57 protein-coding genes and 9 pseudogenes (1 of these 66 running past the window's edge) are annotated in these 54,949 nt (G+C 62.1%); 26 read left to right on the plus strand and 40 right to left on the minus strand.

All coding sequences use genetic code 11. From position 1 onward, the window contains the following. Positions 1-48 precede the first annotated feature (48 nt). The gene (locus ACSKB8_RS05270; RefSeq protein WP_438103019.1) at positions 49-180 is read right to left on the minus strand and encodes a hypothetical protein; all 132 of its coding nucleotides are present in this window, start codon (positions 178-180) and stop codon (positions 49-51) included. A gap of 380 nt (positions 181-560) precedes the next feature. Between ACSKB8_RS05270 and ACSKB8_RS05275 the strand changes: the two genes are divergently transcribed. Then, positions 561-728, plus strand: coding sequence for a hypothetical protein (locus ACSKB8_RS05275; protein ID WP_438103021.1), 168 nt, complete (start codon positions 561-563; stop codon positions 726-728). Between the two features lie 13 nt (positions 729-741). Continuing rightward, positions 742-990: a hypothetical protein gene (locus ACSKB8_RS05280; protein WP_438103023.1), complete on the plus strand. Its 249-nt coding sequence runs from the start codon at positions 742-744 to the stop codon at positions 988-990. Between the two features lie 55 nt (positions 991-1,045). On the opposite strand, the gene ACSKB8_RS05285 is transcribed toward ACSKB8_RS05280, so the two are convergent. From ACSKB8_RS05285 to ACSKB8_RS05305, 5 genes and pseudogenes are all read right to left on the minus strand, one after another. Continuing rightward, complete coding sequence (locus ACSKB8_RS05285) at positions 1,046-1,231, minus strand: hypothetical protein (RefSeq protein WP_438103025.1); 186 nt, start codon at positions 1,229-1,231, stop codon at positions 1,046-1,048. A 143-nt stretch (positions 1,232-1,374) separates the two neighbouring features. After that, positions 1,375-1,699, minus strand: a pseudogene (locus tag ACSKB8_RS05290) (hypothetical protein). Between the two features lie 82 nt (positions 1,700-1,781). Next, the gene (locus ACSKB8_RS05295) at positions 1,782-2,234 is read right to left on the minus strand and encodes an Hsp20 family protein (RefSeq protein WP_438103026.1); all 453 of its coding nucleotides are present in this window, start codon (positions 2,232-2,234) and stop codon (positions 1,782-1,784) included. Positions 2,235-2,464: 230 nt separating this feature from the next. Beyond that, positions 2,465-2,632, minus strand: coding sequence for a hypothetical protein (locus ACSKB8_RS05300; RefSeq protein ID WP_438103027.1), 168 nt, complete (start codon positions 2,630-2,632; stop codon positions 2,465-2,467). A gap of 385 nt (positions 2,633-3,017) precedes the next feature. After that, a complete protein-coding gene (locus ACSKB8_RS05305; RefSeq protein ID WP_438103029.1) occupies positions 3,018-3,251 on the minus strand; it encodes a hypothetical protein in 234 nt (77 codons plus the stop codon). A 50-nt stretch (positions 3,252-3,301) separates the two neighbouring features. On the opposite strand from ACSKB8_RS05305, the gene ACSKB8_RS05310 reads away from it, so the two are divergent. Together ACSKB8_RS05310 and ACSKB8_RS05315 are read left to right on the plus strand one after the other, a co-directional pair. Further along, on the plus strand, positions 3,302-3,778 hold the full coding sequence (locus tag ACSKB8_RS05310; RefSeq protein WP_438103031.1) for a hypothetical protein: 477 nt from the start codon (positions 3,302-3,304) through the stop codon (positions 3,776-3,778). Positions 3,779-3,869: 91 nt separating this feature from the next. Continuing rightward, positions 3,870-4,199 carry a hypothetical protein gene (locus ACSKB8_RS05315; RefSeq protein ID WP_438103033.1) on the plus strand — a complete coding sequence of 110 codons (330 nt, stop codon included), beginning with the start codon at positions 3,870-3,872 and terminating at the stop codon, positions 4,197-4,199. 189 nt (positions 4,200-4,388) lie between these two features. Here the strand turns inward: ACSKB8_RS05315 and ACSKB8_RS05320 are convergent, their stop codons facing one another. Beyond that, a complete protein-coding gene (locus tag ACSKB8_RS05320; protein ID WP_438103034.1) occupies positions 4,389-4,769 on the minus strand; it encodes a response regulator in 381 nt (126 codons plus the stop codon). A 154-nt stretch (positions 4,770-4,923) separates the two neighbouring features. Between ACSKB8_RS05320 and ACSKB8_RS05325 the strand changes: the two genes are divergently transcribed. Continuing rightward, a complete protein-coding gene (locus ACSKB8_RS05325) occupies positions 4,924-5,310 on the plus strand; it encodes a response regulator (protein WP_438103036.1) in 387 nt (128 codons plus the stop codon). A 426-nt stretch (positions 5,311-5,736) separates the two neighbouring features. Here the strand turns inward: ACSKB8_RS05325 and ACSKB8_RS05330 are convergent, their stop codons facing one another. From ACSKB8_RS05330 to ACSKB8_RS05375, 10 genes and pseudogenes are all read right to left on the minus strand, one after another. Beyond that, positions 5,737-5,916 carry a GSU2403 family nucleotidyltransferase fold protein gene (locus ACSKB8_RS05330; RefSeq protein ID WP_438110412.1) on the minus strand — a complete coding sequence of 60 codons (180 nt, stop codon included), beginning with the start codon at positions 5,914-5,916 and terminating at the stop codon, positions 5,737-5,739. Further along, positions 5,867-6,661: a GSU2403 family nucleotidyltransferase fold protein gene (locus tag ACSKB8_RS05335; protein WP_438103038.1), complete on the minus strand. Its 795-nt coding sequence runs from the start codon at positions 6,659-6,661 to the stop codon at positions 5,867-5,869. The genes ACSKB8_RS05330 and ACSKB8_RS05335 overlap by 50 nt, the downstream gene beginning before the upstream one ends. Positions 6,662-6,846: 185 nt before the next feature. Beyond that, a pseudogene (locus tag ACSKB8_RS05340) lies at positions 6,847-7,583 on the minus strand (Ku protein); the annotation flags it as partial. A gap of 7 nt (positions 7,584-7,590) precedes the next feature. Then, positions 7,591-8,822 (minus strand): annotated as a pseudogene (locus ACSKB8_RS05345) (NAD(P)/FAD-dependent oxidoreductase). Further along, positions 8,822-10,058, minus strand: a pseudogene (locus ACSKB8_RS05350) (pyridoxal phosphate-dependent aminotransferase). Before ACSKB8_RS05350 ends, ACSKB8_RS05345 begins: the two co-directional pseudogenes overlap by 1 nt. Before the next feature lie 13 nt (positions 10,059-10,071). Continuing rightward, a complete protein-coding gene (gene amaB, locus ACSKB8_RS05355; RefSeq protein ID WP_438103040.1) occupies positions 10,072-11,637 on the minus strand; it encodes an L-piperidine-6-carboxylate dehydrogenase in 1,566 nt (521 codons plus the stop codon). Positions 11,638-11,846: 209 nt separating this feature from the next. Beyond that, positions 11,847-12,326, minus strand: coding sequence for a 2-oxoadipate dioxygenase/decarboxylase family protein (locus ACSKB8_RS05360; RefSeq protein WP_438110414.1), 480 nt, complete (start codon positions 12,324-12,326; stop codon positions 11,847-11,849). A gap of 3 nt (positions 12,327-12,329) precedes the next feature. Beyond that, positions 12,330-12,488, minus strand: a pseudogene (locus tag ACSKB8_RS05365) (sigma factor-like helix-turn-helix DNA-binding protein); the annotation flags it as partial. A 430-nt stretch (positions 12,489-12,918) separates the two neighbouring features. Next, complete coding sequence (locus ACSKB8_RS05370; protein ID WP_438103042.1) at positions 12,919-13,683, minus strand: hypothetical protein; 765 nt, start codon at positions 13,681-13,683, stop codon at positions 12,919-12,921. A gap of 205 nt (positions 13,684-13,888) precedes the next feature. Then, complete coding sequence (locus ACSKB8_RS05375; RefSeq protein ID WP_438103044.1) at positions 13,889-14,134, minus strand: hypothetical protein; 246 nt, start codon at positions 14,132-14,134, stop codon at positions 13,889-13,891. Positions 14,135-14,922: 788 nt separating this feature from the next. Between ACSKB8_RS05375 and ACSKB8_RS05380 the strand changes: the two genes are divergently transcribed. Continuing rightward, positions 14,923-15,306, plus strand: a complete 384-nt coding sequence (locus ACSKB8_RS05380) for a hypothetical protein (RefSeq protein WP_438103046.1) — start codon at positions 14,923-14,925, stop codon at positions 15,304-15,306. A gap of 66 nt (positions 15,307-15,372) precedes the next feature. On the opposite strand, the gene ACSKB8_RS05385 is transcribed toward ACSKB8_RS05380, so the two are convergent. Next, entirely contained in the window at positions 15,373-15,564 is a 192-nt protein-coding gene (locus tag ACSKB8_RS05385; RefSeq protein WP_438103047.1) for a CsbD family protein, read from the minus strand. A gap of 179 nt (positions 15,565-15,743) precedes the next feature. On the opposite strand from ACSKB8_RS05385, the gene ACSKB8_RS05390 reads away from it, so the two are divergent. Then, positions 15,744-16,292: an ABC transporter substrate-binding protein gene (locus tag ACSKB8_RS05390; RefSeq protein ID WP_438110415.1), complete on the plus strand. Its 549-nt coding sequence runs from the start codon at positions 15,744-15,746 to the stop codon at positions 16,290-16,292. A 403-nt stretch (positions 16,293-16,695) separates the two neighbouring features. On the opposite strand, the gene ACSKB8_RS05395 is transcribed toward ACSKB8_RS05390, so the two are convergent. The 3 genes and pseudogenes from ACSKB8_RS05395 to ACSKB8_RS05405 form a co-directional block, all read right to left on the minus strand. Beyond that, the gene (locus tag ACSKB8_RS05395; RefSeq protein WP_438103049.1) at positions 16,696-16,920 is read right to left on the minus strand and encodes a hypothetical protein; all 225 of its coding nucleotides are present in this window, start codon (positions 16,918-16,920) and stop codon (positions 16,696-16,698) included. Next, entirely contained in the window at positions 16,917-17,075 is a 159-nt protein-coding gene (locus ACSKB8_RS05400; RefSeq protein WP_438103050.1) for a hypothetical protein, read from the minus strand. Before ACSKB8_RS05400 ends, ACSKB8_RS05395 begins: the two co-directional genes overlap by 4 nt. A 131-nt stretch (positions 17,076-17,206) precedes the next feature. Then, positions 17,207-17,390: pseudogene (locus ACSKB8_RS05405) on the minus strand (cold-shock protein). A 221-nt stretch (positions 17,391-17,611) separates the two neighbouring features. Between ACSKB8_RS05405 and ACSKB8_RS05410 the strand changes: the two are divergent. Both ACSKB8_RS05410 and ACSKB8_RS05415 read left to right on the plus strand, forming a co-directional pair. Beyond that, a complete protein-coding gene (locus ACSKB8_RS05410; protein ID WP_438103052.1) occupies positions 17,612-18,031 on the plus strand; it encodes a CopG family transcriptional regulator in 420 nt (139 codons plus the stop codon). Positions 18,032-18,034: 3 nt separating this feature from the next. Next, positions 18,035-19,225 carry an extracellular catalytic domain type 1 short-chain-length polyhydroxyalkanoate depolymerase gene (locus tag ACSKB8_RS05415; protein ID WP_438103054.1) on the plus strand — a complete coding sequence of 397 codons (1,191 nt, stop codon included), beginning with the start codon at positions 18,035-18,037 and terminating at the stop codon, positions 19,223-19,225. Positions 19,226-19,447: 222 nt separating this feature from the next. Here the strand turns inward: ACSKB8_RS05415 and ACSKB8_RS05420 are convergent, their stop codons facing one another. Next, on the minus strand, positions 19,448-19,714 hold the full coding sequence (locus tag ACSKB8_RS05420; protein WP_438103056.1) for a hypothetical protein: 267 nt from the start codon (positions 19,712-19,714) through the stop codon (positions 19,448-19,450). Between the two features lie 307 nt (positions 19,715-20,021). Here ACSKB8_RS05420 and ACSKB8_RS05425 point away from each other — a divergent pair, with 307 nt between their 5' ends. From ACSKB8_RS05425 to ACSKB8_RS05445, 5 genes are all read left to right on the plus strand, one after another. Continuing rightward, on the plus strand, positions 20,022-20,534 hold the full coding sequence (locus tag ACSKB8_RS05425) for a Phasin protein (protein WP_438103058.1): 513 nt from the start codon (positions 20,022-20,024) through the stop codon (positions 20,532-20,534). A 393-nt stretch (positions 20,535-20,927) separates the two neighbouring features. Further along, on the plus strand, positions 20,928-21,707 hold the full coding sequence (locus ACSKB8_RS05430) for an alpha/beta fold hydrolase (RefSeq protein ID WP_438103059.1): 780 nt from the start codon (positions 20,928-20,930) through the stop codon (positions 21,705-21,707). A 129-nt stretch (positions 21,708-21,836) separates the two neighbouring features. Then, positions 21,837-22,169: an SDR family NAD(P)-dependent oxidoreductase gene (locus ACSKB8_RS05435; protein ID WP_438103061.1), complete on the plus strand. Its 333-nt coding sequence runs from the start codon at positions 21,837-21,839 to the stop codon at positions 22,167-22,169. Then, positions 22,130-22,618: an SDR family NAD(P)-dependent oxidoreductase gene (locus tag ACSKB8_RS05440; RefSeq protein ID WP_438103063.1), complete on the plus strand. Its 489-nt coding sequence runs from the start codon at positions 22,130-22,132 to the stop codon at positions 22,616-22,618. Before ACSKB8_RS05435 ends, ACSKB8_RS05440 begins: the two co-directional genes overlap by 40 nt. A gap of 246 nt (positions 22,619-22,864) precedes the next feature. Then, entirely contained in the window at positions 22,865-23,317 is a 453-nt protein-coding gene (locus tag ACSKB8_RS05445; RefSeq protein ID WP_438103065.1) for a cupin domain-containing protein, read from the plus strand. Between the two features lie 499 nt (positions 23,318-23,816). On the opposite strand, the gene ACSKB8_RS05450 is transcribed toward ACSKB8_RS05445, so the two are convergent. Further along, a complete protein-coding gene (locus tag ACSKB8_RS05450) occupies positions 23,817-25,331 on the minus strand; it encodes an ISNCY family transposase (protein ID WP_438103067.1) in 1,515 nt (504 codons plus the stop codon). Positions 25,332-25,818: 487 nt separating this feature from the next. Here ACSKB8_RS05450 and ACSKB8_RS05455 point away from each other — a divergent pair, with 487 nt between their 5' ends. Then, positions 25,819-25,968 (plus strand): hypothetical protein, encoded by a 150-nt coding sequence (locus ACSKB8_RS05455; RefSeq protein ID WP_438103069.1) that lies wholly within the window; start codon positions 25,819-25,821, stop codon positions 25,966-25,968. A 921-nt stretch (positions 25,969-26,889) separates the two neighbouring features. Here the strand turns inward: ACSKB8_RS05455 and ACSKB8_RS05460 are convergent. From ACSKB8_RS05460 to ACSKB8_RS05485, 6 genes are all read right to left on the minus strand, one after another. After that, entirely contained in the window at positions 26,890-28,041 is a 1,152-nt protein-coding gene (locus tag ACSKB8_RS05460; protein ID WP_438103071.1) for a hypothetical protein, read from the minus strand. 65 nt (positions 28,042-28,106) lie between these two features. Continuing rightward, the gene (locus ACSKB8_RS05465) at positions 28,107-28,640 is read right to left on the minus strand and encodes a hypothetical protein (protein ID WP_438103073.1); all 534 of its coding nucleotides are present in this window, start codon (positions 28,638-28,640) and stop codon (positions 28,107-28,109) included. A gap of 331 nt (positions 28,641-28,971) precedes the next feature. Further along, positions 28,972-29,712, minus strand: coding sequence for a class I SAM-dependent methyltransferase (locus ACSKB8_RS05470; RefSeq protein ID WP_438103074.1), 741 nt, complete (start codon positions 29,710-29,712; stop codon positions 28,972-28,974). 377 nt (positions 29,713-30,089) lie between these two features. Then, on the minus strand, positions 30,090-30,299 hold the full coding sequence (locus tag ACSKB8_RS05475; RefSeq protein WP_438103076.1) for a DUF6894 family protein: 210 nt from the start codon (positions 30,297-30,299) through the stop codon (positions 30,090-30,092). A gap of 614 nt (positions 30,300-30,913) precedes the next feature. After that, entirely contained in the window at positions 30,914-32,179 is a 1,266-nt protein-coding gene (locus tag ACSKB8_RS05480) for a tyrosine-type recombinase/integrase (RefSeq protein ID WP_438103078.1), read from the minus strand. A 202-nt stretch (positions 32,180-32,381) separates the two neighbouring features. Then, entirely contained in the window at positions 32,382-32,993 is a 612-nt protein-coding gene (locus ACSKB8_RS05485; RefSeq protein ID WP_438110417.1) for a nuclear transport factor 2 family protein, read from the minus strand. Positions 32,994-33,178: 185 nt separating this feature from the next. On the opposite strand from ACSKB8_RS05485, the gene ACSKB8_RS05490 reads away from it, so the two are divergent. Further along, positions 33,179-34,033 carry an energy transducer TonB family protein gene (locus ACSKB8_RS05490; RefSeq protein ID WP_438103080.1) on the plus strand — a complete coding sequence of 285 codons (855 nt, stop codon included), beginning with the start codon at positions 33,179-33,181 and terminating at the stop codon, positions 34,031-34,033. Between the two features lie 105 nt (positions 34,034-34,138). Here the strand turns inward: ACSKB8_RS05490 and ACSKB8_RS05495 are convergent, their stop codons facing one another. After that, complete coding sequence (locus tag ACSKB8_RS05495; protein ID WP_164934704.1) at positions 34,139-34,945, minus strand: response regulator; 807 nt, start codon at positions 34,943-34,945, stop codon at positions 34,139-34,141. A gap of 228 nt (positions 34,946-35,173) precedes the next feature. Here ACSKB8_RS05495 and ACSKB8_RS05500 point away from each other — a divergent pair, with 228 nt between their 5' ends. Next, positions 35,174-35,407 (plus strand): NepR family anti-sigma factor, encoded by a 234-nt coding sequence (locus ACSKB8_RS05500; protein WP_164934705.1) that lies wholly within the window; start codon positions 35,174-35,176, stop codon positions 35,405-35,407. Then, entirely contained in the window at positions 35,407-35,955 is a 549-nt protein-coding gene (locus tag ACSKB8_RS05505) for a sigma-70 family RNA polymerase sigma factor (protein ID WP_438103082.1), read from the plus strand. The genes ACSKB8_RS05500 and ACSKB8_RS05505 overlap by 1 nt, the downstream gene beginning before the upstream one ends. Before the next feature lie 101 nt (positions 35,956-36,056). Here the strand turns inward: ACSKB8_RS05505 and ACSKB8_RS05510 are convergent, their stop codons facing one another. From ACSKB8_RS05510 to ACSKB8_RS05545, 8 genes and pseudogenes are all read right to left on the minus strand, one after another. Further along, positions 36,057-36,758, minus strand: a complete 702-nt coding sequence (locus ACSKB8_RS05510) for a nitroreductase (RefSeq protein WP_438103084.1) — start codon at positions 36,756-36,758, stop codon at positions 36,057-36,059. 134 nt (positions 36,759-36,892) lie between these two features. Next, a pseudogene (locus ACSKB8_RS05515) lies at positions 36,893-38,136 on the minus strand (acyl-CoA dehydrogenase). A gap of 9 nt (positions 38,137-38,145) precedes the next feature. Continuing rightward, positions 38,146-39,393 (minus strand): acyl-CoA dehydrogenase, encoded by a 1,248-nt coding sequence (locus ACSKB8_RS05520; protein ID WP_438103085.1) that lies wholly within the window; start codon positions 39,391-39,393, stop codon positions 38,146-38,148. A 15-nt stretch (positions 39,394-39,408) separates the two neighbouring features. Next, a complete protein-coding gene (locus tag ACSKB8_RS05525) occupies positions 39,409-40,536 on the minus strand; it encodes an acyl-CoA dehydrogenase family protein (RefSeq protein ID WP_438103087.1) in 1,128 nt (375 codons plus the stop codon). Positions 40,537-40,717: 181 nt separating this feature from the next. Next, positions 40,718-42,588: pseudogene (locus ACSKB8_RS05530) on the minus strand (AMP-binding protein). A 43-nt stretch (positions 42,589-42,631) separates the two neighbouring features. After that, a pseudogene (locus ACSKB8_RS05535) lies at positions 42,632-43,439 on the minus strand (enoyl-CoA hydratase/isomerase family protein). 237 nt (positions 43,440-43,676) lie between these two features. Then, positions 43,677-44,435, minus strand: coding sequence for an SDR family NAD(P)-dependent oxidoreductase (locus tag ACSKB8_RS05540; RefSeq protein WP_438103089.1), 759 nt, complete (start codon positions 44,433-44,435; stop codon positions 43,677-43,679). A gap of 53 nt (positions 44,436-44,488) precedes the next feature. Further along, positions 44,489-45,148, minus strand: coding sequence for a TetR family transcriptional regulator (locus ACSKB8_RS05545; protein ID WP_176945743.1), 660 nt, complete (start codon positions 45,146-45,148; stop codon positions 44,489-44,491). Positions 45,149-45,298: 150 nt separating this feature from the next. Between ACSKB8_RS05545 and ACSKB8_RS05550 the strand changes: the two genes are divergently transcribed. Further along, positions 45,299-46,471 (plus strand): acetyl-CoA C-acetyltransferase, encoded by a 1,173-nt coding sequence (locus ACSKB8_RS05550; RefSeq protein WP_091891150.1) that lies wholly within the window; start codon positions 45,299-45,301, stop codon positions 46,469-46,471. A gap of 189 nt (positions 46,472-46,660) precedes the next feature. Next, complete coding sequence (locus ACSKB8_RS05555) at positions 46,661-48,205, plus strand: acyl-CoA synthetase (RefSeq protein ID WP_438103091.1); 1,545 nt, start codon at positions 46,661-46,663, stop codon at positions 48,203-48,205. Positions 48,206-48,358: 153 nt separating this feature from the next. Here the strand turns inward: ACSKB8_RS05555 and ACSKB8_RS05560 are convergent, their stop codons facing one another. Next, positions 48,359-48,901 (minus strand): methylated-DNA--[protein]-cysteine S-methyltransferase, encoded by a 543-nt coding sequence (locus ACSKB8_RS05560; protein WP_370986493.1) that lies wholly within the window; start codon positions 48,899-48,901, stop codon positions 48,359-48,361. Positions 48,902-49,039: 138 nt separating this feature from the next. On the opposite strand from ACSKB8_RS05560, the gene ACSKB8_RS05565 reads away from it, so the two are divergent. Beyond that, positions 49,040-49,858 carry an alpha/beta fold hydrolase gene (locus ACSKB8_RS05565; RefSeq protein ID WP_438103093.1) on the plus strand — a complete coding sequence of 273 codons (819 nt, stop codon included), beginning with the start codon at positions 49,040-49,042 and terminating at the stop codon, positions 49,856-49,858. A 3-nt stretch (positions 49,859-49,861) separates the two neighbouring features. After that, complete coding sequence (locus ACSKB8_RS05570) at positions 49,862-50,674, plus strand: alpha/beta fold hydrolase (RefSeq protein ID WP_438103095.1); 813 nt, start codon at positions 49,862-49,864, stop codon at positions 50,672-50,674. A 68-nt stretch (positions 50,675-50,742) separates the two neighbouring features. Here the strand turns inward: ACSKB8_RS05570 and ACSKB8_RS05575 are convergent, their stop codons facing one another. Continuing rightward, positions 50,743-51,198, minus strand: a complete 456-nt coding sequence (locus tag ACSKB8_RS05575) for a carboxymuconolactone decarboxylase family protein (RefSeq protein ID WP_438110419.1) — start codon at positions 51,196-51,198, stop codon at positions 50,743-50,745. A gap of 99 nt (positions 51,199-51,297) precedes the next feature. Here ACSKB8_RS05575 and ACSKB8_RS05580 point away from each other — a divergent pair, with 99 nt between their 5' ends. The 4 genes from ACSKB8_RS05580 to ACSKB8_RS05595 form a co-directional block, all read left to right on the plus strand. After that, entirely contained in the window at positions 51,298-52,155 is an 858-nt protein-coding gene (locus tag ACSKB8_RS05580) for a sigma-70 family RNA polymerase sigma factor (RefSeq protein WP_438103097.1), read from the plus strand. A 297-nt stretch (positions 52,156-52,452) separates the two neighbouring features. Further along, positions 52,453-53,130 (plus strand): GntR family transcriptional regulator, encoded by a 678-nt coding sequence (locus tag ACSKB8_RS05585; protein WP_438103098.1) that lies wholly within the window; start codon positions 52,453-52,455, stop codon positions 53,128-53,130. 140 nt (positions 53,131-53,270) lie between these two features. Then, entirely contained in the window at positions 53,271-54,071 is an 801-nt protein-coding gene (locus ACSKB8_RS05590; RefSeq protein ID WP_438103100.1) for a phytanoyl-CoA dioxygenase family protein, read from the plus strand. A gap of 192 nt (positions 54,072-54,263) precedes the next feature. Further along, positions 54,264-54,949, plus strand: the 5' portion of a protein-coding gene (locus ACSKB8_RS05595; RefSeq protein WP_438103102.1) for an NAD(P)H-dependent oxidoreductase. The gene runs 628 nt beyond the window's last position; the window shows 686 of its 1,314 coding nt (coding positions 1-686); the start codon lies at positions 54,264-54,266; its stop codon lies off the right edge, out of view.

Consider the following 54,949-nt stretch of genomic DNA (forward strand, 5'->3'; position numbering starts at 1 on the left):
TCGCGCACGCCGCGCCGGCGGAATCCTCGGCCGCGGTGCCGTCCTAGCTTAACTCATCGTGAACAAATAGGGAACATGACCATATGTCCGCAAAGCCTGACACCGCTGCGCCCCCTGCTGCTCAAGCTCGCGAATGACGGTGTCGCGGTCGAGAGACTCGAACAGGTCTCCAACGGTCATGTCGTCACCTCTTCGCGACCGATAGCTATCGGTCACTCCTTGCGATTGCGCGCGCTGCGAACCCGGCCGCGCGCGTAGCCGGCCGAGACCTTCGATCGGAGCTCGTCGAGCTGCGCTTCGAGGAAATCGTTCGCCACCAGCAGCGCCTTCACCGCTTCGCGGGCATCTCCGCCACAGGCGGAAAGCCCTCGGCAGGTCGCGAACCGGCAGGGGCAAATCGAGGCCTGGGACGAGATCGTCAGCCTGAAGCCACTTCCGACGGAATACGCCGGCCGGGTCGATCTGGTGCGGCACGACTCCAGGCGCAACCACCTCGACGTCTCCGGTGTGCTCAAGGGATGTGACGATCTGCTCGCGATAGAATTCGTTGACTGGCGCCAGTGGCTCTCGATGCCCGTCGTCCTAAGACCCTCGATCTGGATGAGGCCGCCGACCAAGCCATCTTTGGCTCCGGAATGGAAGACGCGCCCCTGCCCACGGTTCTGGCCGCGATCCTCAACGAGATGACCTTCGCCGGCTACAGCAACATGCAGGCGACAGGCAACTGAACGGAGGCATAGGATGTCCGAGGTGACCTACTACGTCGCGCTGCCGTTTGTCCTCGCGGACGATGGTCTCGCAGCAGGCGAGGCGACGGAATGTTTCAGCGCCAACTCCGCGGTGATGCGCGCCGAGGCGCTCTCGCGCAAGCCCGGCCACGTCGGCGCCATCGCGTTTTCGCGGAGCGGTGACCCGTCGAGCGGCGACTTCAGCGAAGCCAAGGTGATCCGGAAATTCGGCGAGGTTCCGGACGACCTGAGCGCCCTGTGAAGCCCGACTGGGCTTGTGCGGAGATCGGGTGCATGCGCGGTCTGAATGGCCCGCACTAGGACTGGCTCGGCGGCTTCAGCGGACTATCGATCCACTTCTGGGCGGCGGGATCGTGCAAGGGATCTCCGTCGCAGTATGGGCAGACATAACGCTTGCCGCTCCTGCTCGGGTCATCGGGCCCAAGCTTCATCGGCCGCCCGCACGCCGGGCATGCCTTCCGGATCGGATGGACCATCGCCATTGGATTTCCCTGCCGCGGCAGCCTACTGCCGCTCGCGATGCGGGCACAAGCGTTTCCCTCGGCCTTGAGTCCTCGCGCAGCAGTTTGTTCGGAAGGCTCGCCGATTCCGCGATGCAGTTGCGGTTTCTCCATGGCGCCCCCCTTCATGCCGTCGCGCACCGCTCCGCCAATCGAAGGCGCATCGGTTTGCCGCCAGGCGGATGGCGCGGGCCGCCATCGAGCTCGCAAAGCGCCTCGAGAATTTCGTCGATGGTGACGGGCGCCTTCAGCTCTTCGGGAGCCCGCAGCGACGGGCAAGATGCGATCGCCGATGCGTCCGAGGCCCATGAGGCCAGTATGGCGCGCTTCTCTCCGAGACTGAGGCCCGGGTGGGAGACTGACATCCCGGGGGCATTCGAATTTGGTACGGGGATGAAGCAGGTAGTCGAAATCGAATACGTTGTCGTGGATCGCGGTCGTCGGCCGCATGTTCGCCTCCTGACTTGGACGAGTCGCCGGTGCCCGCCGCGCGGGTCCGCGCGGCGGGTGGATCGTGGGCGTCGCAGGCCGATCAGGCCGCCTTGGATTCGATCTGCTTGACGTTGCCCGAGGTCGCGCCGTTGATGTCGATGCGGCGCGGCTTCATTGCCTCGGGGATCTCCCGCTGCAGGTCGATGATGAGCAGGCCGTTCTCGAACCTGGCACCCTTGACCTCGACATGATCGGCCAGCGTGAACTGGCGCTTGAAGTTGCGCGCCGAGATGCCGCGATGCAGGAAGGTCTTCTCCTCCTTCTCGGCCTTGTGGCCCTCTAGGGTCAGCACGTTCTGCTCGACCGTGAGCGCGACTTCGTCCGGCGAGAAGCCGGCGAGCGCCACCGAGATCTGGAAGCGGTTCTCGTCGAGACGTTCGATGTTGTAGGGGGGATAGGTCTCTTCGGCGGTCCGCTGGACCTCGTCGAGAACGTCGAAAAGGCGGTCGAAACCGATGGTCGACCTCCACAGGGGAGTCCAATCATACCTCATAGCCAAATCCTCCTTGGAGCAAGATGGGTACGAGCCGGCACCGGACACCTAACCCGGCGCCCGCCTTGCAGGGCCCCTAAGGCACCCTGACCGCGTCTGCGGCGACAAAAAAATTTGGAAGCCGCGAAAAAGTTTCAAGAGGTCGGCACGATTTTTTGCGCTAGGAATTGCGATTGGCCGGCCTATTCCCGTGCGGTCACAGCGCCGCGCTGTGACCGCGGCGTGGCGGCTCACTCCTCAGTGGGACCGGCGGCGCTTCCCGGTTCGAGCAGGCTCAGCGCGGTCTCGATCTTCGCGAGCAGCCGTTCGATTTCCTCGCGTTCGTTCGGCCCAGGGGCGCTCTCGAGCCGCTCCAAGAGCTGCTCTTTCTGCGCAAGCAACTTCGCGACGGTCGACATCGCCCTCCCCGATGTTTGAGCCTGTATCCTTCGGTGGAATTGGTGCGTCGGATCCGATCCCGCCAGCCCTCTCCGCAAGGAGAACGACTGCGTGACGAGCCAGATCCCGGGCGGTGGGCACTCCGGATATCCCACTCGGACGGCGTCCTTTTGCCGTTGCGGATAGCGCCACAGCCGATGGTCGCCTGCGAAGAAAGCTCCGGTCAGTGAATGACCGGCGCCTCGCGCAGCGCCCTCTGGCCTACCTGCCTCAACCCAGCGACCGAGGTCTCGCCTTAAGAACAAGAATTTCGTTCGCGATACTGTCGCCCAATCTCAGCATCTCGGTGAGACGATCCGACTGATCTTTTAGCGAAAAGTTTTTGTTGGAATGGGCCGCATCATTTCATATCCGTCGAAGATGTCCGATTGCTTTGTAGGGATTCTCGTCTAGCCAGCCATTTAGCGCGGCAATGTCGGCTTTACCCGAGAGCGTACTGGCCACTCCGGGATAGGAGATCATCTGTTTCACTTTTTTCTTCAGAAATGGCGGCGCAAGCCGCTCGAACGTTTCATCCAGATGGTTGGATATGATATCGGCGGCGATCAACGTTGCGCCTCTATCGGATTCGTCAAGCAAGTCTGTTACAACAATGTTGAAGGCCTTCAGTACATCTGGATGATCAAGCCATGGAACGCGAGGCGATGGAGTTCGCCGTCGAGCTGATGCACACGTCCAAAGCGTTTCACAGCATGGTCTGCAAGCGGCTCCAGATCATCTCTCATGAGGACATCGACACGGCGGCCAGCCCGCACATCGTCCCCTTCGTCAAGGCAGCGTGCGAGCAGGCAATGCTATGGTACGATCCGGAGAAGCTAGGCGGCTCACGGCTTGCCGTCGGCAACGCGCTGATGTGCCGCGCGCCGAAGAGCCGCATTGGCGATCACTTCGCTTCCTCTATCGGGCTTCGCTCTCTGCTGGAAGGCTACGCGCCGGAGATACCGGATTGGGCTAACGACAAGCACACCATCGCGGGTCGCAAGGCCGGGCGCGGCATCGATCACTTCCGCAAGGAGGGCGCCAAGCTCGTGCCGCCGCCGACAGAACTGGACCCATACATGGGGGAAGCCTATCGGTTGTGGGACCTCAAGGCGCGGAGCAAGTGAGCACCGCCTGACACGCTTGCGCCAAAAATAAGTGTTACCCAAACGAGCGTAAGCACTGTTCGGTAACACTTAAGAATTTGAGAGGCGTCCGATGTCGCGCGGCTTGGGCTGGGTGCAGCGTGAGTGCTTGCGCGTGATCGAGGACTGCGAGAGCACGGGCAAGAAGGCGACAACCTTCACCATTGCGGCAGAAGTCTATCAGGTTAGGCCAGACAAGAACGGCAACCGCTGGATCGATGACGCGCAGCACGTCGCTACCAAGCGCGCCCTGACGAACCTTCGGCGCAAGGGCCTCGTCTCGGGAGAACAGATCGCTGCAGTGCATGCCGACGGCACAAAGATATTCACAATGGCAAATCCAGCCAATGGTCGTACCGAACGGTGTTCCATCTGGAAACTTGTAACTGCACGGTCGGAGTAGCAGCGCCCCCGACCGGGTATCGAGCGCCCTTACCGCGGGTAAATAAAATCCGATTTGCGCGATTGCATCCTCAAAGGGCTCGGTCGCGCGTACCCCGCTTTTCTGCGCGCCCCAAAGGACCCGGAGCCAGAGGGACTTACACCAGTCCGTGGGTGTCGGGCTAAAGGACGGCGCCAGCCGTATTTCGTCCTAGTCACTTCCTCGCGGACACAGCCGCCCGATATCCTCTACGAGTTCTAACGGGTCGAAGGGCTTCTGAAACCGTTTCACGTCGGCGAAGCGCTCCGGGATGATGTCGCTCCCATACCCAGTATAGAAGACAAAGGGTATGCGCTGCCGAACCAGTTCGTCAGCGATGGGGTAAGCTGTCTTGTCGTGGAGATTGACGTCGATAATGGCTACGTCGAAATGATCGCGCGCCGCTCGTCGGTACGCTGCGTCAAAGTCACCAAAGGGCCCTATGATAGTCGCGCCGCGGGATTTGAGCGCTTCTTCCAGATCATTCGCCAGAAAATACTCGTCCTCGACGATAAGAACACGGCAACCAGTCAGCTTGTTGCTCCCGCTCATCACGGCACTCCGCTACAACGGGTTGGCCACAACTCCGAAGCCTAAAAGCGGCGCGTTGCCGATTGTTCCGACCCATTTGTTCACGTTTGAACATTTCCCGCCTTGCTGCGTTGCCTGCCCAGGCTACAGCGGAGTTGGCCGTGCGGAGGGGAAATTGACAGAAGTCCCCATAGTTCTCGTCATCGAAGACGAGGAGCTATTGCAGGAAATCATTCATGACGCCCTGAAGGAGGCGGGCTTCGACTTGACAACGGTTGCGTCAGGTCGGGAGGCCGTGGCGATGATCGAGAGCGGCGTTGTCAAGTACTCCGCGCTCGTGACCGACATCAATCTAAAAGGTCCGATGCAGGGCTGGGAAGTCGCTCGTTTGGTTCGTCAAATCGACGCTGCATTTCCCATCATCTACATGACGGGCGCTGCCGCCGACGATTGGGCGTCGGAAGGCGTACCCAACAGCATTCTGCTCAAGAAACCTTTTGCTCCGGCGCAACTTGTGACCGCCGTTTCGCAATTGCTTAACGTCGGAGGTCCCACCGCGTAGGCGCCGCGCGGACCGCCTATCGCAGCGTCCTTCGCTCCGCCGCCACGTCGGCATCAAGCATTTCAAGCTGGCGCGCCAGGCCACTGAAGGTCCGGCTTATGTTCGCTAGAAGGGATGCTCTTTTTTCTGAAATCCCGGCCTGCCTCGCTTGCGCCCTGTAAGCGGATGCAATCGAACGGTATTCAGCGGGAGGCATTGTACGGTGGGTCATACGCGCGATGAGCAGCAGCATGCTAATCATCATCATGGTGCCGCTGATGATCGCGCCGGATATCCCGGAGCCTTTTTTTTTGCCGAGCCTGACTGCTAGGCTCCCGCAGTGCTATCTTTCTTAGCGAAAAGAGGCGCCGCGCTGTCCACCACCTCTTTCGGAAGCATTTTCAATTGCTCTGCGTCGAACGGCAGGTGAGTAAGATAGTTGGCCACCTAAGCGCCCACAGCTTCAGCCTGCGCTGCGTCTCTCTGGCGTTTGAACGGCTCCCTGTCCGTACGACGGGACAACCAAACTTTGTGGGCGGCCCAAACCCTCGGATCTGGAGCCACGATGCGCACAGGTTCACCCTTTTCGTCGATCGCGACCGCCTCGAATGCGGGAGCATTCTGCAGCCAATCGAGTTCCTTCGATTTGCACGGCGGTCAAATCTTCCGGGTCCGAGCCGATCTTGTCTGGAGTTTTCTTCCAAGGTGGGTACTGCACTGGCTTGATCAAATCGACGAGATAGCCGTCCCGGTTTACAGCACGGAACGTCTGCTTGGCGCGTTCGAAGCTGGTGTCCACTCGCTTGAGTACCTTCAGGAGCGATGACTCAGAGACGTCGTCGTCCGCGACGAACGTAAGCCCGCCGCGCGCGTCGTACAGCAGATCGATGTCTTCCGTCGTGGCTAAGCCCGGATCAAGTCTGACGCCGGAAGAGGCCTCATAACCGTAGATCGCGTTCGTCCCGAGAATCCGAATGCCAGAACCTAACATCCCGAAGCCGTCGAGAGCGCGCATGATCCGGGCCCCAATCAACGGTACGCGACCCAAGCCGAGCGCACGATTGACCGCGGCTTGTCGCTCCATCGTATCGCGCAAGTTCTTCAGCCGGTCTTCCGCCGCAGCGCGTTTAGCCTCGAAGTCCGCCTTCATCTTTTCAGTTTCGGGGGAACGCGCGCCGAGCGAGGCTTGCCTCCTTAGGCCCGCTTTGTCGTAGTAGCTCCGGACGAGGTATTCGCGGCCTTTGGACACCACCCAGGTGAGGGAACCCCGATGAGCAGCGTAGGCCTCCTTTGCGTCCCTAAAGGCCTGGAAACGCTGCTGACTGTTGACCACCTCACGCCGCTGGTCGTTGTTAAGCTCTTGGAAGTACATGGTTTCAACACTTCGGTCTGAAGTATAACGCAACCGTTGAAACGATATTTATCATTCAATATCAATAGGTTCAACAGTTTCACTGAAAATAAGACCGAGCCGTTGAAACTTAGAAGTTTTATCTACTTGCGCGAGCTATCCACCTCGCTACCCGCCCTCCATTGAACCACGTGTACCTATCGGTTTCACCTCCGCAATGGCACAATCGCGATCCAACTGGTAGGTCCGCCAACTGGCGATCGTCCAACGAAGGTACCAGATCGACCGCTCCGTTTTCGATTACCCGCAGCAAGTTCGTCGGCTTCTTGCGCGATCGGCATGAGCATCTCCTTCTGGCCGGTCGCCCGCTTCTTCGGCTTCTTGGCCGGCTTAGTTAGTCTTCGCCGGCGCGGCTTCCTGACCCACTCCGCCGGAGCGCCTCCATCAGATCGACCACGTTCCCGCCTTTCGGTCCCCTTGGGGATGACCTTGCCGGCACGCTTCTGATTAATGAGTTTGACCTGCGCGCTTTCCTAGTGATCCTCAAATTTCTCTGGCTCGAAGGTGCCTGCCTTCTGGTTCATAATATGCCTGGCAAAATCCAGCATGTTCTTGGTCACCTTCACGTATTGATCTCGTCGAAATATTCCTGCCGTTGCCCACCTCATAAGGGTACCGCTGCAGTGTGCCGACCAGCCCCTGTCCATTGGCTCCAGCGCGACGATGTGGTCGCGGTTGGTGAGCACCACCCGCCCGATCGCGACCTTGTTCATCTCGCGGATGCCCTCGCGGATCACCGCGAAGGCGTCGTGCCCGACCTTGCCGTCCGGACGCAGGCAGTAGGGCTGAATCAGATATCCGGGGTCGATTAGACCTTGTCCACGAACTCGTCGTCTCGATCGTGCGTCTCGGATTCGAGCGCAACCCCCTCCAGCTCTTCCTTCTGCGGATCAGCGCCGCGCTTCGGTCAGATGAACGAGCTGCGATCCGGTGCGATAGAGCGATTCCCGCGCGGCCCGAAAGCGCGGCTCCTCGAGCGGGGCGACCGGAAGCGGAAGATCTTTTTCCGCGACCTGACCGAGCACGTAGGATGCGAGCACACCGCCGAACACCGTGCCTGGCGCAATGCCGCGGCCGTTATATCCGCTGAAGGCAATGACATTGCGGTCGAGCTTGTGAAAGCGCGGCAGATTGTCCGAGGTCATGCCGATCTGCCGAACCAGCCGGCCTCGAACGCGATGTCGGCGAGCTGTGGAAACAGCTTGCGCAGCGAGCGGATCGCCCAGGCCCGGTGGATCGCCGCACCGCTTCCCGCGAGCGCACCGACGCTGCCGTACACCAGCCGGCCTGCGCGGTCGAAGCGAAATGAATTAAGCACCTGCTTGGTGTCCCAGGCGCCCTGCCGCTCGGGCAGGATCGACGCGCGCGGATTGTCGGACAGCGGCCTGCGACCACTGTCCCCGCGCATAGGCGTCGGTAGCAATGATCACCCAATCCGCGCGCACCGATCCCGATGCCGTGTCAACCTTCCAGCGCGAGCCGCTGTCGCTGGCGGAGAGCACCGCGCTCTCGGTCTCTTCACGCCTGCCGCGAGCGCGACGCGCGCCAGGCCGCGAACATAGGCGAGCGGCTGAATCGTGCCGGCGCGCTTGTCCAGCAAAGCGCCGGTGTAGTCGCCGCCGCCGATCTTGTGCCGCGTCTCTTCGGCGTCGAGCACCTCGACCGGCGCACCGCGCCGCTGCCACTGCTCGGCCCGCGCCCTGATCTCGTCCAGGCCGTTGCGTCCGACCGCGCAATGCAGCGTGCCCGTGCGCTCCGGCTCGCAGGCAATGCCGTACTTCTCGATCAGGTCGAACACCTGCTGCGGCCCGCGGCCGAGCAGATCGATCAGCCGTTCGCCAAAGGTCTGACCGAGCGTCGCCGTGAGGGTATCAGGCATGACCCACATGCCGGCATTGACCAACCCGACACTGCGTCCCGAACCTCCGAAGCCGATTTCGGAAGCTTCCAGCACGGCCACGCGCACGCCGGCCTCGGCGAGATGCAGCGCCGACGACAATCCGGTATATCCGCCGCCGATGACGACGACATCGACGTCGACCTCGCCTGCGAGCGGCACAGTCTGCGGCGCAGGCGGCGCCGTCAGCTTCCACAGTCCGTGCGATGTCGGATCGCCCTGCATCAAGCAAGCTCCATCGGTCCCATCAGGCAAACCGCCTTCGCGATGCCCCGACAGGCCTCCGAAAGTTCGGCGGCCGAGGTGGCGTAGAAAAGCCGGAAGTACGGCACAAGTCCGAATGCCGAGCCCGGCACCACGGCGACGCCGACGCGGCGCAGAAGATATTCGGCGAAATCGGCATCGCTCGCGATACGCCGGCCGTCCGGCGTGGCGCGGCCGATCAAGCCTTCGCAACCCGCAAAGGTGTAGAACGCGCCCTCGGGAACGCGGCTGTCGATGCCGTTCAAGGCGGCCACGACGAGGTCCCGCCGTGCCTGCAACGAGCGGCAGCGCTCTCTGACGATAGCCATCGATCCGTCGAGCGCCGCGAGGGCGGCGGCCTGGCTGATCGAGGACGGACATGACGTCGACTGGCTCTGGACCACGGTCATGGCGCGGATCAGCGCGCGCGGCCCGCCCGCATAGCCGATGCGCCAGCCCGTCATCGCATAGACCTTGGAGACCGCGTTGACGGTGAAGATGCGATCGCGCAAGCCCGGCTCGATCGCGGCCGGTGTCGCGAAACGGAAGTCGTCGTAGACGATGTGCTCGTAGATATCGTCGACCATCAGCCAGACCTGCGGGTGCGCGACCAGCACGTCCAGGATCGGCCGGTCATCGGCGTCGGCATAAGCCGCGCCGGTCGGATTCGACGGCCAGTTGAGCATCACCCACCGGGTCCGCAACGTGATCGCGCGCACTAGATCGTCCGCGACGAGGCGAAAGCCGTTGGCCTCCTGGCACGGGACCAGCACCGGCTTGCCGCCCGCAATCAGCACAATATCGGCGTCGGTCACCCAGTAGGGCGTCGGGATGATGACCTCGTCGCCGGGCTCGAGCGTAGTCATCATGGCGTGGAACAAAACCTGCTTCGCCCCAGCCGCAACCGCTATCTCCTCGGATGCGAAGTCGGGGCCATTGTCGCGCTTGAACTTGGCCCGGATCGACGCCTTCAGTTCCGGCATGCCGTCGAGCACCGTATACTTCGTCGCGCCCGCCTGCATCGCGCGTGCTGCGGCGTCCTTGATGTGGATCTGGCGTGTCGAAGTCGGGCTCGCCGGTGCCGAGCACGATGACGTCCCGCCCCTCGCGCTTCAGCTCCGTCGCAAGCCCGGTGATCTTCAGGATCTCCGAGACGCCGATCGCCGACAGGCGGCACGACGGCCGGAACGACGACGCCGTTGCAACGGGAGCGTTCACGCCTGAACCTTTCTCACACCACGTCGAACTTGACGCCCTGCGCCAGCGGCAAGGTCCGGCCGTAATTGATGGTGTTGGTGGCGCGGCGCATATACGCCTTCCACGCATCGGAGCCGGATTCACGCCCGCCGCCGGTTTCCTTTTCGCCGCCGAATGCGCCGCCAATTTCCGCGCCGGACGGGCCGATATTGACGTTGGCGATGCCGCAATCGGAGCCGCGTGCCGACAGGAAGGCTTCGGCTTCGCGCAGGTCGTTGGTGAAGATCGAGGACGACAGCCCCTGCGGAACCGCGTTGTGCAAATCGAGCACCGCATCGAAATCGCTGTACTTGATCACATAGAGGATCGGCGCGAAGGTCTCGTGCTCGACCGGCCCGGTCTGCGCCGGCATCTCGACCAGCGCCGGACGGACATAGTGGGCCTCGTCGGCGCCCGCGATCGCAACCCGCTCGCCGCCGTGAACCTGCCCGCCCGCGCCCTTCGCGGCCTCCAGCGCGCCCTGCATTGCGCGATAGGCCGCGCTATCGATCAGCGGGCCGACCAGTGTGCCACCGTCGAGGGGATTACCGACCGTCACGGAGGCATAGGCGCGCTTCAGTCGCGGCACGAAGCTGTCATAGACGCTTTCATGGACGAACAGGCGGCGCAGCGTCGTGCAGCGTTGGCCGGCCGTTCCCATCGCCGCAAAGGCGACACCGCGCAGCGTCAGGTCGAGATCGGCGGTGGGCGCGACGATCGCCGCATTGTTGCCGCCAAGCTCGAGAATCGCGCGCGCGAAGCGCTTGGCAAGGCGCGGACCGACCGCACGACCCATCCCCGTCGAGCCGGTGGCCGACACGAGCGGGACCTTCGCATGATCGACCAGCGCTTCGCCGATATCCAGGCCGCCGAACAGCACCGCAGAGAGTCCTTCCGGCGCGCTGCCGCCGTCCTGCCCGAAGCGCGTCAGCGCGCGCTCGAACAGCGCATGGGTCGCAAGCGCGGTCAGCGGCGTCTTCTCCGACGGCTTCCAGACGATGCTGTTGCCGCAGACCAGCGCCAGTGCCGCATTCCATGCCCATACGGCCACCGGGAAATTGAACGCGGAGATGATGCCGGTGACGCCGAGCGGATGCCAGCTTTCCATCATGCGGTGGTCGCCGCGCTCGGTCGCGATCGTCAAGCCGTAGAGTTGGCGCGACAGCCCGACGGCGAAATCGCAGATGTCGATCATCTCCTGAACCTCGCCGAGGCCTTCGGATGTGATCTTACCGACCTCGATCGACACCAGACGGCCGAGTGCCGTCTTGTTGGCACGCAACTCCTCGCCGAGCAGCCGCACGAGCTCGCCGCGCTTCGGCGCCGGCACCAGCCGCCAGGCGCGAAAGGCCGAGTCGGCGCGTTCGATAACCGCATTTGCAACGACGACGCTGGTTTCCTTGACCCCTGCGATGATCTTGCCGGTGACCGGCGAGCGGACCACGAGCGAGCCTTCCGTGTAGCTGCTCCTGTCGACGCCGAGTGTCGAAAGAAGCGTGTCGGCTTCCTTGGCAAGATCAGCGTTGCGGGACTGTGGGTGCGCGGCGGATGTGGCGGACATGGCGGTTTTCCCAAGCTCGGCGTTGATTGAATTGTCGCAGCTGTGCTCTTCATGCGCGCGCGACGCTCCTTTGATCGAACTGAAGTGGTGGTTTCGTCAATCCTTATTCCTCCTCACGCCGTCGACCGGAGTCGCAATTCGGCCACGCCGAGCTCGTTTAGCGCCCGATCGAGCGAGGGTCGCTCGGCCTGCGCATAGAGTGCAGTTCGTCATGAACGGTCGCTCCCAGCGCCGAATGCAGTTCGGTTCGAATCCTCGGCATAGTTCTTCTGCGGGTCGCCGCCGAGTTTGGACTGGAAGAAGTCCTCATACACGATCGGATCGAAGCGAAGATGACCCTTCGCGACCAGTTCATCCACCGACAGCGTCGATGCCGGATTCCTGCGCCGCCCAATGCCCGCGTCCGTTGCGGAATAGCGGAAGAACGCCAGCCCCTGGGCACGCAGCTCGGTGCTTTCATCCGGAAACGCTTCGAACTGCTTCAACAGCTCCACTCCATACTCGCCTGTGTGCGCGCCGCTCGCGCCAAACTGAACTTCGCGACGCACGGATGCAAGCAGTTCGTCGTACAGCCTGCGTCCCTTAGCAGTGAGCGCTGCATCGCGCTGCTCGATCTCGCCGAACCGTGCGGTATGCGTGCCCGCGGTGCAGTCGCCGACATTGTCCTTAAAGATGATCGGCTCTTCCAGCCGCGGCTGGACCTGCCGCTCGTACTCGAAGGCGGTCTCTCCCGACCTCAGCATCTTCCGGACCGTGTTCCGCGACACGTTCAGGTCACAGGCGATCTCCTTGATCGTCTTGCCCTTGATGTGCTCGCGCCGTATCCGCGCAATCGTCTCCACGACCAGCACCCCAGACCACCTGCTTCATTTCAAAGCAGGACGCAACAGCCCAACGTTAGGGGCAATTTTGGACGCCGATCCCCGGCTTAGGGGTCGATATTGCAAGCCGAACAGCCTCGCGGCGCTCCGGTACGCTCATCTGTGTCTACCCGACATCGTTACGCGCTTCTGGCAAACAACGACTTCCGGAACGCCGACGGTTGCTTGGAACTTGTCGGTGCCGGACAATGCCGTATCGTCGTGCCCTCGATATTCCGCGACTACATCAACGGCATCAAATCGCTCGTCGCCCCGCCGAAGTTCAGTCCGGCGCCGCTCTTTCGCGCTCTTTGGAGGCACAGCGGATCACCAACGCAATAATCGCTAACAGGACTTGCGAATAGCGCCGCAGTCGATAGCACAGTCGCTGAGCTTGGGATGCGCGGCCCTGCGTGCCCTATCATCCGTCCTCGCCAGGCGCTGCGGAGTCAGATTGGCGAAGCAATGCCGCAGCGAGCAAGGCGGATAGAGCATAGCCGACGCCGGGCATTATAAGCGCAACCCCGTAGCCAAATCTCGCCGCGACAAACCCGCTCGCTGCGAAGCCCACCAACGCGAATGCCGCCATTGCCGAAGTCAGGAACGTTACATCTGTTCCCGCTTTGCCCGGCCTGGCGAGTCCGAGAAACCAGCTCGTGAATGCAACATGCTGGACGGCGAGCGCCGCGAACACCATCCCAACGCTCGCGACAGCGCTCATGCTTACGCCCAAATAGCGATCGATAATCGATAGCCCTCCAAAACCGATGGCCAGGACAGCGCAGCCCCATAACAAGCCTCGGTGCGGCGCCATTCGCGTGAGGATCGCGCTAGTCAGCGGGGCAATGATCGTATACGTGAATACGTTCGAGAGCGCACCGATCCAGCCGATATCTGCCGCGGCAAAGCCGATATCCACGAGCCGCAACTGCACCGTTGCGAAGGCCACAGCGATTCCGATAACGCCGGGCGCGATCAATGCTGAGGTCGCCCACAGGCGCTTATTGCGTAGGATCGCGAAGACAGACAGGTGCCGCGGCGTGCGCAACCGGTCCTTGCAAAGGAGCGGTTCAGGAATGGCAAACACCCATCCAACGAAAACGGCGAGCATCAGCGCCAACCCCAGCAAAGCCGGACGCCAACCGACAATCTCAATCAATTGGAGGCAGACAGCGCCGCCGATCACGTGTCCGATGACTCGGCCCCAACCCAGCAGCGCGGCCCCGAGCGGCCGCTCGCTGGAAATCGAGGGCGTCCGCCATGTAGCCCAAGGTTGCGATCCGTTGTGTGGCGGCAATGGTCGCAAGCGCGAGAGATACAAGAAAAACCGGCACGAAGTCGGTCTCCGGGTTCAGAAATGCCATCGCTACCAACACAGTGGTACTGGCGACTTAAGTCACCAGTATCCATGAACGTCTCAGCCCGAGACTGTTGAGGCTCCATCGATCCACGACGGGGGCCCAAAGAAAGTTGACGGTGAAGGCAACGAATGCCGTGCTATACAAGCCGACGAGTTCCAGGCTGGCGCCGTTGCCCCGGAGGATCACCGGAATGGTCGAATAGATGAACGCGATCGCCAGGTACTGCTGACTGGCCAACGCAACCATTCCGATACGTGGCATGTAACGACTTTCCATCAACCTCTTCCTCTGCAAGAGCCATCTCGTGTGCGCACCTCGAGCACGGTTGAACAGGCGACGGATCGTTCAGCGCAGCCGGCTGGTGTGCGGCTTCCGGGATATCGAGAAAGGGCTGAGGCCGAAGACAGCTCGTCGTTTAGATCGTTGGTCGCTCACCTTGCGGCGACTTCCGCTTACGCGCCGAGCTGCCGTATTGCTTCAAGAAGCAGTCCTGCCTGGTCCCAACCTCGCGCTATATCATTGTGGCGCTCGCACAATGAGGAACGGGCAAACGCTGTCGCCTCGACTGCGTTTCAGGACCCAGCGTTGGCGGTGATTACGGGACTAACTTCGTGCAGACGCAATTGGCCACAAAGACCTTGTTTGCCGCGGGCCCATGCCGGCCGAAAGCCCGCCGATTGGCTGCGCAGCTAGCGAAAGGCGCAATCCTTGTGGTTCTGCAAGAACGAACTCTAGATCTCATCAAACACTCCGCTGCACCCTCTCCTTTCAGCCGAGCGCCGTGAAACCGGCGTCGGTGACGGTGATACGATTGAAGCAAGCAGCGTGCCGCTTGAAATCGAGGATCTTGAGCGCCTCGTATTGGGTACGCGCGTCAAGTTTGGGACATTCGTCTCAAGCCTGACATTCGCGCTGTCATTCGGCGGCAAGAACCGCGCCAAACCACGCGCAATATCCTGAAGCACGCCCGCGAGTTCGTGCCCGGACGGGAAGCTCCGAAGCTCGCAGCGGCTAAACGGTGGGTGCCTTGGCTGTGCGCTTTCACGGGTGGCCACGTTGGCGAGATGATCCAGATTCGCAAAGAGGACCTCCGGCGCGAAGGCAAGCTCTGGGTGCTTCACGTGACACCCGAGGCGGGGCCGGTGAAGACGGATGAAGCCCGTGATGTCGTGCTCCATCGACAAGTCATCCAGGAAGGCTTCGTGGCGTTCTTTGAGAAGTCGAAAGGCGGCTATCTTTTCATTGATCCAAAGGCCGGCGAGTTAGGCGTGCGCAATGCGGTGAAGACGGCGCGTAACAAGGTCAACGAATTCGTCCGCGAGGCGGTGAAGGATAAGAACGTTGATCCAAGCCACGGTTGGCGGCACCGCTTTAAGACGGTTCCCGCTGCGGGCCATGTCCTCCGAGGAGGAGGTGGCCGACCCGGAGATCTCCCGGTTCCGACCTAGGCAGTCCCATTGGCAAAAAAAATCCGCCCGAAAGGGCGGCTAGTTTTTGATTTTCGCTTCTTCTACCTATTTCTTGAGAGCGTCGGCGGCGTCGCGCGCTGCATCCTTCACATTTCCCGCAGCGTTGTGGGCCGATCCCTTGGCCTTATCGATCTTGCCTTCGGTTTCCATGTCCTTGTCGCCAGCAAGCTTGCCGGCACCTTGTTTGATGGCGCCTTTTACCTTGTCAGCAGCGCCCTTCACATGTTCGCGGTCCATAATCGAGTCCCTTGCTGTCCGGAAGATTAGCCCCGCCTCTGCCTCGGGCGGCGCAAGGCAAGTAAACGGGACATTCTGGCAATCGTTCCAAATGCCTCATCTAGTCAAGCTCGGTCAGCACATCTTCCCCAGAAGCAACCAATTCGAATCTCACTTGTTGTCGCTCGCACAATACCGGGCTGGCCAATATGTATGGGGACTTGACGGCCAAGACGCTGGAGTTCCTGCATCTTGTGCTTCCGAATGCAAAGAAGATTGCAATTCTCACCTCTGACAATCCCACCCACCCGCCGTTGTTTGAAGTTGCGAAGGAGGGCGCGAAGACTATTGGCATTGCTGAAGAGAAGCTCGGCGCCGCAACGCCAGACGACCTTCCAGCCGCGTTCAGTGCCATGAAGTCAGCCGGTTTCGAAGCTGTGTATGTCCTTGCCGACCCGCCCCGTCCTCTCGTGCCGCAGTTGGCACAACAGTTTCGATTGCCCGCAAGATATCAGGTCGACGTCTACGTTCAGCTCGGCGGATTGATGAGCTATGGGCCGGACGTCTTGGACTTGTTCGTCAAAGCCGCCGCCTATGTGGACAAGATATTCAAGGGTGCATCGCCCGCGGATATACCCGTCGAACAACCGAGTGAATTTCACTTCAAGATCAATCTTCGCACTGCAAGAGCCCTAGGCTTGGACGTACCTGAGGCCATGCTGATCCGGGCAGATCAGGTTATTGAATGAGCCTTCAGCTTGTGGCCCGAAGGCGAAGATCGCGATGGCGCCCGGCACATCAGCAGCCGAGGCCAGACCGGACGTGGTGGTGACGCGGCCAAATCGACGCGAATGACCCATAGCTGGCATTTGGTCCCGCAATTAAGCATCCGGGCCGCTCTCCGGGGTGCTAAACGTGCGTCAGAGGATCATCTTTCTTTACGCCGGTGCGGAAATGAGGCGGCGAGCTTTTCTCAGTGTCATGTGTGGCGCGGTGGCATGGCCGCTCGCTGCGGCGGCACAGCAGAACACCAACAGCAAGCGTCTTGCTATCTTCAGTCCAGCCCAACCACGAATACGATCGGAACGGCAGCAATTGCCGATTTAAGGGCGAGGGCTGGTGACGGCCAGATCGTCCCGAAATTGTCCCAGCTCACGGGTGGGTGTTGGTTTTCTGAATAAGCCGCCATGCGACGCGCGATCGTGGAAGGTCTCCGAACTCGGACGAGGCGTAGTCCCGGCCTTCCGGCGTAATGATGTGGACGTCGTAGCAGCCGATCTTGGCAAGCTCCCTGGCCTTCGTAAGGGCCGCTTCGGCGGTCTTCCTCCGGTGCGCCAGCTCGCCGTGCTTGCACATGCCTCTGACGGTGAAACTCATTTCTTCTTCTTTTTGTTCTTTTTCATGGTATCGGCCTGGGCCCGGAATGCCTCGGCCAAGGTCTTCATCTGATTTGCCACAAAGGCGTCAGCAGTGCGTGCGGCTCCCTTTTCGGCCACCTCAGCCTGCTTGCGGATGTCCTTTACAGCTCCCATGGAAGTTTAATTTCGAGGCCACAGTGTTGTTCCGCCCTAGCGGCTTGCTTTTGTTTGGGGTTTGGGGGCCACGTTCATTCGCGGGACATGCCAAACCTCGATATTATCAAGGGATATCCACGCGTCGATTGTCAGCTGACGCGCAGATTTTCCGCGGACATTTTACCCAGGCGCCCCGCTCTCAACTCGTGGCTGATGCAGCACGCCGTCAGCGAGCGCGGTAAAGCCAGCCTTCTTGACCGCACTGATGTTGGGGCCGCCGTCGTCCGGCTGGATGAAGCCATAGCCCTTCGTCGGAACGGGTGAGGCGCCCATTCTCCGGCCGTAGGCAGGTTGGGCTACAGCCAAATTCACCGGCGGGCGTCCCTTTCCCGAGCGTGTTTCGGTCGCGGCAGAGGTCGTTGACCTTCCCCGCATGCGCGATGTCGGAGCTCCGTGGGCGCGGGTCTATCCGCTCCATCCCTTGAAAGACGCCGGGGAGCATCCAAATAACATCCACTAACCATCCAGGGGGATGGTAAAAATGGATGTTAGCTATGGCCGTTAATGTGCACGAGCTACGACCCAAGGCCCCCGACACCGAGAAGATCACAATCAACCTTGGCTACGTCGACCTCGGTCATGTCGATCTCATGGTGCAGGAAGGGTTCTATTCGAACCGGACCGATTTCATCCGGACAGCCATCCGGAACCAGCTCGAGCGCCACGCAGAGGTCGTCAGACAATCCACGGCCCGGAAGAACCTGGACCTCGGGCTGCGCAACTACACTCGCGAAGATCTCGAAGCGGCGCGGCGCGCCGGCGAGATGCTGCAGATCAATGTTTTGGGCTTAGCCACCATCGCCCAGGACGTCACTCCCGAGTTGGCTCGCGCCACAATCGCGTCGATCTCGGTGCTGGGGGCCCTTCACGCCACTCCCGCGGTCAAGACCGCTCTCGCCGACAGAACGAGGTGAACGATGCTGAATCAAGACATAGTCCGCGAGGCAACCCGTCTCACGCGTGCCGGCCAACTGGTCGAGGCCACCGCGCTCCTGCAGCGCATGCTCCAGGGCGCTAGCGCTCCAAGACCGGAGCCTCGCAGCGCCGCTCAGGCTCGGCTCCCGCGCCTCGATCCGCTTACCATCGACGCCACGGCCGACGTCGTCGAGGAGCGGGAAGCTTCGCAGATCTCGCCGGCCCGCTCTGCTCAGGGACGCAGACGCTCCTTACCGCTCGACGGCATGCCGGATTTTTCGGGGCTCCGCCTGCGAAGTTCGATCACGCGCGCTCCTCTGTCCCCATCGGACATCGTGCCCGAGGGCACACGGTTTATCGCCGGTACCTTCAGTAACGCCGCGGGAACCCGGACCTACAAGCTGTTCATCCCAAGCCGCTGTCAGGGACAACGGCTTCCCCTGATCGTCATGCTTCATGGCTGCACCCAGTCGCCGGACGATTTCGCGGCCGGCACCCGGATGAACTTCCTGGCGGAAGAGCAGAATTGCTTCGTGGTCTATCCTGAGCAGCCGAGCGGGGCCAACCATTCGAAGTGCTGGAACTGGTTTCGCACCGGCGACCAGCGCCGCGGCGGGGGCGAGCCCTCCATGATCGCCGGCATTACCCGCGAGATCATGCGCGGCCATGCGATCGATCCGAAGCGCGTATACGTCGCGGGTCTGTCGGCCGGCGGGGCCGCGGCCGCCATCATGGGCGCAACATATAGCGACCTGTACGCGGCCGTTGGTATTCATTCAGGCCTCGCGTGCGGGGCCGCGAGCGATCTTCCCTCCGCGTTCGTCGCCATGCGGCAGGGAGGCGGCTCCAAGGCAATTGCGGATGGCAAAACTTCTGTGCCGACCATCGTTTTCCATGGCGATCGCGACACTACGGTGCATCCAAAGAATGGCGATCAGATTATCGAGCAGTCCGCCGGGGCGATGAGGCCGACAACGAAGGTACTTCGCGGACGCGTACCCCACGGCCATGCCTATACTCGCACCATCCTGATCGACGGGGCCGGTCGGGCGGTCTTCGAACACTGGAACATCGATGGCGCCGGACACGCCTGGTCAGGCGGCAGCCCCGCCGGGTCCTACACTGATCCGCAAGGGCCGGATGCGACGAGGGAAATGCTGCGCTTCTTCCTTGAGCATTCGCTCGGTGACTAGTCTGGCTTCACAGGGCGCTCAGGTTGTCCCCGCGGCCCGTCGCCGAGCTTCGGGATCAGCTTGGCGTCGCCGAAGCCGCCCTCTATCCCCCAGCGCGGCGCGCGCTGCGTGCGGGATGAAGTCACCTTTCAGGCTTTCAACTCGAAAGGAGCCGCAGATTTTTGGAGAGATCTAATACCTTTGAGCGCCCATCCACGAAGCTCGATTGATCGAGGCGACCGCCTAGGCCCGATCCGAAGCCACCCGCCTAACGGCACTGACGATGTCCTCCGGACAAGAGGGCTTCTGCAACATCAGGCTTTCCGGGCACCGGGCGGAGCGCGACGTAATCACCCGGAGTTTGCGATGATCCTCCCGGCAACGTTCGGCGATCTGCGATCCGTCGATGCCTTCGGGCAGCTCGACGTCCGTGATGAGAACGGTCGGCGACCCGCCGCCCGCATCACGCCAACGCCTCTTCAGATGCCGTCTTCCGAAGGTTCGCTTCAAGGAAGTCTCGCTAAAATCAAGGCATGAACGCTTGCGTAGTCGCCGCAACTTAAAGCGGGAGAGCACAACGAGTGGAGGGCTGATTGTTCTCAGACTGACGCCATTGAGCATAGGTCTGAAAGATCGCCAGCTAGGTGTTTGTTTGTTGAGTTGCTACCTAAAATCAAACGTTCACTCCCAGAACGTGCGATTGATCTCTGTTCATGCGGGCCTCCGACAATGCGTGGGTTTGGAACGCCACATCACAAAGCCTGTTGTCCGTTCAGAAATGAGTTGTGGTCGCACCCGCATTTTCTTGGAGCGTCAGATGAGCAAACGAAAACCGGCAACGGCGCCAAAGCGCGCCCGCAATCCGAAAACGGCCGCGCGGGCCCAACGGAACAAGCCGGCCATTATTAAAAGCCCGAAAGAGGATTTTCTTCGCTCTGTTGCGGCAGTCTCGATTAAACCGCCTCTTAAGCTTCATGATGATCCTAAACACGAGGTTCCTATTATTGAGGCTCGGGTGGATGCCTTACCAGATGACCTCAGTCAGAGAATGACGGATAGCGATCCAACGAAAGGCTTTGCTTCAGCGACGGCAAACATGCAGGCGTATCAAGCGAAGCTTCTCGAAATAGCCTGGGCCAACGTGCAATTTGCTTTTGAATTCGGCCTGGGACTTGCGACGATCAGGTCACCAGCTGAATTTTTCGGCGTCATTACGGAGTTTACAAGTAGACGGGTCGATATGTTCGGGCAGCATTCGAAAGAATTGGCGGCATATCCGTTCCGACGCATCAAGCCGCGACGAGAGCTCCCGACTCTCCCGGGACGATAACTGTAAGCCGTACCCGCTGCGGCAAAAGGATGGACGCAAACGCGGAGCACGCACGCGCCGATCACGGTTGCTTCCTTTCGGCTGGGGAGCGCGGCTCACAACGAGGGAGGGGAATCAGCATCGGCCATCGGCCCTTAGCGGGCTCGGAGCCGCCGATGCGAGATACCCGCTATCGCGAGGTTGACAACATGTCCACAACTGAAGCCGTGCTGTTGATCGTTTTGGCCGGACTTGTCGTTCTGATCCTCGGCAACATTGCGTTTCAGGTCGCAGCGGAGCGAAAGAATCCGCCGATCGGCGTCTTTACCGAGTGCGACGGCGTGCGCCTTCACTATATCGAACGGGGCGATGCCGCCGCGCCTTGCGTGGTCCTATTTCACGGGAACGGCACCCATGATTCAGGATCTCGTCCTAAGCGGTTTGGTCAACCGCCTGGCCCACAACTATCGCGTCGTTTGCTTCGACCGGCCAGGATTTGGCTACAGCGACCGTCCGCGCGCGCGCATCTGGACGGCCACAACGCAAGCTTCCTTGTTCGCGAAGGCTCTTGATCAGCTTGGAGTGCGCAACCCCGTGGTGCTCGCCCACTCTTGGGGAACGCTGGTGGCAATCGCGCTGGCACTGCGAAGCGGTTATACCGTGAGTGGGCTCGTGCTTGTGTCCGGCTACTATTTTCCAACCTCTCGGATCGACTTTTGGCTCATGTCAGGTCCGGCACTGCCGCTGCTCGGGGATTTGATGCGCTACACTATCTCACCGATCATATCGTGGGCCATTACACCGAAGCTGATGCGTACGCTGTTCGCGCCGCGTGCCATTCCGCCGAAATTCAAGAACGAATTTCCGATCTCGTTGGCTCTCCGGCCCAAGCAGTTGAGGGCGGCCGCCGAGGAGAGCGCGTTCCTTATTCCAGCTGCCGCACAGTTGCAGCTTCAGTATCGGGACATCCGGTGTCCCGTTAGGATCCTGCATGGACAGGGCGACCGGGTGATCGAGGCCAACCAGTCGCGCCGCCTGCACGAGGCGTTGCCCCGCTCCCTGCTACATCTGGTCGAGGATGCCGGTCACATGGTTACCTATGCTGATACGCCGGGAATAGCGGATGCCGTGACGGCGCTGGCGCCCTGTTGCAATGCGGGCGTCCGGAAGGGCCCGAAGCCGAACAGCACTTAAGCCGTTGAGATCTCGGCTATGCGAGGTTAGGAGACGCTCAGCCGCACTGGCGTCAACCGCCGCTTCTGACCCCAAGGAGACATGACGAGCCAGATGGAAAGGTCACGCCAATGCATCAGGAGAAAGACGATGTCAGATCGATCGATCTTCATTACTGGCGCCAGCTCGGGGATTGGGCTGGCCACGGCAAGTCTCCTCATTGTTGAGGGCTGGAAAGTCGGCCTCTGCGATCTTAACCCAGACCGGATGACCGAAACATTCGGCTCGAAGGCCAACATTTACAAAGCTAGTGTTACGCAGTTTCCGGAAATCAAGGCCGCCATTGAAGACTTTGCTGAAAGCAGTGGCGGCAAACTCGACGCGCTCTTTAACTGCGCGGGTATTCTCGACATGCGCATGTTTGAGCAAACGCCGATCGATAGATGTATGCGATCTGCGACGTCAACATCAAGGGAGTTCTGAATGGTACCGCAGCAGCGCTTCCGTTTCTAAAAAAGAGCAATAAGTCGAAGGTTGTGACGATGAGTTCGATGGCCGCGATGTACGGTATTGCCGAGCAGGCGGTCTACTCGGCTAGCAAGTTCGCTGTGCGGGGCCTCACAGAAGCACTCAATATTGAGTTGGAGACGGAAGGCATCTGGGTTTGCGACGTGATGGTGAGCTACGTTCGCACGCCTATGATCTTGCAAGCCACCCACAAGGCTAAGTCCATGAGTATCCTCGGCGTGAGCGTTGAGGCGGATCAAGTTGCAGCGACCGTAAAAGAGGCGCTCTCGGGCAGAAAAGTTCATTGGTTCGTGACGGAGAACAGCGAGGCGTTCGCCGATCGACTCGCCAGGATGTCCGCTGAAGCACGTCGACAGACTATGCGGAAGATTACAGGATTTGACGGTGCGCCTCCTGTCCAGTGACTACACTAAAGCTTGAAGCATAATTTCGGAATGTCGGTTGTTGGTCCCTTGCTGCTTCTCTCTCGCCGCCCTGACGTCATCTTGCCGGGTGTTATCCGCGACGCCCCCACGCGACCCAATTCGAACTTGGTTCGCAATAACAACTCAAGCCGATCCGAAAATGAGTTTAACCGCCCTCAGTGTCCGAGAGTTCGCTGTATGCTATGGGGCCTTCAAGCTCCGCGACAACATTAGGGAGGAGGTAGGATGAACAAATCCTTTGTCGCTGCCACTTTGATCGCGTTGGCAAGTTCTGCGGCAGCTCAAGATGCGATGCAGGTGGTCAAGCCCGATGGGCTAACGTGGGTAGAACATCCGGTTTTCAGGGGCGCGCAAACCGCCATCCTGATCGGTAACCCAACAAAGGCCGAGACGATCGTTCAGCGGGTGAAATTGCCGCCGAACTTTAAAGTGCCGCCACACACCCATCCTTATGCCGAGGTCGTCACCGTGATGAGTGGCAGCTTTGGGAACGCCATGGGGGAAAAGTTTGATCCCACGAAAGGCGAGATATTGAAGCCGGGCTCCGTCTTCGCACTGCCGGCAAAGCACCCCCATTATGTTTGGACGACAAACGAAGAAACGATGGTCCAAATTGTGTTCACCGGGCCGGGTGGCATCGAGTTCATCGATCCAGACGACGATCCGCGCAAGAAGTAAAAACGAAGCGCCGAAGCATAAAAAGAGGCCATCTCAATCGGTGGCCTCTTTCGTCATTCCGCACAGGCGGGATGTGAGCTATTGGTGTGCGCCGCGCAGAAGGCTATAGCGCGACAATCAGGATGAGAGCGCGTATTGCCGCACGTAAAAGTGCTCCCTCTGGCTCGTCCGCTGCCTCATCTTTTTTGCTCCCGGCTTGAAGCGGAGGCGGCCAGGCGTCTCAATGATTGCCGAAGTGGGCCTAAGATGTGCTGGAGTAACCCCATTGTGGTGGCAGTTCGCCATGAGCTTTGCTGACAGAGGCCGGCCTCAAGGCCGGGCGTGCCAGCAAAGCTCATGGTCGTCCGCGGCCTGATCCGCGCGCAGGGGTCAAGGCTCGCGAAGCGACCCGCGTAGCGGGCTTGGCCTTGACGCCGAGCACGGATCAGGCACTCGGACGCACCGGATGCGAAGATGGTCGCGGTTCGCAGCGCCCGGCTTTTCCTGCGCGAGCCCGGCGTTATTGAGGCGCTACGACGTCGAGGGCGAGCGGCGGCACTTGGGAGGGGCCGAACAGCAGGGCGTTGGCCTGTTCGCTGCGCCAGGTCTTTAGGCGACGCTGTAGCGTGCGCAGAAGTTTTTGGGGATAGACTCCAGGGTATTCTGCCTGCAATCGCGCCAGGAGTTCGCTGCTGGTCCGCCACGGCTCGGCTTCAAACCATTTGCGCAAATCCGGCGTCACTCGAATGAGCGGGTCGGGACGGCGACGGCCTCTTTTTGCTTTGACGATCGGCCGATCTGTCGGCCGGGCGCCGCCCTCCTTCCAGGCGGTTCTCAAGCTCGCCAGGAAAAGGTCGATCGGCTGCGCGATCGCGCCGGGATTCGCGACAGGCTCGGCGTCGGTAAGCGTCGCCAACCGCTCCTGCGTCACTCGGATATCGCGCAACAAGGCGACGGGGTCGAGGCTGACGAAAGTCTCTTGTAAACGGGCGCGAACTTCATCGGACGTGCGCGCGTCGGCGGCTAGCCGTTGATGCGGCGTCGCAGGCGCGCTGTAGGTCTTGTGCACACGGGCGCCGTCGCGCTGCTTGGCGATCAGCTTGAACGACGGTTGGAAGAAGTTCACGAACAGGCGCGCTGAGCGGTAGAGCTGCGCCAGCAGCGTCGCCGCCTCCAAACCCTCGAACCGCCGGTAGCCGACCATCCTGCGCACGACAGCGCCGTTCTTTTGCTCGACGAACGCCTGATCGTTTTTGCGGTACGGCCGGCAGCGCGTGAAAACGATATTGGCCGTGTCGCAGTACGTCTTGAGCGTCTCGTTCATGAAAACGGTGTCATTGTCCGTGTCCAAGCCAAGAAGCGCGAAGGGCAATTGCTTACGCAATTCCGTCAGCACGGTGCTCAGCAGCGTCTGCTCGCGCACGATCAGCGGCGCGCATTCCGTCCAGCCCGTCGCGACGTCAGTGAGGACCAGGGTCTGCACGAAACTGCCGCGCGCCGATGGGCCGCTGTGGGCGACAAGGTCCGCCTCCACGAATCCCGGTGCCGGATCATTCCAATCTGCTGAAGTCCGGATCGGAATGCTGCGTCGCAGGGCGTGCGCGGCCGGTCGCCGGCGCTGGCGACCAAGCCCTTCCCGAATCCGGCCCAACACCCGGTCGATCGTCGCCGCGCTCATCGAAAGCAGCTTGCCGCGGATCTCGGGAGCAAGGTCAAGATGGCTGTGCCGCTCCATCGCCTCGATCAGCATCGGCATCAAGGCTTTCAACCGCTTGCCGCAAACCCGGTCCGACGCTTCCCAGAGGAGTGCGAGCACATTGCGTTCGGCTTCACCGTAAATCCGGCGCCGGGCCCGACGCCCTGTTCGCGACCCATCATGGCCCCGCAGCAGCCGCATCGCATGCTTGCGATGATATCCAGTGATATTGACGAACTCATCCAATATCCGCGCCTTCTCCACGCGATCGCCCGATCGGTAGCGTTCGCCCACAGCTGCCGTCAGTTCCTTCCTAGTCGCCATGCTCAGCCGCCTCATCGTCGCCCCCGCCCGCCCGTTTGGTCGGGGAGCAACTTACATGAGGCAACGGCCTATCATTCGGGAGCTTCTACGCTGACGCAATGCGGAGTCTCACCCTGATCGCCGCCGCGCAGAAGGCGGCGCTTTCCAGTGGGTGCAAGTCCCACCCGGCGAAAACGCTCCAGCCGGAAGCAACCGGAGCAGCTATGGAGGTGACGAAGTGGCTGAAGCCTTCGGATAGCTGTCACGATATACGGTGACAGCGCGCGTGTGCAGGCCGTAACGCGAGTGAACGCTGAGCAAGCCTCGAAAAGGACGATGCACAGGCCGACCTGACGGCCATATCAGGGAAGGCTGACACGACTGGGGCGACGTGAGCGAAGCAATACCTCCAGTCGCTGTGCCGGGGTAGTGGCGACAGCATGTACACAAGGAAAGCGTATTGCTCAGCGGATCGTGCGGTTGGCGCGCAGTCAACTCAGGTCCTGATTGGTCTCGGTTCCGATTGATCTTCCAGTTGCCGCTCGGCCTGCTCGGCAAGGTGATCGTATTCCTCAGCCATCTTGGTCAGCCGGGCTCGGGTAGCCGCGTCTCTGCTGCGTTCTGCTTTGGCACGCGTCTGGGCTGCGCGTTGCAGCCAATGGCTTGGGCCTGAGAGATCGCGCGACATCGGAGCTACGGAGCCACCTCATTTTTACACGACCAAGAGAAGTCTGCGATTCGGGCGTGTTGGCGGCCAATTCGAGGCGATAACCGCAGCGGCTGGAGAACCTGGATTCGGCCCATGTGCTTAGGATGACGTACCGAACGAGGTCGGATTCGCCTCGACATATTCAGCCCACAGCTCTTGCATCATCCTCTTCACGGTCTCCGGATCGTGTCGGTCGCCGGCTCGAGGCTCGCTTTCGAGTTGGCCTAGGTGAAAGCTCCCGGAGAGAGGATTGCCGATGTCAGGAATAAACGCGGCGCCCGTTGGCTTGTGTGTAATGCCTTCAGGCGTGATATTGAATTGGTCTCGACTAACTAAAATGTTGGCCACTGTCGCTGCCACCCTGGGGCGGCCGTTCCCCTTTGGACTACCCAGGTAGAGGCGTTCTCCGCAAGTCGAAGTTCAACGTTCCACCCGATAGCAATGTTCCTGTTGGACGTTCATGTCCGAGGGACTTCCTGCACGGGGCGGTCTTTCCTTAGTTCGCCTCGCACATGATCTTGAGAACGTCATCGGTCAGGTTCGTGCGGCCTTCGTCAGCTGGACAAAGCTTCCGGACTCATGCAGCCCAACCTAGACGCTCAGCATCATCATCGTGCGTTTTGGCCTCTGATCGTGATTTTTGGCCAGATTTTCCAGAATAGCTGATGTTCCGCGCCATAAGAAGGCGGTCGCCTTCGACCATTCTGTATTGTTGGTCAACTCCCTTCTGATTCGCGGCATCTCCCACGGCTCGGTTCGTCACACCTCGATGACTGCTCTTTTCTCGATCACTCCCGTTTCCAAATCACGACTACGGGAGGTCTCGATAAGCTCGCTGTCGGCGCGTTGGAGCCTCCGCACCCGGGTCACCCCCGCGGCTTTTGTCTAGATCCGACCTGCAGCCACGAGGCCGGTGAGGATCACAAGCAACTCAAACAAGAAGTAACTACCGAATATCAGTTCGGCGTCCGGCGCTGTGTCGATATCGCGCGCCTCGGCTTTTCGGGTGAAGCACCCCCCGGTGAGCATTCCACGCGGGCGCTGGTCGCCGGTGCCGATGGGCGTCAAGTATCCCGAGATCAGCTGACTCACGGTACGTTCTGCGAAGTCCCGGTACTTGGCGCCATCAATGGGGCCGAGTGCAGACGCAAGTCGCAAGGATGCTGCGGCAGCGATGGCAGTGGCCGCGGTATCCCTGCTTGTATTCGGAATTGCCGGGTCATCAAAGTCCCAGTACGCAACGAGGTCCGCTGGAACGTGGGCGATCCACCAGTCCAGCACGCGCATGGCATATTCGCGCCACAAAGGCTTCTGCGGACGAACCATGGCCGCATGAGCAGTATAGAGCACCGCCCAACCCTGCGCTCGTCCCCAGGTACTAACATCGCTGTATCCTTTATGCGTATGCGTTCTCAGCACTTTTCCCGTCTGCGGGTCGAGCGTAGACGATTGGATCACCGAACGATCGGGTCGCACATGGATCTCCAAGACCCTTCGCATGTGGGCGTTGGCGACGTCCTCCATGTGCGAGTCACCCAGCTGGTCCGCCGCCCAGTAAAGCAGACCCGTGGCCTGCAGGGAGTCGATGCTGCTTTCGGCTATCCCCACGGCGCTGGCCTCCTCAGCCTCCTGGCCTAACGGGATCAAGCCCAGTCTTGGGTCGAACATCTGCTCCAGAGACCTAGCTGCCGTGAGCGCAGCATCACGTGCCGTTTCATCCCCGAAGAGGATACTTCCAAGCGCCGCACCGTGGTAGAAGCCAAAGCCCTTGAATGCCGTCCGGCGCTCGGCACGAGGCAGCATCCGGGCCAGCGCGGCATGCGCGTCAGATATCGGGAAGCGCTGCGGGTCCGCCAGATGGGCGAGCCAGAGTACGCCAACGAATGCCCCGCCGGTCCAATCGCCATCGGAGGTGAACGTCCATTTTCCATCCTCAGTACGGGCCCAATGCGGTAGGCCAGCTGTGGAAGCATCCCTCGTTTGTGCAATGCGCGCCAGCGTGCGCTCACGCGCGGATAAGAAGTCGCTTCTGGACATGTTTTCTCCCAAGAAGGCCTCTCGGGCCAAGCGACGCCCGATTGTGTAGCGACAGGGTCTTAACGTCAGTCGCCGATGTAGACGTGGCCGCGCTTCTTCGCGAGGTGATAAACGACCACGCTCAGCACCGCGATCACGGATCCATACACGGGAAACATCCAGGCCATCTGCGCATGCTGCAACCACACCAGCAGATAGGGCGACGTCCCGCCAAACAGTGATACCCCGAGCGCATACCCGACAGCGATACCCGTCGTACGCACCGCGCGCGGCATCAGGGTGGTTGCGATAAAGTTGTAGAGAGCCATGTTGAAGCCGACGATCGCACCTCCGAACACCATCACGAAGAAGAACGTGGAAATGCTCTTCTCGGAATAGACCAACGTGAGAAAGAAGCACGCGACGAGCAGCAGGCGCAGCAGCGTGAATGCGCGCGAGGGCCGGATCTTGTCTGCGAAGGCGCCCACGAACGGCGCTGTGACGATCCAGATCACGCCCATGAGTGTCGTAATCCCGTACACCCAGGTGGAGTTCTCCTTGAACGCACCGTTCGCCAAGTTGGGCAAACCGGCATTCCAGGCGTAGTTTGCGATCTGCACCGCTCCGACGACCAGGATGACGGCGAGCAGCGAAAGATCAAGTTCGGTGCTTGACAGCCCGCAAGCCCTGCCGGAACGACCCTGGAATAGGCATCAAAAGGCCCCCCAGATCTGAGAAAGGACAGTCTAAGCTTGCGTCCAAATTGCGTGACGAACCGCGTATTAGCATTACTATTCAGCTTTTTTGAAGCCAGAGCGCGGGGGCAAGCAGGTGCCGCTAGCATGTGCGGCGTTCGTGTTGGTGACTGCTGCTCGTCCATAGCGGCCATCGACCTTGAGGTGGTAGTCAATCGCGAGCCGCCCGAATTATGTGGCATGCGAGGCGCGACTATTAACGCGCCTCTGCATTTCGCGCCGAGACCAGAAGCATCATTGGCCGCTCCAGCTCTTCGGCCAGTTCGGGCAACTGCTCGATCTGTTCGGGCACCGGGGCGAATTCCTCGACCCGGCGCAACTCGAAGCCCACACCGATCAACGTGTTGAGCGTCGTGCCGAGTGTCCGGTGGTACTTCACCACGCCCTTGGCGAACCAATCCGTCCGGCGTTCGCCCTCGACCGAATAGCCATTGACCGGCCAGGTCATGCGACCGTCTTCATCGGCAATCCAATGCGGATGTGCTGCCGCCATGAAGATCGGATGCTCGATCGTGAAGACCAGATCTCCTCCGAGAACCAGCGCGTTTTTGATCATGCGCGCCAAGCGCCCGAAATCTCGAATATAATGAAATGTCAGGGAGCTGTAGACGAAGTCGAAAGCCGCCGCGGGCAGTTCCAGAGTCTCGAGGTCTGCGATCTTGTATTCAATTGCCGGGTCCGAGGAATCGGCCTTGGCGCGCGCGATCATGTTCTGCGAGAGATCGAGTCCGAGCACCGAGGCGGCCCCCTGGATTCTCATCCAGCGCGAAGCCCAGCCGAAGCCACAGCCCAGATCGGCAACGTGTTTGCCGGGCAATTCGGGCAGCATGGCCCGGATCGCCGGCCATTCCGGTGCGCCGTCCAGCCCGAGCACCTGTCGGGGCAATTGGGCGTAGCCAGCGAAGAAATCAGGATTATCGTAGATGTTTTGTGCCATGTTCATCGCCTCCACGAAGGGAGGACGAGGCCCACTTCCAAGCCGAAAGACCTTGTCCGCGAGGGGCGAGGGCAGGGTTGACGATCCGCGTGTTCAGTTTGCGTGAGCGACATCCCGGCACCCCGCCTTGGGGATCGGCCAACGGGGCGACAGTATGAATGTCCTTCTCAACCATGGCCAATATCTCGGCGAATGCTCAGGCGGTGTCAAGCTCGCCGCACTGCCAACTTCAGCCGCCCAACCAGCTGACCTCTGCGTAGGGCTCTGGCTGCACGAGCGCGCTTTTCGATCCGCGAATTCGAATGTCAATCGGCGTCCGAAATTGCATTTCGATTCCAACCGAGGGCTATCGCGTCGCGCGCTGTTCGATCACGAAGCTAAAGCTTGTCACCAAGATTGGTGCCACAATCATCGCGAACTTCAACTGCCATTCGATGCTGTGGCCTGCTGCTGGCCCATTCGCGGGTTATCTCCGAAAGCGCAGCGGTCGCTTCCTGCCGTGCAGACTCGATGTCCGGCAGCTCTACACCTTCATCGTCACGGATGAATTGGCTGCCGTCGCGGATATCAAAATAGTATCTCTTCATTGCACCGACTCACGAGGACCATCGAACATTTCTTGCAGTTCCAGATGATCTGCCCGCGTCCTTGAGGCTCTGCTGCATGGCCGAGTGCCAACCATTTCCTGCAGGGCGAAAGGCAGTCAGTATGTTGGCTTAGATCAAGGCAAAGGCGAGCAGGCTAGAGCAAAGCAGCGCTATGCCAGCCGCAGTCAGAGCCAGGAGACTTCCCGAGACAAGGTCGTGATTGGTCATGCAACGCTCTCGATTACATCACAGAGTGAGAGCAGCACTCGCTGCAGTCGCCGCTTGCCGGCCAACGCATAGATTACTATTTGAATCGAGTGCACTATTCCTGCTGTTACTACGAGTAAATGCATTTTTTCGGCACGATCCGGGGCCGCTCATCGCCTTGCGTCAGCAAAAGATTATAGGCCTGAGATGCTTGAGCTGCTGGTAGCCTAACCTCTAGATCTGAATACCGGGGATTGTGCGCCAATTCCCTGAGCTTACCCGACGTTCCATCAATCCAGATCAGTCATCCGACGTTTTCTACGGCGGTTCGTGCGCAAGCTAAATTAAGAGCGCGACGCTGCAGCCAAAGAGCAAAGCTAGTGACTCGGCACGCAAAATTCGGCGATCTATACTGTCTCCCGACGAGGAAGTCGGATCACGTTAGAACCACTTGCGAGGTATCGGCCCCAAGCCTCCATAAGCTGCCGTCGCTTCTTCAACGCATTGCCCCGCCGATAGGCTTGCTCCGTTTCATCTCCCACCTTGTGGGCTAATGCCATCTCCGCAATTTCACGCTCGAAGCGGGTTTCATCGCCCGCCCAATCGCGGAAGCTAGACCGACACCCGTGGGTCGTCATCGCCGGATAGACGGCTTTGAGGGCATGGAGCACAGCATTCATACCGAGCGGCTTCGTATGGTCTTTTGACCATTGCCCGGCAAATACGTAGGCCTCGCGGGCAGCGTCCTCCGGAATGACAGCTTTCAAAATCGCGACAGCGCGATCGCAGAGTGGCACTTCGAAAGCTTTGCCTTCTGGATGGTCTTCTGTCTTCATCCGTTCGGCTGGGATCGTCCAGAGCCTTTCTGCGAAGTCCACCTCACGCACGCGCATCAGTCGGGCTTCGCTGGTCCGCACCGCGGTCAAGATAATATATTCAGCGGCGAGGTTCACGGCCGTGTCCGCGGCTTCGTGGTTGGCTTGCAGCGCCTGGACGATGCTCGGGACGTCCTTGTAGGGCGCAGCCCTGTGGTGGCGCTTCGACCGCTTTGACTTCGGCAAAAGCGGCTTCAAGGTTTTCCACATGGCGGGGTTCTTCCCGGACCGAAAGCCCCTCGCCTCAGCAGCGTCGAGCACGCGCTCAATCCGGCTTCTCGTTTCGCGCGCCGTGCGATTAATCGTCATCCATATCGGAGACAAGATCCCCAAGACATCGTTCACCGTGATGCTCGCGAGCTCCATGCCCCGAATGGGCTTGCATCGCACCTTCAGGTCCCGTGTCCAGTCGGCGAGCGTGTTCTTGCCTTTGAAGCCAGCCTTGATCGATACGAGGAAGGCGTCCGCGAATTCTCCAAACGTAGTAGTTGCCAGTACTTCGGCGCGCCGCTCCGCCGCCGGGTCCTTGCCTTCGGCCAGTTTCTTGCGGGCGTCGGCGGCCTTGAGACGGGCTTCAGCGAGCGAGATGCCGTCCCTGCCTTTGCTCTTGGCGGAGCCGAGTCCCATCTCTCTGCGCTTATCGGTGCCGCGCACTCGATACAGGAAAATCCACTGCCGCCGCGCGTGCGCACCCGTCTCAACCGCGAGGTAAAGCCCCCCTCCGTCACTGTGCCGCCCGGGCTCATTGATGGTCTCCGCTTCCCGCGCAGAGAGCCTGTGCAACTGTCGTCTGGCCATAGCCGCCCCACCATCCGCCCCACCATTGAGCACGGATTGCAGCGGATTGCGGCGAACGTCCGTGAACGGCAGCGGATCTCTATCGAGACGATTATAGCAGGACTTACAGCATGTTAGAAGCCATCAACGAACGATGGACGACGAGTGCGAAATTCGACCATGGACGCGGTGATGCCAGTCGCGCCTTACTTTTATCTGGGGCTCACTTCGTCTTCGTCTTCGCCGTCCCCGCCAGCCAGTCCAGCCCCTCGCCATAGAGCTTCTCGACCTCGGGTCCGATGAGGCCCGGCATGTCGCGCTTCACCTCGTAGCCGATCAGCTCCTGCATGTAGGCGAGATGGCGATAGCCCTCGGGGAGCGCGGCGAGCGCTTTCTGGTCGAGCTGAAGCGGCGCGGCGGGATCGACCGGGTCGATCCGGTCCTTCTCGTAGATCGGCTGGCGGCGAACGATGCCCCACCGGCCCTGCCGCTTCTCCAGGAAATCGTAGAAGCGGCCGGTACAGACGACGTCGCAGAGCACGTCGTGCGCCAAAGCCCGCTGCGAGATCGTCATCTTGGTCTGTGCGATGGCCCGCACGCCCGCGATGTCGATGCTGGTGCCGCCAAGGAAATGCAGGATGCGCACCCCCTTTGCGAAGCCCTCCTGGCTGACGCGCATGAAATCCCGCGCCGGCCCCTGAAACCAGGTGGCGGACATCCAGCCTTCTTCATGCCAGACCGTCGCAAAGCGCTCCCAGTCCCCGGCGTCGCGCCACACCGCCCAGTTCTCGACGAGGTCGCGGATGGCGAGGCGATCGAGCAGCTGCGGGTCCAACATGCGAAATCTCCTGGCGGATTGGAGCGGCGATAAATGTCATCGGCTCGAAATATCAACGAGGCAATTTAGCCGCCGTCAAGCAGCTCCGGGCTTCCCAGCCCGTCGAATTACCCACACCTGCGCGAACGCGATACGAGCAGCGAGCCTTGCAATCAACCAGACCGCGATTAGTATCCGCATCGATGCAGATGAAATTCCCCTTGCTGGCCGCCCTCCTCGGATTGCTGGGGGCCTTCTCCGCGCATGCGCAGGCTGAACCGCAGAGCGATAGCGTCAATGCCTGGAAGACGAGGCTGACGGCGCACATTGCCAGCAACAGGTTTTTTCCGGCTGAAGCATGGGGACAAACCGGAAAAGCCAAAGTCGCAATCATCATCGATCGGTCCGGCAGGTTGATCTCACGGACGCTGGCTGAGAGCGCCGGCTCGCGGCCACTCGACGATGCTGCGCTGGCGATCATCGCCCGCGCTCAACCGTTTCCGGCGCCGCCTTCGGAGCTGACAGAGAGCTCGTTCTCGTTCACGGTGCCGATCGTCTTCGAGGGTCGTCAATTCCAGGTACCGCCGTTCGGGGTCGTGCTGAGCAGGCCGGGTCCGGCCGCCATGGAGTCCGATCCCATGGCTGCGTGGCGCAAGACGGTCACAGAACATGTCTGGCGCCATAGGGCGTTTCCGCCGGGGGCGATGGGTCAGAAAGGCGATGCCGGCGTCACATTCGTGGTCGATCGTTCGGGCAAATTGATCTCAAACGCTTTGGTGGAAAGCACAGGTTTTGCGCCGCTAGATGCCGCGGCGCTCGCCATGGTCGAGCGATCCATTCCATTCCCGAAACCGCCCACTGAGGCGAAGGACGACCTGCAGAGAGTAACCGTCCTCATGACTTTTGATGGGACGCAGCCAAGCCTAGCGCCGTCGCCGGAACGAGAAAAATTGCTCCAATCCTGGATCGAGGACCAGGCCAAGCTGAATGCGAAATCCCCTGGGCCAGACGACAGCAAGCTAAATTCCATGCTTCGCAGCATCTGCCGCGGCTGCTGAGGCAGAGCAAAACAACTCTCCGCCACATACGAAAACGACGCGCCTTGCGGCGCGCCGTTGCCGTTTTCTTGTCGAAGTCAGCTTCCTACGCCGCCAGCGCCTTCCTTACGCCGCCGGCGCCTTGGGCGTGCGGTTGCGCGAGTTGCGCTGGAAGAACAGCGCCTGGCTCGCGACCGCCGACACCATCGCGGGCTGGAACGGTTTTGAGATCAGGAATGCCGGCTCGGGGCGCTCGCCGGTGAGGAAGCGCTCGGGATACGCGGTGATGAACACCACCGGCACCTCGAAGGTGCGAAGCAGCTCGTTGACGGCGTCCAGGCCCGACGAGCCGTCGGCGAGCTGGATGTCGGCGAGGATCAGGCCGGGCCGCCTGTTCTTGGCCAGCGCCACCGCATCGGCATGGGTGCGCGCGACGCCGACGACGTTGTGGCCGAGATTCTTCACCAGGCTCTCGAGGTCCATGGCAATGAAGGTCTCGTCCTCGATGATCAGCACGTCGGTGGCGATCTCGGCCGCCATCTCGCGTCCGGCAGCGTCCGCGAGCCGCCGCGTCTCACCCACGTCGGTGCCGAGGATGAAGGCGACTTCCTCTTCCGAAAAGCCCTCGAGCGACAGCAGCAGGAAGGCCTGCCGCGGCAGAGGCGTGATGTTCGACAACCGCCTCTCCGGCGGCATCGGCAAGGTCGTCACCTCGGCATCGTCGTTGACGGAGACGGAATTCCAGATCTGGGTGAAGAGCCGGAACAGGCCGGCGCGCGGCCCATGGCTCTCGTCGAGCACTGACGGATCGCCAAGCATGGCTTCCAACATGGCTGCGACATAGGCGTCACCGGAGGCCTGGCTGCCCGTCAGGGCGCGTGCGTACCGGCGCAACAACGGCAAGTGTTCAGCAACAAGCTGTGAACGGGACATCCCCACTCCATTCATCGTCGGGCCAGACTTGAGGTTACCCTGAGGTCAGCGTTACGCGGGGGGCCCGGGTTCCCCTGCTGCGCTGATTACGCCTCAGCCTGAGAAAAGTTCCGTATTGGGCGGAACTTTTTCTCGCAACTCGCATTGTGCCTATCCAGGGAACGGCTCCCGGTTGAGAAAAATTCTCGATTTTACAGTCACTTAACTCGGGGAAACGTGGAACAGGTCATGAAAGATCTCAAGTCTCAAGCCAGCAAAAGCACGACCCCCGGCAAGGGAGGGCTCACTCCGGAGATCCAATCCCGGATTGGCCATCAGCTGCGCGCCATGTACGACGACGTGGTGCGGCAAGGGGTTCCGGATCGGTTCGCTGAACTGATCAAGAAGCTTGATGCACCGGGAGCGGCCCACCAAGTGGAAAATGAGGGTGGATCCAACGACAACAACAATGGGAGGGATTAATGCCTCTCACGGACTCCCTGCGTAATGACATCCTGGCGGCCGTGCCGAGCTTACGCGCGTTCGCCATCTCGCTCAGCGGCAATGCGGACCGCGCCGACGATTTGGTGCAGGAGACGCTGCTCCGCGCGCTGGCCAACATCAACTCGTTCCAGCCTGGCTCCAACCTGCCGGCGTGGCTCTTCACGATCCTGCGCAACCTGTTCCGCTCCGACTATCGCAAGCGGCGGCGGGAGGTCGAGGACGCCGAAGGCAACTACGCCAAGACACTGAAGACCCAGCCGTCGCAAAACGCGCATCTCGAATTCGAGGAGTTTCGTACGGCGCTCGACAAGCTTCCACAGGACCAGCGTGAAGCGCTGATCCTGGTCGGCGCCTCCGGCTTCTCCTACGAGGACGCGGCCTCGATCTGCGGCTGCGCGGTCGGCACGATCAAGAGCCGCGTCAACCGCGCCCGCTCGAAACTCGCCGCGCTGCTCTATGTCGAGGGCGCCGAGGACTTTGGGCCCGACGAGACCGTACGGGCCGTGATCGGCGGCAGCGGCGGCTGACGGCAGGCATCATCGGGATCGAGACGGCATGAAGGCGGCTGCTTCCGCGGCCGCCTTTGCGTGCGTGCGAGAACCTGAGGGCGCCAAGCTTGCAGCGCCGATCACTCGTCCACGAAGGTCACGGTGTCCGCGACATTGGCCCGCGAGGTGCGGTAGCTGTTGACCTTGTGCGCGTGGTCGGCATAGCCGAACGAGATGCCGCAGACGACGCGGCGATCGTCGGACAGGTTGAAGTGGCGGCGGATCAGGCCGGAATGGCGCGCGAGCGCCGCCTGCGGAATGGTGCCGAGCCCGAGCGCCTGTGCGGCCAGCATGAAATTGGAGACATAGGCGCCGCAATCGATCGCACCATAGATGCCGAGCGGCTCGTTGGTGTGAATGATCGCGACATGCGGCGCGCCGAAGAAATTGTAGTTCTCCAGCGCCTGCCCGGCATAGGCCGCCTTGTCACCGCGGGCGATGCCGAGCGTGTTGTAGAGCTGAAAGCCGCTCTCGCGCCGGCGTTCGAGATAGACCCCGACATATTCGCGCGGCGGGGTGAAATCGTAGTCGTCGCCGAGACCACCCGAGGCTTCCTTGTAGATCGCCTGGCGAAAGCGCTCCTTGGCCGCGCCGCTGGCGATGATGACCTGCCAGGGCTGGCTGTTGCACCAGGACGCGGTGCGCTGCGCGGTGGTCAGCACATGCTCGATGGTGGCGCGGTCAACTTCCTTCGGGAGAAAGGCGCGGACGGAGTAGCGCTCGTTGAGGAGCTCTTCGAGCACGCCGATGCGGTCCTGGGTCTGGCTCACTTTTGCATCCATGTTTGGCTCGCGCTCTTCGTAGGGTGGGCAAAGGCGCATAGCGCCGTGCCCACCGACAGACTTACCCCGGAGCATCTGCATATGGTGGGCACGCTTCGCTTTGCCCACCCTACAAGATACAGCGAGAGGTGAGATCAACGTCCCTTGGTCGGGATCTTGTTGTACGGCACGTCCTTGTCGACGCGGATGTCGCCCGGCAGACCCAGCACCCGCTCGGCGATGATGTTGCGCAATATCTCGTCAGTGCCGCCGGCGATGCGCATCGAAGGCGAGGACAGCAGCATCTGCTGGAACTGGCCCTGCACCGTCTCCTCGTCGCTGCCGGTGAGAACGCCGGCTGCGCCCTGCAGGTCCATCGCATAAGTGGCGATGTCCTGGAGCATCATGCCCGACACCAGCTTGCCGATCGAATTCTCCGGCCCGGCCGCTCGCCCTTCGACAGCGCCGAGATCGCGCGGTAGCTGGTGTATTTCAGCCCGCTCGACTTCACCGCCCAGCTCGCAAGCTTCGAGCGCACCGCCGGATCATCGATCGCAAGCCCATCCTCCAGCATCAGATTGGAGCAGAACTCCAACATTTCTGGCACGCCGGTTGCGAGCCGCGCGCCGATCGACATGCGCTCGTTCATCAGCGTGGTCAGCGACACGCTCCAGCCCTCGCCGACGGCGCCGAGGCGCTGGCTGTCGGGGATCACGACGTCGGTGAAATAGACCTCGTTGAACTCCTGCATGCCGTTGGCCTGCTTGATCGGACGCACCTCGACACCCGGGCTCTTCATGTCCAGGAAGAACATGGTGAGGCCCTTGTGCTTGGGGACATCAGGATCGGTGCGTGCAATCAAGAGGCCGTAGTCCGAGTAATGCGCACCCGAGGTCCAGATCTTCTGGCCGTTGACGATCCAGTTGTCGCCTTTCTTCTCCGCGCGGGTGCGCAGACCCGCGACGTCGGAGCCGGCCGACGGTTCGGAGAACAGCTGGCACCAGATCTCCTCGCCCGAGGCGAGCTTCGGCAGATACCGGCGCTTGGCATCCTCGCTGCCGAAAGCCATCACGGTCGGGCCGCACATGCCCTCGCCGATCTGGAAAGGCTGCGTCAGCTTGCCGTAGACGCCCTCCTCCTGCTGCCAGATCACGCGCTCGATCGGCGTCGCGCCGCGGCCGCCATATTCCTTCGGCCAGTGCAGGCAGGCCCAGCCCGCTTCGAACTTCTTCTTCTGCCAGGCCTTGCCGACATCGACGATGTCCTGCTTGGCAAGCCGGATGCGGCCGAGCGAGGATTTTGACAACTCGGCATGCAGCTCCTTCGGCGCGTTAGCCTCGATCCATTTGCGCGCGGTCTCGCGGAATGCGGCTTCTTGCGGGGTGTCGTCGAAATTCATGGCGGACCTCTAACCTCTTCCCTTCGTCGGGATCTTGTTGAACGGCACGTCCTTGTCGACACGGATATCGCCCGGCAGGCCCAGCACCCGCTCGGCGATGATGTTGCGCATGATCTCGTCGGTGCCGCCTTCGACGCGCGTACCCGGTGCGCGCAGCAGCATCGCCTGGAAGCGGCCAGCCACTTCGGCGTCTTCGGGGCCGCTGACGACGCCAGCCGCGCCTTGCAGATCCAGCGCATAGGTCGCGACGTCCTGGATCATGGAGCCCGCCACCAGCTTGCCGATGGAATTCTCCGGACCAGGCCGCTCGCCCTTCGACAGCGCCGAGATCGCGCGCATGCTGGTATAGCGCAGGCCGCTCGCCTTCACCGCCCAGTTCGCGAGCTTCGCGCGCACCGCGCGATCCTCGATCGCAGGTCCATCGTCGAGCATCAGGCTGGAGCAATACTCGAACAGCTCCGGAAAACCGGTCGAGACGCCGGCGCCGATCGACATGCGCTCGTTCATCAGCGTGGTCAGCGAGACGTTCCAGCCGTCACCGACCTCGCCGAGGCGCTGGTGGTCGGGGATGCGCACATTGGTGAAATAGACCTCGTTGAAATCGGAGGCGCCGCTGGCCTGCTTGATCGGCCTGACCTCGACGCCCGGGCTCTTCATGTCCAAAAAGAACATGGTGAGGCCCTTGTGCTTGGGCACGGTCGGATCTGTGCGGGTCAAGAGGATGCCGTAGTCCGAATAATGCGCGCCCGAGGTCCAGATCTTCTGGCCGTTGATGATCCAGTCGTCACCGTCCTTCTCGGCCCGCGTGCGCAGGCCCGCGACGTCCGAGCCGCCGGCCGGCTCGGAAAACAGCTGGCACCACACCTTCTCGCCGGAGGCGAGCGGCGGCAGATAGTTCCGCTTATGCTCCTCGCGCGCGAACGCCATCATGGTCGGCCCGCACATGCCGTGGCCGATGATGAACATGTGGGAGAGCTTTCCGAACGGGCCCTCCTCCTGCTGCCAGATCACCCGCTCGATCGGCGAGGCGCCGCGGCCGCCATATTCCTTGGGCCAGTGCAGGCAGGCCCAGCCGGCATCGGCCTTCTTCTTCTGCCAGGCCTTTGCGACCTCGAGAATGTTCGCGTTCTTGAGCTGCGTGCGGCCGAGGGAGGATTTGCGCAGCTCGTCCTCGTATTGCTTGGGTGCGTTGGCACCGATCCAGGCGCGGGCGGTTGCGCGGAATTCGGCTTCCTGCGGGGTGTCGTCGAAGTTCATAACGTTGCCCCTCGCTTACGCCGCGTTCTTCTTCCGCATGCGGTCGATCAACTGGTCTTCCCAATAGGTGAGGCTGCCAAGCCCGAGCGCCATGGCATTGGCGCGGCGGTAGTACATGTGGCAGTCGAACTCCCAGGTAAAACCCATGCCGCCGTGAACCTGGATGTTGTTTTTGGCACAGTGCTGGAACGCCTGCGTCGCGCTGATGCGCGCGGCGGCCGCCGCCTCCGGCAATTCAGCTGCGTTGGTCGAGAGCGCCCAGGCACCGTAATAGCTGTTGGAGCGTGCCAGCGTCGCCGAGACATACATGTCGGCGAGCATGTGCTTGATGGCCTGGAACGAACCGATCTGACGGCCGAAGGCGATGCGGTCGAGCGCATAGTCGCGGCCCATCTCCAGGGCGCGGTCGGCGCCGCCGACCTGCTCGAAGGCGCAGAGCACCGCGGCGCGGTCGAGCACCTGGCTGAGGATGCTCCAGCCGTCGCCGGCAGCACCCAGCGGCTCGGCCTTGCAGTCTTTGAAGGTGATCTCGGCCTGCCCGCGGGTCGGATCGAGATTGGTGAGACTTTTCACCTCAACACCCGCGCCTTTGAGATCGACCAGGAACAGCGAGATATCATTCTCACGCCCACTCGATCCCGTGCGCGCGGCAACCACCGCGAAGTCGGCGATGGCGCCATCGGCCACCGGCTTCTTGACGCCGTTGAGCATGCCATTCGCAGCAGCCAGCTTGATATTCTTCGGTGACGGATTGCCCTTGCCCTCGAACAGCGCCAGCGTGCCGATCGCTTCGCCCGAAGCAATCGCGGGCAGCCACTTCTTCTTTTGCGCGTCGCTGCCGGCGATCAGCAGCGCTTCGGCGGCAAGATACACGGTCGAAGAGAACGGCACCGGCGCATTGGCCCGCCCCATCTCCTCCGCGATCACGCAGAGCTCGAGATGGCCGGCACCCGCACCGCCGAATTCTTCCGGGATCGCGACGCCGAGAAATCCCATTTCGGCGAGACCCTTCCAAAGCGCCTTGTCATAGGGCGCCTTGCCGTCGAGCACGATGCGCACCGCCTTGGGCGAGCACTTCTCGTTGAGGAATTTGCGCGCCTGATCGCGAAGCTGCTTCTGGTCGTCCGAAAAGTCGAAGTTCATGGCGGGCTACCTTTTTATTCGTTGTCATTCATTGATGCCGTCATTCCGGGGCGCAACGAAGCTGCGAGCCCGGAATCCGATTCCACCGCGTCAAAGCGGCCCGATGGATTCTTTGATGCGCAATTGCGTATCAAAGTTCGCGCTGCGCGCCCCGGAATGACGAGGTGGGAGAGTTGTGCACTCATCGCAGCACGATCACATCCTGATCCGGCTTGTCCGCATAAAGCCGCTCCACCAGCGCTGCGCGGCGCTCCAAGCCGGCGCGCTGGTTGATGTAGCCCTTGTCGGTGAGCTCGTTGCCGTCGATCGAAGGCGGCTCGACCATCAACATGGCGCGCGCGATGATGCGGCTGCTGGCGCCTTCGCACTCCCGGTTGTGCGTCTCCAGCCCGCGCCTGAAGCAGGCGATGACCTCAGGGTGCTTCACCGCATCCGCAAAGCTCAGGTCAGGATTGCCGACGAGCTGGCGGCAGGCATGCAGGTTTGGCCAGGCAAGCAGGCCGATGAAGGCGCGATCCTGTCCCGCGACCAGCGCGTCATGCACGACGGGCGTCGTCGCCGCGATCGCATCGGTACGGAGCGAGCCGACATGCACGAACGTGCCCGTCGTGAGCTTGAAGTCTTCCACCACGCGCCCGGCAAAGATGATGCCCTGCACCGGATCGGCATCGTCGACGAAAATGCCGGCATCGCCGATGCAGTAGAAGCCTTCCTCGTCGAACATCTTCTTCGTCAGCTCCGGCTGGCCGAAATAGCCAGGCGTGACATTGACGCCGCGCAGGCGCAGCTCGTATTTCGAGCCGCACGGCACCATCTTCAATTCGACTCCGGGGAACGGCAGGCCGATCAGGCCGACTCGCTCGGTGTCCCAATAGGTGCCGGTCGAGGTCGGCGCGGTCTCGGTCGAGCCCCAGCCGGTGTAGAACACGATGCGCTCACCGGTCGTCTTCACCGCTAGCGCCTGCATGCGATCGTAGAGATCGTCCGGCAGCCGCGCGCCGCCATAGGCCATGATCGAGAGATCTTGAAGAAGGAGCGACACAGCGCGTCGTCCTTCTCCATCGCCGCCGCCAGCGCGGCATAGCCGGCCGGCACGTTGGCGTAATAGGTCGGCGAGATCTCATGCAAATTGCGCAACGTCTCCTCGAACTGGCCCGGCATCGGCCGGCCGTCATCGATATGGAGCGTACCGCCGTCGACCAGCACGGGGTGGAATGCCGCATTGCCGCCCATGGTGTGATTCCAGGGCATCCAGTCGAGCACGGTCGGCAGCGGGCCGCCCGGCGTACGTGGCCGCACCTGCATCATCATCGCCGCATTGGCGCACATCATCTCCTGGGTGTTGATGACGGCTTTGGGCATGCCGGTCGAGCCGGAGGTGAACAGCAGCTTGCCGATGGTCTGCGGCGTGATCTTCGCGATCGACGCCTCGACATCCCTCGTGACCGGCGTCGCCGCAAGCTCGGCAAAGCTGACGCTCTTGATGCCCTCGCAGGAGCGTGCGACGTGAACGACAGTGACGCCGGTGAGATCGATCGCCTTCAGCGCCTTCTCGAAGGTCGGGCCGTCCTGCACCATCACGACGGCCGGCTTGATCAGGTCGAACAGATATTTCAGCTTGACGTGATCATGGCTCATCAGCGAGTAGGCCGGCGACACGGGAGCCGCCGGGACGCGCGCCTGCATCGCCGCCTGTGTCATAAGGGCATGCTCGATCGAATTGCCCGAGAGGATCGTGACGGGCCGTCCCTCGAGATCGAGGTTCAGCAGCGCTTGCGTCAGCGCATCCACGGTGCGCTTGGCCTCGCCATAGGACACCTTGCGCCATTCGCGGTTGGGCCCGCCGCGCTGCGCGAGCCAGATGCGCTCCGGCGCTTCTTTCGCCCACTTCGCCAGCGAAGCCGGAATGTGCTTCTCGTAAGCTTGCAGCGGAATGCGCGACTTCAGCACCAGCGTGCCGTCGCCGCGGCGCTCGACGTCGATGTCGCGCGCGAGCCACTCGACCTTGCGAAAGGCAGGCTTCGTCATCACTGCCGCCGCGCTTCCACTCATTTTGCGTCTCCCGGAATTATTGTCCTTTGCGGATCATTCTCGTTCAGCGCTTGATATAGACAGGCTTTCGCTTCTCAAGGAAGGCCCTGATGCCTTCCGAAAATTCCTCGGAACGACTGCACAGGACCTGGTTGCGGTCCTCCATCGCAATCGCTGCTTCCAGCGACCCGGCATCGACGCTCATGTTGAGACATTCCTTGGACAGCCGCAGCCCCACGGGCGAGGCCGTCATCATCGCGTCGACATAAGGCGCGGCCGCGTCGTCGAGCTTGTCCTCATCAACGACCTCCGAGACGAGCCCGACCGCCAGCGCGCGCTCGGCGCCGATGAAGCGCCCGGTGAGGATCAGCTCGGATGCCACGGACACGCCGACCAGGCGCGGCAGGAAATAGCTGGTGCCGATGTCGCAGCCGCCAAGACCAAGCTTGATGAAGGCGCAATTCATCCGCGCCGATTTCGTCGCGATGCGGATGTCGGACGCCAGCGCCAGCGCAAAGCCGCCACCGGCCGCGGCGCCCTGCACCAGTGCCAGGATCGGCTGCGGGCAACGCCGCATCAGCATCACGATGTCGGCGATGCGCCGCTGCGAGTTCGAGCGACTCGGTCACACCGGGCGGCTCCTGCTGACCGGCGCGGCGCGCCATCGCGGCCTTGAGATCGAGGCCCGCGCAAAAATTCCGGCCTGCGCCTTTCAGCACGACGACGCGCGTGTCGCGGTTGCGCTGCAGGCTTTGGAAATAGACGTTGAGAGCATCGATCAGCGCGGGATCGAGCGCGTTGAGGTGCTCGGGGCGATTGAGCGTGACCCGGTCGACGCCGTCGTCATGCTCGATCAGCAGCGGTTGAGACATGGGGCGCTCCTGCTTACCGTCCTTGGCGGTGCCGATTGCTGAGCCCTCTCCCCTTGTGGGAGAGGGCATGTACGTCGCTAGCCAGGAATTCGGTTGGGTGAGGGGTCTGTCTCCGCGGATGAGACCCCTCATCTGGCGCGCTCGGAGCGCAATTGCGCTCCAAAGCGCGGCACCTTCTCCCACATCCGCCTTCGCCTGAAGGCTTCGGCGGACAAGAGGGAGAAGGAAGAAAGCGTCTTACCTTGGCGCCATGCGGATGGCACCGTCGAGGCGGATGGTCTCGCCGTTGAGCATCGGGTTCTCGACGATGTGCACCGCGAGCATGCCGTATTCGTTGGCATCGCCGAGACGCGAGGGATGCGGCACCTGGGCGCCGAGGCTCTTGCGGGCCTCTTCGTTCAAGCCCATCAGCAGCGGCGTGAAGAACAGACCGGGCGCGATGGTATTGACGCGGATCTTTTGGCTAGCCAGATCGCGCGCGGCCGGCAGCGTCAGGCCGACGACACCGCCCTTCGACGCCGAATAGGCGATCTGGCCGATCTGACCTTCGTAAGCGGCGACCGACGCGGTGTTGATGATGACGCCGCGCTCCTCACCGACCGGCTCGATCGTGACGAGCCGCTCGGCGAACAGCCGCAGGCAGTTGAACGTGCCGATCAAATTGACGTTGATGATGCGCGCGAACTTCTCCAGCGGGTAGACGCCGTCGCGACCGACGATCCGCTGCGAGCCGCCGATGCCAGCGCAGTTCATCAGCACGCGCGCGACGCCATGCGCGGCTTCCGCCTTGGCGATCGCCGACTTGATCTGCTCCTCGCTGGTGACGTCGGCATGCAGCGCGATGCCCTTCACCTCGGCGGCGACCTTCTCGGCGTTTTCCTTGCTCTGGTCGATCACGCCGATCTTGGCGCCCTTGGCGGCCATGGCGCGGGCGGTCGCGGCACCCAGGCCCGAACCGCCGCCGGTGATGAGAACGGCTACGTCTTTCAACTGCATCGCTTGTACCTTTCCTTGGGCGTTTCTTCTCTGGACTTGAAGGTTCAGCCGGATCATCCGGCCGCGGCAGTTTCCTCGGCTTGCGTGAGGATGCCGCCGCAAATCAGCGTTTCCATGTGCTTGATGTATTGCCGGCAGACTTCGTCGGTGACCGGGCCGACGCCGGTCGCGCGAGACATCGCGTGCCGGCCGAAGAACAGGTGATCGCAGGCGCCGATCAGGCTGGTGTAGAACAGCACCGGATCGGTGGCGCGGAACTCGCCGCGGCTAACGCCGTCGGCGAGCAGACGGCGATGAAAGTCGAGCAGCGGCGCGACGAAGAATTTCGACACCTCATCTGCGCATTCCGGCTTGGTCTCGTGCAGGAGATAGTGGATCAGCCGGTTCATGTACGGGAACCGGTAATAGGCCCGGATGATACCGCCGATATGCAGCTTCAGCTTCGCGGTCGGCGTGATCGGCTGCGCCAGCAGATATTCGAGATTGGACAGTTCGGTCGCGGCGTTGCGCTCCAGCAGCGCCAACAGCAGGCCGTCCTTGTTACCGAAATGGTATTTGACCAGCGCGGCATTGGCGCCGGACTTCTGGGCGATGTCGGAGAGCGAGATCTCGATCGAGGAGCGTTCGATCATCAGCTCGCTTGCGGCCACGAGCAATTTCTCTGCCGTGGAATTCTTCCCGCTGGGGAGCTTGGTCGGTACGCTGGTAGCCACAGAGATCCCTGAACATGCCTCGTGAGGCGCGCAGATAAGCCCAAGCAGCGCCCTATCACAAGAGTTAATTGATCGATTGACTAAATGATCTCGCGCCCCTTAAATCCGTCCCCGACAACCAACCCAATCAAGAATTCAGGGAGAAACCGAATGGCCGAGGCTTACATCGTCGCCGCTGCGCGCACCGCGGGCGGGCGCAAGGGGGGCCGCCTCGCCGGCTGGCATCCGGCCGATCTCGCCGCCAAGGTGCTGGACGAGTTGGTCGACCGTACCAAGGTCGATCCCGCAGAGGTCGAGGACGTGATCATGGGCTGCGTGATGCAGGTCGGCGAGCAGTCCAACAACATCGCACGCAACGCGGTGATGGCGTCAAAACTGCCGGAGAGCGTGCCGGGCACCTCGATCGACCGCCAGTGCGGCTCCTCGCAGCAGGCGCTGCACTTCGCCGCGCAAGCTGTGATGTCCGGCGCGATGGACGTGGTGATCGCCGCCGGCGTGGAATCGATGACGCGGGTGCCGATGGGCCTGTCGTCACAGCTCCCGGCCAAGAACGGTTTTGGCAATTACAAGAGCCCGGGCATCGAGAAGAAATATCCGAACATCATGTTCAGCCAGTTCACCGGCGCGGAGATGATGGCCGAGAAGTACGGCCTCTCCAAGGATGAGCTCGACGAGTACTCCTACAACAGCCATCAGCGCGCGATCGCGGCGACGCAAGCGGGTCACTTCAAGAAGGAGATCGTGCCGCTCGAGATCACCCGTGCCGACGGCAGCAAGGACACTCACCACATCGACGAAGGCATTCGCTTCGACGCAACGATCGAAGGCATCAGGGGCGTCAAGCTGATCGCCGAGAACGGCAAGCTCACCGCGGCGAGCGCCAGCCAGATCTGCGACGGCGCCTCCGGCGTCATGGTGGTCAACGAGCGCGGCCTGAAGCAGCTCGGGGTCAAGCCGCTCGCGCGCATCCATCATATGACCATGACCGGGGGCGATCCCGTCATCATGCTCGACGCTCCGCTGCACGCGACCAAGCGCGCGCTGGAGAAGGCCGGCATGAAGATCGGCGACATCGATCTGTTCGAGGTCAACGAGGCCTTTGCCTCGGTGCCGACCGCCTGGCTCAAGACCACCGGCGCCGATCCGGAGCGTCTCAACGTCAACGGCGGCGCGATCGCGCTCGGCCACCCCCTCGGCGGCTCCGGCACCAAGCTGATGACCACGCTGGTCCACGCTCTGCATCAGCGCGGCAAGCGCTACGGCCTCCAGACCATGTGCGAGGGCGGCGGCATGGCCAACGTGACGATCGTGGAGCGGCTGTAAGCCTCATCCACATAGATGGTGTCGTCCCGGACAAGCGCGCCTCTAGCGCGCGCCGATCCGGGACCCATAACCACAGGACGCCGTGGTTATGCTACGCCGGAGCTCCATCTCGTTTCAACAACCACGCCCTGTGGTTATGGATCCCGGCTTTCGCCGGGATGACACCTTCTTTGTTGCGAGACCTTCGCCATGACCCATCCGTCCGTCTACGCCAAGACCACGCCCGACAAGATCGCCTATCAGATGGCCGGCACCGGCAAGGCGATCACCTATCGCGAGCTCGACGAGCTCTCGAACCAGGGCGCGCATCTCTTCCGCTCGCTTGGCCTCAAGGCCGGCGACCACATCGCGCTGTTGATGGAGAACCGGCTCGCCTTCATGGAGATCTGCTGGGCCGCACAACGCAGCGGGCTCTATTACACCGCGATCAGCCGCTATCTGAAGCAAGACGAGATCGACTACATCGTCAAGGACTGCGGCGCCAAGGTTGTGATCACCACGCCGAAATGCGCCGACCAGATCAAGGGCTTGATCAAGGGCACGCCAGGCGAGCCGATCTTCTACATGATGGACGAGCCGCTACCGAGCTTCCGCCCCTACGACAAGGAAGCAGGCGCGCAGCCGACGACGCCGATCGCGGACGAGGTCGCCGGCTACGATATGCTGTATTCGTCCGGCACCACGGGCCGTCCGAAAGGCGTCAAGAAGGCGTTCGAGGGCAAGCCGATCGACGAGCCGAACGCATTCCTGCGCGTGCTCTGCGCCAACATGTGCGGCATGAACGCCGACACAATCTACCTTTCTCCGGCGCCGCTCTATCACGCGGCCCCATTGCGCTTCAACATGATGGCGGTCGTGCTCGGCGGCACCTCCATCATCATGGAGCATTTTGATGCCGAGGAATTTTTGAAGCTCGTCGAGACATACAAGATCACGCAGTCGCAGCTGGTGCCGACCATGTTCGTGCGGATGCTGAAGCTGCCGGACGAGGTGCGAGCCAAATACAATGTCTCCACGCTGAAGGGCGCGATCCACGCCGCCGCCCCCTGCCCCGTCGACGTCAAAGCCAAGATGATCGAATGGTGGGGACCGATCCTGATCGAGTATTATGCCGGCTCGGAAGGCAACGGCGTCACCGTCTGCAGCTCGAAAGATTGGCTGGCGCACCGCGGCAGCGTCGGCCGCGCCGTGGTCGGCAAGGTCAAGATCTTGGACGAGAACGACGAGGAGCAGCCGGTGGGCGAGATCGGCACCGTCTATTTCGCTGACGCGCCGGCCTTCACCTATCACAACGATCCCGAAAAGACGAAGAAGGCCTACAACGCAAAGGGCTGGTCGACGCTCGGCGATGTCGGTTATCTCGACAAGGACGGCTTCCTCTATCTCACCGACCGCAAGTCCTACATGATCATCTCAGGCGGGGTGAACATCTATCCGCAGGAGACCGAGGACGTGCTGATCACCCACCCCGAGGTCGCCGATGTCGCCGTGTTCGGCGTGCCGAATGAGGAGATGGGCGAAGAGGTGAAGGCGGTGGTGCAACCGCACGACATGAGCCGTGCCGGCAAGGCGCTCGAGGCCGAGTTGATCGCCTATTGCAAGGGCCGCCTCTCCGCCATCAAATGTCCGCGCTCGATCGATTTCGAGGCCGAGCTGCCACGCACGCCCACGGGCAAGCTGGTGAAACGGCACTTACGCGATCGGTATTGGCCGAAGACGGCGGCGAAGATTTAAGGCGCTCTCTCGTACCCTCCCCTGGAGGGGGAGGGTCGGCGCGAAGCGACGGGGTGGGGTGATCTCTCCGCATGGAACACTGCCCGAGTTGAGAGATCACCCCACCCCGCTCCCGCTGCGCGCGATCGACCCTTCCCCTCCAGGGGAGGGTCCTCAATCAAACAGGCTCGGCGTGTGGTTCACCAGCGCGCCTTCGATCTCGAGCATCTTCAGCTTCGTCACCACGCCGCCATTCGCCGAGAAGCCGCCGGGCTTGTTGCCGGCCGCCAGCACGCGATGGCAGGGCACGACGATCGGGCACGGGTTGCGACCGAGCGCCTGGCCGACGTCGCGCGACAGCTCGACGCCGCCGAGCCGCTTGGCGATGTCGCCATAGGTCATGGTCTTGCCCGGCGGGATGGTGCGGGCGATGTCGTAGACGCCGCGGTTGAACTCGGGCACACCGTCGAGGTCGAGCGGGATGTCGGTGAGATCATCCAGCTCGCCCGCGAGCAGTTTAACGATACGGTCGATCGCCTGTTGCACCTCGGCGGTGGGCTCGGCTTCGGTCGCCTCCGCATGGCGCTGATGGATACGGGTGCGGATCTTCTGCTCGCCGCCCATCGGCAATTGCGTGCCGTTGATGCCACGCGGGCCCCAGGCGATGGCGCAGAGGCCGATCCTGGTGTCGAACAGGGCAAAATGCTGGTCGGTCATGGCTTGGTTCCTGGCTTGCTTCCTCGTCGCAGGCCCCCTCTTTGATCTCCTGCGAAATCTAGGCTTGGAAATAGTTGCGATCCACCCGGTTTCCGGGAATCTTGCACAGGAGTTCCTGTTCCTTCGCGCGAGCCCAGAATGCAAAGCCTCCACGTCAACGGATACGACATGCCCTATCTCGACGTGGGCGAGGACAAAGGCGGCCTGCCGCTGGTCTGCGTGCACGGCTCGCTCTCGGACTTCCGCATCTGGGGTTGCGTGCTCGGACCGCTGACGCAGCGGCACCGGGTGATCGCTGTCAGCTTGAGGCATTTCTTCCCAGCGCAATGGGACGGCCTCGGTGACACCTATTCGATTGCCCAGCATGTCGACGACGTCATCGCCTTCATCGAGAAGCTCGACCTCGGCCCGGTCGACCTGATGGGCCATTCCCGCGGCGGGCACATCTGCTTCCGCGCGGCGCAAGCGCGCCCCGACCTGCTCCGGCGGCTGATCCTCGCCGAGCCCGGCGGCGAGCTCGATGCAAGCCTCGATCCCGATTATGTCGGCGGCCCCTCGCCGCTGCTGGCGCGCTTTACGGCTTCCGCAGAGAAGATCGCAGCTGGCGACGTCGACGGCGGCCTCGCCGTCTTCGTCGACACGCTGGAGGGCCCCGGCACCTGGCCGCGACTGCCGGCGATGGTGAAGCAAAATCTGCGCGACAACGCCATGACACTGATCGGCCAGGTCCGCGACAATCGCCCGCCGTTCTCGAAGGCGGACGCGGAGTCCATCAAAATGCCGACGCTGTTCATCCTGGGCGCGCGGACCAAGGGCGTGCTGCCGAAGGTGCTGCACGCGCTCGCGGCGCATGTGCCTTATTCAAAGACGGCGGTCATCCCGAACGCGACGCACCCGATGTTCGAGCAGGCACCGCAAAAATACTCCGAAGTGGTGCTGGATTTTCTGGCGAGCTGACCCATGCAGACATTTCGCGTCAACGGTTACGACATGGCCTATCTCGAAGTCGGAGACGGCCCGCCCCTGGTCTGTGTGCACGGCACGTTGGGCGATTTCCGCACCTGGTATTCGGTGCTCGGCCCGCTGTCGAAGGCGCATCGGGTGATCTCGGTCAGCCTGCGGCACTTCTTTCCCGAGCATTGGGATGCCGTCGGCGACGACTACAAGATGGCCCAGCATGTCGCTGATACGATCGCCTGCATCGAGCAGGTCCAGCCCGGACCGGTCGATCTGATGGGACATTCGCGCGGCGGCCACATCGCCTTCCGCGTGGCGCAGGCCCGGCCGGATCTGTTGCGAAAACTGGTGCTGGCCGAACCGGGCGGCGATCTCGATGCCAGCCTGCCGGTCCCCGCCGGCACGCCCGCGCATCCGCCGCTGGCCGCGCGCACCGCGCGCTCGGTCGAGATGATCCGCGCCGGCGACATCGAGGGCGCGCTGCAGAATTTTTACGAAGGCATCGAAGGCGACGGCTCGTGGCGGCGTGTGCCGGCGGCGGCCAAGCAGCAACTGCGCGACAACGCACTGACCTTCCTCGGCCAGATCAACGAGCAGCGCAAACCCTACACACTGGCGGATGCGCGGGCGATCAAGACGCCGACGCTGCTGATTGGTGGCGGCGCGAGCACGGGAAGCCTGTCGGTGATGTGGCGCGTGCTGGCCGAGCACATCGCAGGCGCCAAGACGGCGGTGATCCCGAACGCCGGCCACTGGATGTTCGAACAGGCGCCGCTGGAGTTTGCTGAAGCAGTGAACAGGTTCTTGGCGGAGTAGGCGCTCTCTTTGCCTCTCCCCGCGCGCGGGGCGAGGGAGTGCACGGTCAGTGCCTCCCTCACACGTGCTCACACCTTCCAAACGCCGACCGGCATCTTGATCGTCGCGTTCAGCCGGTTCCAGACATTGATCGTTGCGATCGAGAGGATCAGCGTGGCGAGCTCGCGCTCGTCAAAATGCTTGGCGGCCGCGTTCCAGATCGCATCCGGCACGGGATCCTCGCGATCGGCAAGACGCGTGACCGCCTCGGTCAGCGCCAGCGCGGCGCGTTCGGCTTCGGTGAAATAGGGCGCCTCGCGCCAGGCGGACACGGCGAACAGGCGTTCCTCGGTCTCGCCAAGCTTGCGAGCGACCTTCGGATGCATGTCGACGCAGACGCTGCAGCCATTGATCTGGCTGGCGCGCAGGTGCACCAGTTCCAGGAGCTTTTCCGGCAGACCCTGTTTGGTCAAATTGCCGAGGGACTGAAGGACATTCATGGCCTCCGGCAGGACCATGACCGGATGGTTCATACGAGCGTGCATCATCTTGCGTCTCCGTTCGAGAATTTCGAAGGTTCCGGTCACATCGACCGGATTGGCTTCGTCATGGGCATGACGGATCGCGATGAGGGAATGTGACCGATGACTGAAGAAAATCTTCTCACCCGCCAGTTCGAGGCCAGCCGGGACCATCTGCGCGCGGTCGCCTACCGGATGCTGGGCTCCCGCGCTGAGGTCGAGGATGCCGTGCAGGAGGCCTGGCTGCGGGTCAGCCGCTACGATATGTCCGACGTCGCGAACCTGCGCGGCTGGCTGACCACCGTGGTGGCGCGGATCTGCCTCGACATGCTGCGCGCACGGAAGTCGCGCAAGGAAGAGCCGATGGGTCCGCACGTGCCCGAGCCGGTCGACGAGACGCGGGAGCGCGAGGCGGAGATGGCCGATTCTGTCGGTGCGGCGCTGCTGGTCGTGCTGGAGACATTGCAGCCGGCGGAACGGCTTGCCTTCGTGCTGCACGACATGTTCGCCGTTCCCTTCGAGGAGATCGCGCCAATCGTCGGCCGCTCCGTCGACGCCTCGCGGCAGCTGGCGAGCCGCGCGCGACGCCGTGTGCAAGGCGCGCCGGTGCCGGAGACGGATCTGTCGCGCCAGCGCGGAATCGTCGATGCCTTCCTCAAAGCTTCGCGCGAGGGCGATTTCGAGGGCCTGCTGGCGGTGCTCGATCCCGACGTCGTATTCCGCGCCGACCAGGCCGCGGTGCGGCTCGGCTCACTGCCCGAGATCCGCGGCGCGGACGCGGTCGCGCAAACCTTCAAGGGCCGCGCCCAGGCCGCGCGGGCCGCGCTGGTCGATGGCGAAATGGGCGTCGCCGTCGTTCTCGGCGGGCAGCTGCGCATCGCGCTGCGCGTCAGCTTCAGGGACGGCCGGATCGCTGGGATCGATGCTACGGCCGATGCCGAGCGAATTGCGACGCTCGATGTGGAGGTGCTCGAGCGCTAGGTAGTAACAGGCCGACGGTGTCTTGCGCCGCTCGGTGGTGGCGCCGAGCGCCTTCAGGCGAGCTTCGGTGAAGTCGGCCATCTTCTGCCTCACCATCCCCGATGGCATCGGCTGGGCCATCATTTTCTCGAAAAACAACCCCATGCACAGTAGACGGCGCTAGCAATATCAATAGCTTAGCTGGTCCGAAATGAGGGACCGGGCCATCCTCCGGTACCGCTTGACGCCGTTGATCCCGCAGCGTAGCTTCGAATACGGAATTCCGTATTCCATCTTGCGCCTTTCGGAGCTGCCGGCGTGATTCCTCTCGACCCGCTCCCGAACCTGATCGACCAGGTCTATGCGCGGATCCTGGAGGCGATCTCCGACCGCACCCTTCAACCCGGCCAGCGCATCCGGCAGAACGAGCTCGCCGACAAGCTCGGCGTCTCGCGCCAGCCGGTGTCGCACGCACTGCATCTGTTGCACCGGCAGGGCCTTGTCGCCGAGAGCGGCAAGCGCGGCTTTGAGGTGACCCAGCTCGACCCCTCACGCATCCGCCAGCTCTACGAGGTGCGCGGCGCCATCGATGCGCTGGCCGCCCGGCTTGCCGCCGAGCGTGCAGGCACTGACGCGGCGGGACGCGCGCGGCTGGAGGCAGCGCTTGCCGCCGGACGCCGCATCGACCGCAACACGACGCTCGCCGAGCTCATCGTGCTCGACGTCGATTTTCACCGCGCGATCTATCAGCTCGCCGGCAATCCCGTGATCGAGGAGACGATGGCGCCGCAATGGCCGCACATGCGCCGCTCGATGGCGACGGTGCTGTCGGAGCTCGACTATCGCGGCAGTGCCTGGGCGGAGCATGCCGATATCGCCAAACACATTCTCGCGGGCGATGCGAACGCCGCCGAACGCGCGGCGCTGGCGCATGCGCAGACGGCGGGACGGATGACCGAGGAAAGATTGAGGGCGACTGAGGAGGCGGCGGCGTAGTCATTTGCACCTGCGCCGTCATGGCCGGGCTTGACCCGGCCATCCATGCCTTTGCTCGACGCCGAAGAACGTGGATGCCCGGGACAAGCCCGGGCACGACGAGAGAGAAAACAAATAAACAAAATCAAGGAGGACGGCCCATGAAACTGTCTCAGGAGCAATTGGAGTTCTTCCACCGCGAGGGCTGGCTGTTCCTGCCCGAATTGTTCAGTCAGGAGGAGGTCGATCTGCTCGCGCGCGAGGCGGTCGGCATCTATGACGCCAACCGGCCCGAAGTCTGGCGCGAGAAGAGCGGAGCGCCGCGCACCGCCTTTGCCGCGCATCTCTACAACAAGGCGTTCGGCATCCTGGGCGCACATCCGCGCATGATCGAGCCGGTCGAGCAGGTGTTCGGCGAGCCGGTCTACATGCACCAGTTCAAGATCAACGCGAAATCGGCCTTCACCGGCGACGTCTGGCAATGGCACCAGGATTACGGCACCTGGAAGCGCGACGACGGCATGCCGGAGCCGCGCGCGATGAACATCGCGATCTTCCTCGACGAAGTCATGCCGATCAACGGCCCGCTGATGCTGGTGCCGCGCAGCCAGAACGCCGGCGATCTCGAAGCCTCGCATGACCTCGCCACCACGTCCTATCCGCTATGGACGCTGGATGAGGACACCGTGACGCGCCTCGTCAAGCAGGGCGGCATCGTGGCGCCCACGGGCAAGCCCGGCGGCATGCTGATGTTCCACGGCAATCTCGTGCACGGTTCGAGCGGCAACATCACGCCCTATCCGCGCAAGATCGTGTATCTGACACTAAACGCGGTCTCGAACTACATCCGCACGCCGACGCGGCCCGAGTACATTGCGCATCGTGATTTCGCGCCGATCAAGCCGGTGGACGACGACGCGCTGCTGCGGCTCGCCCGTGCGCCGCGCCAAGCGGCGGAGTAAGTTCGTCGCCACGGACGTGCTTCACCTCTCCCATTGGGAGAGGTCGGCGCGGAGCGCCGGGTGAGGGGTTAGGCCCTCTCGTCGGAGCTGCGGCCCCTCACCCGGTTTGCTGCGCAAACCGACCTCTCCCCTTCGGGGAGAGGTGGACCGAGCGCAAGCCGCATCAGCAATGCTGAACTATCGGAATCCCCCATGAACCTCTTCCGCCTCCTGCAAGCTCGCGCTTCCGCCGGCAAGCCCGTTCGCGTCGCGCTGATCGGCGCCGGGAAATTCGGCTCGATGTTTTTGTCGCAGGTGCCGCACACGCCGGGGCTGGAGGTGCCTGTCATCGTCGACATCGACCGCGACCGGGCACGCGAGGCCTGCCGCACCGTCGGCTGGGATCAAGACCGCATCGCCGCGACCACCTTCACCGATGACGGTGTGCGCGCCATCGCCGGCGGCGCGATGGACGTGGTGGTGGAAGCGACCGGCAATCCCGCCGTCGGCATCAAGCATGCGCGCGCTGCGATTGCGGCCGGCAAGCATATCGTGATGGTCAATGTCGAGGCCGACGTGCTGGCGGGCCCCCTGCTCGCGGAGGAAGCGCGAAAAGCGGGCGTGGTCTATTCGCTCGCCTATGGCGATCAGCCGGCGCTGACGGCGGAGATGGTGGATTGGGCGCGCGCGACAGGATTCCACGTCGTCGCTGCCGGCAAGGGCACAAAATATCTGCCGGCCTATCACGACGTGACGCCTGATGGCGTCTGGCAGCATTACGGCCTCACCGCGAGCGAAGCGCAGTCGGCCGGCATGAATCCGCAGATGTTCAACTCCTTCCTGGACGGCACCAAATCGGCGATCGAGATGGCCGCGATCGCCAATGCCTGTGCCCTCGA

It is taken from the genome of Bradyrhizobium sp. BR 1432 (genome assembly GCF_051547705.1).
In the GTDB taxonomy this organism is placed as follows: domain Bacteria; phylum Pseudomonadota; class Alphaproteobacteria; order Rhizobiales; family Xanthobacteraceae; genus Bradyrhizobium; species Bradyrhizobium zhanjiangense.

Bases quoted from the DNA above. Each gene is read 5' to 3' on its own strand.
- ACSKB8_RS05270 (WP_438103019.1), bottom strand. From the start codon at position 180: ATGACCGTTGGAGACCTGTTCGAGTCTCTCGACCGCGACACCGTCATT.
- ACSKB8_RS05280 (WP_438103023.1), top strand. From the start codon at position 742: ATGTCCGAGGTGACCTACTACGTCGCGCTGCCGTTTGTCCTCGCGGAC.
- ACSKB8_RS05285 (WP_438103025.1), bottom strand. From the start codon at position 1,231: ATGGCGATGGTCCATCCGATCCGGAAGGCATGCCCGGCGTGCGGGCGG.
- ACSKB8_RS05295 (WP_438103026.1), bottom strand. From the start codon at position 2,234: ATGAGGTATGATTGGACTCCCCTGTGGAGGTCGACCATCGGTTTCGAC.
- ACSKB8_RS05300 (WP_438103027.1), bottom strand. From the start codon at position 2,632: ATGTCGACCGTCGCGAAGTTGCTTGCGCAGAAAGAGCAGCTCTTGGAG.
- ACSKB8_RS05310 (WP_438103031.1), top strand. From the start codon at position 3,302: ATGGAACGCGAGGCGATGGAGTTCGCCGTCGAGCTGATGCACACGTCC.
- ACSKB8_RS05315 (WP_438103033.1), top strand. From the start codon at position 3,870: ATGTCGCGCGGCTTGGGCTGGGTGCAGCGTGAGTGCTTGCGCGTGATC.
- ACSKB8_RS05320 (WP_438103034.1), bottom strand. From the start codon at position 4,769: ATGAGCGGGAGCAACAAGCTGACTGGTTGCCGTGTTCTTATCGTCGAG.
- ACSKB8_RS05335 (WP_438103038.1), bottom strand. From the start codon at position 6,661: ATGTACTTCCAAGAGCTTAACAACGACCAGCGGCGTGAGGTGGTCAAC.
- amaB (WP_438103040.1), bottom strand. From the start codon at position 11,637: ATGTCCGCCACATCCGCCGCGCACCCACAGTCCCGCAACGCTGATCTT.
- ACSKB8_RS05375 (WP_438103044.1), bottom strand. From the start codon at position 14,134: ATGGAAAGTCGTTACATGCCACGTATCGGAATGGTTGCGTTGGCCAGT.
- ACSKB8_RS05380 (WP_438103046.1), top strand. From the start codon at position 14,923: ATGATCCAGATTCGCAAAGAGGACCTCCGGCGCGAAGGCAAGCTCTGG.
- ACSKB8_RS05385 (WP_438103047.1), bottom strand. From the start codon at position 15,564: ATGGACCGCGAACATGTGAAGGGCGCTGCTGACAAGGTAAAAGGCGCC.
- ACSKB8_RS05395 (WP_438103049.1), bottom strand. From the start codon at position 16,920: ATGAGTTTCACCGTCAGAGGCATGTGCAAGCACGGCGAGCTGGCGCAC.
- ACSKB8_RS05400 (WP_438103050.1), bottom strand. From the start codon at position 17,075: ATGGGAGCTGTAAAGGACATCCGCAAGCAGGCTGAGGTGGCCGAAAAG.
- ACSKB8_RS05410 (WP_438103052.1), top strand. From the start codon at position 17,612: ATGGCCGTTAATGTGCACGAGCTACGACCCAAGGCCCCCGACACCGAG.
- ACSKB8_RS05415 (WP_438103054.1), top strand. From the start codon at position 18,035: ATGCTGAATCAAGACATAGTCCGCGAGGCAACCCGTCTCACGCGTGCC.
- ACSKB8_RS05425 (WP_438103058.1), top strand. From the start codon at position 20,022: ATGAGCAAACGAAAACCGGCAACGGCGCCAAAGCGCGCCCGCAATCCG.
- ACSKB8_RS05430 (WP_438103059.1), top strand. From the start codon at position 20,928: ATGATTCAGGATCTCGTCCTAAGCGGTTTGGTCAACCGCCTGGCCCAC.
- ACSKB8_RS05435 (WP_438103061.1), top strand. From the start codon at position 21,837: ATGTCAGATCGATCGATCTTCATTACTGGCGCCAGCTCGGGGATTGGG.
- ACSKB8_RS05440 (WP_438103063.1), top strand. From the start codon at position 22,130: ATGTATGCGATCTGCGACGTCAACATCAAGGGAGTTCTGAATGGTACC.
- ACSKB8_RS05445 (WP_438103065.1), top strand. From the start codon at position 22,865: ATGAACAAATCCTTTGTCGCTGCCACTTTGATCGCGTTGGCAAGTTCT.
- ACSKB8_RS05450 (WP_438103067.1), bottom strand. From the start codon at position 25,331: ATGAGGCGGCTGAGCATGGCGACTAGGAAGGAACTGACGGCAGCTGTG.
- ACSKB8_RS05460 (WP_438103071.1), bottom strand. From the start codon at position 28,041: ATGTCCAGAAGCGACTTCTTATCCGCGCGTGAGCGCACGCTGGCGCGC.
- ACSKB8_RS05470 (WP_438103074.1), bottom strand. From the start codon at position 29,712: ATGGCACAAAACATCTACGATAATCCTGATTTCTTCGCTGGCTACGCC.
- ACSKB8_RS05475 (WP_438103076.1), bottom strand. From the start codon at position 30,299: ATGAAGAGATACTATTTTGATATCCGCGACGGCAGCCAATTCATCCGT.
- ACSKB8_RS05480 (WP_438103078.1), bottom strand. From the start codon at position 32,179: ATGGCCAGACGACAGTTGCACAGGCTCTCTGCGCGGGAAGCGGAGACC.
- ACSKB8_RS05490 (WP_438103080.1), top strand. From the start codon at position 33,179: ATGCAGATGAAATTCCCCTTGCTGGCCGCCCTCCTCGGATTGCTGGGG.
- ACSKB8_RS05495 (WP_164934704.1), bottom strand. From the start codon at position 34,945: ATGTCCCGTTCACAGCTTGTTGCTGAACACTTGCCGTTGTTGCGCCGG.
- ACSKB8_RS05500 (WP_164934705.1), top strand. From the start codon at position 35,174: ATGAAAGATCTCAAGTCTCAAGCCAGCAAAAGCACGACCCCCGGCAAG.
- ACSKB8_RS05505 (WP_438103082.1), top strand. From the start codon at position 35,407: ATGCCTCTCACGGACTCCCTGCGTAATGACATCCTGGCGGCCGTGCCG.
- ACSKB8_RS05510 (WP_438103084.1), bottom strand. From the start codon at position 36,758: ATGGATGCAAAAGTGAGCCAGACCCAGGACCGCATCGGCGTGCTCGAA.
- ACSKB8_RS05520 (WP_438103085.1), bottom strand. From the start codon at position 39,393: ATGAACTTCGACGACACCCCGCAGGAAGCCGAATTCCGCGCAACCGCC.
- ACSKB8_RS05525 (WP_438103087.1), bottom strand. From the start codon at position 40,536: ATGAACTTCGACTTTTCGGACGACCAGAAGCAGCTTCGCGATCAGGCG.
- ACSKB8_RS05540 (WP_438103089.1), bottom strand. From the start codon at position 44,435: ATGCAGTTGAAAGACGTAGCCGTTCTCATCACCGGCGGCGGTTCGGGC.
- ACSKB8_RS05550 (WP_091891150.1), top strand. From the start codon at position 45,299: ATGGCCGAGGCTTACATCGTCGCCGCTGCGCGCACCGCGGGCGGGCGC.
- ACSKB8_RS05555 (WP_438103091.1), top strand. From the start codon at position 46,661: ATGACCCATCCGTCCGTCTACGCCAAGACCACGCCCGACAAGATCGCC.
- ACSKB8_RS05560 (WP_370986493.1), bottom strand. From the start codon at position 48,901: ATGACCGACCAGCATTTTGCCCTGTTCGACACCAGGATCGGCCTCTGC.
- ACSKB8_RS05565 (WP_438103093.1), top strand. From the start codon at position 49,040: ATGCAAAGCCTCCACGTCAACGGATACGACATGCCCTATCTCGACGTG.
- ACSKB8_RS05570 (WP_438103095.1), top strand. From the start codon at position 49,862: ATGCAGACATTTCGCGTCAACGGTTACGACATGGCCTATCTCGAAGTC.
- ACSKB8_RS05575 (WP_438110419.1), bottom strand. From the start codon at position 51,198: ATGCACGCTCGTATGAACCATCCGGTCATGGTCCTGCCGGAGGCCATG.
- ACSKB8_RS05580 (WP_438103097.1), top strand. From the start codon at position 51,298: ATGACTGAAGAAAATCTTCTCACCCGCCAGTTCGAGGCCAGCCGGGAC.
- ACSKB8_RS05590 (WP_438103100.1), top strand. From the start codon at position 53,271: ATGAAACTGTCTCAGGAGCAATTGGAGTTCTTCCACCGCGAGGGCTGG.